Here is a 54505-nt window from a genome sequence, read left to right on the forward strand (position 1 = left end):
AACTCTCCAAAAAAGTTATGAATTCTAATAAGTAAGCACTTATTAGATAAGTTTATCTTAGCAATTTAAATGAAAAACGAGGTACGTTTTTCTTGACATACTGGTCGTTCTGTTCAGTTTTCAAAGATCAATTTTCTGCGTCGCTTTTTTTAGCGACCTTTATATCATATCGTGTTTCTCGTTTGTTGTCAACACCTTTTTAAAAACTTTTTTAGAAGTTCTATTTGTTTGATACGCGATTAAAATGTGTTTGAACTGACAACAAAAATAACTATACCATGGATAAATAAATAATGCAACAAAAAATGATAATTTTATCGAAAAAACTTCCATAAATCGACAAAAACCTATCCTAATAGGATTTTAAAAGGACGAGTATGCATATTTTTAAAAAGGAAACGTATATATGGAATAGAATATCAGTCGTATAAAGGGAGGTTTTAATATGAATCATTTTTATGTATGGCGACTGGATAAATTAAAATATGTAGGACTTATTATTATCCTTCTTGCACTCGCCATTACGTATGTATTGGTTGGACAAGGCAAATCGCTCTTCGTATTTTCTAATGAACCTTCATCTGTTTTCGTAAAAGGTAATAATAAAGAAAATGGGGTTGCTCTTACTTTTAATATTAGTTGGGGAGAAGAAAAGGTGCATGATATTTTGAAGGAATTAAAAAAACATGATGTACGCACAACGTTTTTCGTTAGTGGTGAATGGGCAGAGCGACATCCTGAGATTGTTGAAAAGATAGTGGAGGCCGAACATGAATTAGGAATGTTAGGCTATCATTATAAAAGTTATCTTGAACAAGATGTCGATCAAGTACGAAGAGACCTTTTACAGGCTAAAGAGATATTTAAGAAATTAGGTTATTCGAATGTTGAATTGCTTCGTACACCAAACGGTCACTTTAATGAAGAAGTTGTGGAGCTTGCAGAAAGTCTTGATTTAAAAGTTGTTCAATGGAACGTCAATCCAAATGATTGGAAAAACCCAGGATCTGAATATATTGTTGATACCGTTATGAAGGATACATCTAAAGGAGATATTATTTTATTACATGCATCGGACGCTGTTAAACAAACCGCAAACGCCTTACAAACACTTTTACCAGGGTTAAAAAAGAAAGGATTTGAATTTATCACGATCTCTCAAATGATGAACCAGGCTCAGGTAGAAGCGAAACTCGTAGAATAGAGAAAACAATGATAATTTTTTTACAAAACATAGAAGTTCCTAGTTCTGTTTCATTATAGTATTCATATGACTTCATTTAAAATAGAATATTCGTAATATGGACAAGGCTCTTTCTTCTTTAATATATATTGATACAATACAATTTCTCTTTTATTACATCCTGGGCTTTTTCTTCACGAAAAAGTATATCAATCATAAAAAAATCCTAACAAACAAAAATAATGTTAGGATTTCTTCGTTTTCTTCTTTGCATTCTTATTCGTGCCTTCTTTTGTACTCTTTCCATTTTTCGCTTTCTCATTCGCGTTTGCTTTCTGTTCTTTCTTCTTCGCCTTTTCTTGCCGTCTTTCTTCACTTGCCTGTATTTTTTCTGGTTCTTGCAAGCGATGGAGCATTATTATTTGATATGCGTTTGATACCAATAACGGAACAATCATTAGCCACTTGTAGGTACTACCTTCTGTACGTAATCCAGGAACCCATTCAAGTGTTGTCATCACAACCATTAAAAATAATGCTGGTATAAATGCACTTTTATTCGTTTCTTTTGCTTTAATGAACGCAATGATAAGACCAAAGGCTAAAATTCCCGCTGCAATGAGTACATGTGTATGTAATGAACTATCTTCATTTCCAATATAAGGAAAGTAAACGAGATCAAATAATACAAATGCAATCAATACAATTTGTACAGGAGACCAATAGGAGCGAAATAGATTTAAACCAAAGCGATGAATAAATAAATAAGCGAAAAATCCGGTCTGACTTACTACACTGAATACCAGTCCAAGTCCGAGGAAGAATAAGAGAACCCCAGCCAACTCTTTAAAATCAAATGGACTTAAATATTGTCTATATTGATCAGCTTTCACAAAAAAGCTTGTAATAAGTCCTGCTAGTCCACCGAAAAACAATGTTCTTAAAAACATTTTTACAACATTACGACTACCCAATATGATGTCCTCCTACCCAAATGTCACAATAAATCATTGTATCAATCGTATTTTAACATGAACAATAGGTTTTTTCCTTATAAAGTGCATATTTTTATTTTTCATATCCATATTAAAAACATATAGAGTGGGAGGTCATCGTCATGACTCATAAAATTTACCAAATAATCTATATCTCCATATTCTTGAGTATACTTGTAGCATGTGGTGGTGACAATACTGCCGGTAAGGATATGGATTATGAAGCAACTAAAAAAATGGTTGTTGATATATTAAAGACAGAAGAGGGAAAAAAGGCACTAAATGAACTGATGACGGAAGATAAGATGAAAGAAAAATTGGTCATTGATTCAGATGTAGTTAAAAAGTCCATTAATGGAGCGTTAGCATCTGAAAAAGGAAAAAAGGCATGGGAAAAATTATTCGAAGACCCTAAATTTGTAAAAAATTATGCAGAATCCATGGAAGATAGTTTAAATAAATTGATGAAGGACTTAATGAAAGATGCAGCATTCCAAAAACAAATGATTGAATTACTGCAAAACCCAGAGATGGAAGCGCAAATGCTAAAGGTGATGAAGAGCCAGAAGTTTGGTGAGCATATGGAAAAATCAATCCAAGAAACATTTGAATCTCCAATTTTCCAAGCAAAAATCCAAGAAATTTTATTAAAAGCTGCAACCGAGCAAGGAAAAACTGGTGGTAAAGAAAAAGAGGGTAGCGGAAGTGATGGTGGCGGTGGGAGTGAATAAAAAGATACAAACCAGATTCCTTCTTTTCTATAAATAAAAGCATCTCCCACTATATAGTAGGAGATGCCTTTTTATTCTTCTTCCATTTTAGCGATGACTTTCGACCCAATACGATGATATTCTTGTCCAATTGGGTGATCTTGTTGATAAACAGATGGTGCAAATTCATCTTCATCTTCATATGGTTGCATTAATGGTAAACGACCAAGAACTTTTGTTTTTAGAACTTCGGCAAGTTTATCACCGCCGCCTTTTCCAAAAACATACTCTTTCTTGCCAGTTTCTTCACTTTTGAAATATGCCATATTTTCAACGACACCAAGAATTTCATGGTCTGTTTGTAATGCCATTTGACCAGCACGAGCTGCAACAAATGCTGCAGATGGATGTGGAATCGTAACAATCACTTCTTTACTTGAAGGTAGTAATTCATGTACATCTAAAGCGATATCCCCTGTACCTGGTGGTAAGTCAAGTAATAGGTAATCTAAATCGCCCCACTCTACTTCCGTAAAAAAGCTTGTTAACATTTTACCTAACATTGGTCCACGCCAAATAATTGGTGAGTTATCTTCCACAAAGAAGCCCATAGAAACAACTTTTACACCAAAGCGTTCAACTGGAATAATCTTTTTCCCACGAACAACAGGACGCTTGTCTATTCCCATCATATCTGGAATACTAAATCCATAAATATCTGCATCAATAATTCCTACCTTTTTACCGAGGCGCATAAGAGCCATAGCTAGGTTAACAGTGACAGTTGATTTTCCTACGCCACCCTTTCCACTAGCAATGGAAATAAATTTCGTTTTTGTATTTCCGCCTAGTAAAGAAGCTTCTTTTTCTTTATTTATTGCAGGTTGGAATTCTTGAATGACTTCATCTGGTAATTGTTCAAAACGAAGTCCAACTGTTTTAGCGCCGTTTTTCTTTAAAATGCTTACAACTTCTTGTTGTAATTGCATTTGTTCAGCGGTGTTTATTTTTCCAATAGCAATCTTTACACTCACATGTTGCCTGTCTTCTTTTATATTAATTTCGCTAATTCCACCAGTTTCTTCTAATGTTCTATGTAAAAACGGATCTTTAACTGGGTTAAGTACTTTAAGAACTTCCTCTTTTGTTAACACAGTGCGACACCTTCCTTTTTCTTACATTTGTCATATATGATTGAAGGAAAATAAAACGTTCTCTTCCTCATATAGAAATAGGTTCACTTGCTAGTATAACACAAATCATATAAAACCTAAGTGATTTGAATCATTGATACGCACTGAATTAAACAAACACTTTTATTGATTATTCATCCGCTTCCTCGTCTTTCTCTGGTTCTTCCGTTAAATACCTTAAAATTCCTTCATAAATACTTCCTGCCATTTGTGATTGATACTCATCTTGCTTTAGAAATTGTAATTCTTCATGATTTGATAAGAAACCAATTTCTACTAATGCCCCAGGAACTTCTGCCTCTTTTAATAAATACACCCCATTAATAGGTAGGGTTTGTCGATTCGTATTTGCTAAATTTCGAATGATTTCCGATTGAACCATTTCAGCTAGATGGCGACTTTCATCATATTTTGGATAATAGAATGTTTGTGCCCCACGCCACTGACTAGATGACATTGCATTTAAATGAATGGAAATAAAGAAATCTGCTTTCTCATCATGAATTAATTTTAACCGGTTGCGAATATCTTCTGACTTTCGCTTTGATAGTCCTTTTGTCTGTGGACTTGCGAGATCTTCATCTTTTTCTCTTGTCAAATAGACAACTGCCCCGGCTTGTTGTAAATAGTCTCTTAGTTTCTTCGTTACTTGTAAGGTGATATCCTTCTCCTTTGTTCCATCCTTCCCTTCCGCTCCTCCATCTACCCCCCCATGACCGGCATCAAGTACAATGGTTTTTCCTGTTAGAGGTAATGCCCATGCTTCCCAAAAATTTGTATTTTTTAATGGGTACATAATAAGAAAAATCAATAATAGCACACCAAGTCCCCACCATATCCATTTATTCCATCGTTTCATGATTCTTCAACGCTCCTCATTTTGTTATCATCTGTCATCATTTTATGGGACAAGGCATCTTTTTATACCTTTTAAATTAGGAATCTATTTATTTTTTATAAGAAAATAAGAAAAAGTTATGAAAGTAATACATGAAACTTGTATAATCTATTTAGTAGATGCACATATTGAAAGATATCGGTATCATTTCTGATATTAGTGTATACTTTAAAGAATATTTTTTAATTGGAGGGGGATATATGACTAAAAAAAGATGGTTCCAATGGGGTGTTGGGATATTACTAACCTTGTTTATTATTAAATACTTTGTGGAAGTTAATTGGATTTTTTCTCCCTTAGCAATTATTGGGAAAGCTATCTTTATCCCTTTACTTATTGCGGGAATCCTTTTTTACATATCGGTGCCATTTCAGACTTTTCTCGAGCGAAAAAGAATTCCACGTTGGGGAAGTATCTCCATAATCTTCATGACTCTCATCATCGGTATTTGGTTTATTATTTCTATCATTGGACCACTAGTCACAAAACAGATTAACCATTTAGTCGAAAGCACTCCTCAAATTGTTACGGAAATAAGTAATTTAACAGATAATTTATTAGAACGACGAGGAGAATTACCTGAGGGGATTCAAGAAGAAATTGACGATAAAATAAACTCCTTGCATGTGTTCGCCTTTGATTTCGGAAAATGGATTTTGCAATTTTTCCAATCAATGATCCAAGCAACTTTCATTCTTATTCTTGTACCATTTTTCTTAATTTACATGTTAAAAGACCACGAAAAATTTAAACCTTTTATTTTACAATTTTTCTCTGGTCATACAAAAAAATGGTTAAAGGACACCATGCACGATATTGATACAGTGTTGAAGTCCTATATTCAAGGGCAAATTTTAATTAGTTCGATTTTATCTTTATTACTGTTTCTTGGTTACACCGTTATCGGTCTAAATTATGCTTTATTATTAGCAATCTTTGCCTTTTTCATGAATGTCATTCCATTTATCGGGCCATGGATTGCTTTTATTCCAGCTCTTCTTATTGCATTTTTCCAGGATCCTACCTTGGTGATTTGGGTTTCGTTAATTACCTTAGCTGCTCAACAAATTGATGCCAACTTAATTACACCAAACATAATGGGGAAATCACTCGATATCCATCCATTAACCGTTATTGCGCTTTTATTAGCAGCAGGGAATATGGCTGGTTTCCTAGGTATTTTACTAGCAATTCCAACTTATGCTGTTATAAAAGCCATTGTTAAAAACATATATAAACGACGACAAACAATTAAAAAGGCGGCAAGTCGGGAAATATAAACGCTTAACATAAAAACAAAAGCAAAAAAATAAACCCAGATTCTTGAATAGAATTTGGGTTTTACGTTGTTTTTGAAATGATCATACTGCTATTTTCCATTAACCACCAATATAACTCATATTGATCTTTTTACGTTTTTTCGCTGTTTCCTCTGTCCGTTCATCGGAATAACGGTCTCGTCTTCCTTGCCATACCTTCGTAATCGCCTCTGTCACTTCTTCATCTGTTTTGCCACTACGCACAATACTTTTTACATCAAAGCCATTCGAAGCAAATAAACAAGTATACAATTTTCCATCAGAGGATAGTCTGGCACGTGTACAAGAAGAACAAAAAGATTCGGATACAGATGTAATAAATCCAACTTCTGCACCATTATCAAGATATCGATACCGTTTTGCAACTTCTCCATAATATTTCGGTGTTGCCGGTTCTAAGTTGAAATGCTCTTCAAGTAAATGAAAAATTTCTTTCTTTGTAACTACTTTTTCAAAACTCCATGCATTATCATTTCCAACATCCATGAATTCAATAAAGCGTAAGGTAATTCCACGCTCTTTAAAATAGGTTGCCATCGGGATAATTTCTTGTTCGTTTACCCCTTTTTCAACAACCATATTTACTTTCACCGTAAAGCCCATTTCCTTCGCTATTTCAATATTGTTTAAAACTAAATCTGGTTTTATTCCACGGCCATTGATTTTTCCAAAAAGCTCTTTATCAAGGGCGTCTAAGCTTATATTTAAGCGGCGAAGTCCTGCTTCATAAAGAGCCTTTGCATGAGGCTTTAATAACACAGCATTGGTTGTTAGACCGATATCTTCAATACCATCAATATTAGCGAGTCTTGCAATCAGATCTGGCAATCCTTTTCGGAGTAGTGGCTCTCCTCCTGTGATGCGTAATTTCTTTACACCTAAAGAAGCAAATATTCTTGCTAAGCGTTCCATCTCATCAAATGATAGCAGTTCATTTTTAGGTAAGAAAGCATAGTCATCACCGAATATCTCTTTTGGCATACAGTACGTACAGCGAAAATTACAGCGGTCTGTTACAGATATTCTTAAATCGCGAATGGGGCGACCAAGTTTATCGATAATTGGCTCCATATTTGTATCCCCTTTCTGATAGATGTAGTATTCTTTAGCTAGATTAGCCACCACTTACTGGGGGAATTAAAGCACATACATCTCCTGAATGAATGGTGTCTTCTCTTCTCGCATATTCTTCATTCACAGCAACTTGTAAACTCATTCCTTTAAATTCTGGATAAGCCTGTTCTATCCAGTCTAATAATTGTTGAACAGTCATTTTTTTCTGTTTTAAAACTTCTTCTTCTTTTCCAGCCGTTTCTTTGGCTGCTGCAAAATATTTAATTTTTATCATCTGCTTTTACCTCCTTTTTCTGGATATTTTTTTTGTGCACCTATCCATTCTTCTCCATTTTCCCATATTTCTTTTTTCCAGATAGGTACCACTTCTTTAATCCGATCAATCGCATATTCATTGGCTTCGTATGCTGCTTTTCGATGTGGAGATGATACAGCAATTAAAACAGCGATATCAGAAATATGCAATTCACCGATTCGGTGGACAATGGCTACTTTTATGCCTGGCCATTTCTCTTCCATTTCCGCTCCGATCTCTGCCATTTTCTTCTCTGCCATCGGGATATATGCCTCATATGCTAAATATAGAGTTCGAACTCCTTTTGTCCATTCCCTTACATTTCCCGTAAAAACAGTTACTGCACCTGCGGATGGATGGAGAACATAATCCATATATTTTTGTACTTCAATTGGTTTAGTTACAATTTCAAAAGGTTTCATCATCAATCTCCCTTTAACCAGTTCAAAAGCCATGTATCTAATTGTTCGACATCTTCACGAGAGGCGATTAGTGGATAGGATGTATTTAATTCTGGACTTCCGACAACAAGCTTAATATCTTGTAATTGTTTTAGCTCTTTCCAATCTGATTTTTCTTTTACTAAGACAACTTTCGGTCCGGGTTCTTCCTTAAATCCTTCAATTAATAAAACATCTGGATGATCATTTGTTGCTAATTGTTTCATTCTTGTGAAATTTGGTGTTTCATTTAACATGATCTGCACAGCTCCACCACCAGATACAATAGATAAATCTGCACCATGTTGAAAAAACTTCATAGAGTCTGTTGTAGCATCTGGCATTTTCAACTTTCCATGTTTACCATGATGTCCATGTTGTTTAATAACGGATACAGTACACCCTTGTTCTTTCAACAAGCGAACCCAGCGGGAAACAAGGGTTGTCTTCCCGCTGTTTTTAAAACCAACTACATGTAATATTTTCATAGCCGCCATGTTTCCGCTCCTTGTTCCATACCTAACAAGAGAATATCTACTTTCATTCCTTTTTTATACCCTTTAGAACCTCTAGGTAAAACAATGAGACAGTTTCCACGTGCAATCGATGAGACAGCATTTGATTTATTGAAACCCGCTGGAACTGCCACAGGTCCTTCTTCTGTCATTTCCCATATTCCACGAATAAAACGTGTGTATGGATTTGCTTTTGGATAGTCTTCTCCAAGTGTAGCATAAATATGTGGTAAATAAGGTTTCTTCGCTCCCATCATACCGTTAATCGCTGGCCGTGTATATAGTTCAAATCCAGTGAAACAGGCGGAAGGGTTTCCTGATAAACCAAATAAAAGCTTATCTCCAAGTACAGCGACAGTTGTTACACTACCTGGACGCATCATAATTTTATCAAAAAGAACTTTCGCTCCTAATCTTTCATAAATGGCAGGTAAATAATCATAATCCCCTACAGATACACCACCAGTTGTAATGAGAAAATCTGTCTCTTGAAGTGCCTCTTCTACAATTCTTGTACATGCATCGATATTATCTTCCATCATGCCATAGGAGCGACAAGAAATTCCCATTCGAGCTAATTGTGCCTGAATCATCGGCCCGTTGGAATTACGAATTTTTCCTGGTTCTAATTCATCTGTTACATCTAATAACTCTGTTCCCGTGGCTAAAATACCAGCTACAGGACGTTTGGAAACAGTAACTTCTGCATAACCAAATGTCGCAAGTAAAGCAACTGTTCCAGGATGGATAACTGTTCCTTTTTCAATGAGCACTTCTCCGTTTTGAGCGTCTTCTCCTTTAAAAGAAACATTGTCATCCTTTTCAAGAGATCTTTGTATCGTAAATCCATTTTCCGTTCCTTTTGTTGCTTCTAACATCACAACGGCATCTGCATTTGGTGGCATAATGGCCCCTGTCATGATACGGTATGCTTCTTTTTCTCCAAGAGGCTTTTCACCAACATGTCCAGCACCAATTTCCCCAATCATTCGGAACGCAACTGGAGAATCTTTTGATGCTCCTTGAGAATCTTCCGCACGAATCGCATAACCATCATAGGCGGAGCGATTAAATGGTGGTACATCATGCGTTGCAATGATTGGTTCTCCTAACATGCGTCCATAAGCCTTTTCAAGTGGGATTATTTCTGTATCTAATGTAGGAGTATGCTCCATAACTAATCGAACTGCTTCAGAAACTGGAATTGGTTTTCGTATCTCTACCATATAAATCCCTCCATGATTGTCTATCTATTCTATCACTTTATTTCATTAGCCAAATAATTGATGATACAACTTTCTTCCTTTTGTTATATCCTTTAATCCATGAATTAATAATCTTCCATTCTGAAATAAAATACAACGATATTTTTCAACATGAAATTCGATGAAAAAATCTGTTACACGGTATGAAAGTTTCAATCGTTTTGCCATCTTTTCTCCATCTGCAATCGTTATATTTCGATTGGAATCTGGAACAACTTGAATAGTATCTCGCCCACATAACACCGCATAATTTGTTCCTTCTTGCTTCAATAATGCTGGATATGTTGGTTTTTCCGAACAAGTTGGACATGATTCATGTTTCATTCGTGAAATTCCCGCTTCAACAAAAGTGTTATTCCATACATCAAAATGATATAGCTTTTTTCGCATTGTTTTTGTATTTCCTGTCAACCACTTCAACGCTTCTGCACTTTGGGTTGCTGCAACAATTTGTACGGTTGGAGCAATAATTCCAGCTGTGTCACAGGTTTGATTCACAGCTGGAAGTACAGGTAACAAACATCTAAAACAAGCGGTCTTTCCTGGAATAAAAGGAAAAACAACTCCAGTACTTCCAACACATGCCCCGTGTATCCAAGGAATCTGCTGTTTCCAAGCCACATCATTGATTAATAAACGTGTTTCAAAATTATCTGTTGCATCCATGATAAGATCTGCATCTTTCACAAGATGTTCGAGTAATGGTCCATCCACATGGTCTAAAACAGTAACAATCTCTGCGTCTTGGCGGATCATTTCCAAACGTTTCTTTGCTGCAATAACTTTCGGTACCCCTTCTTGTGCATCTTTTTCTGTGAACAACTGCTGGCGTTGTAAATTAGACATTTCCACATAGTCACGATCAGCTATTGTTAGTTTCCCCACACCTGCACGAATCAATAGTTCAGAAATGGCCGTTCCTAATGCACCACATCCAACCATTACAATATGAGAGGTCGCTAATTTCTCTTGACCAGATTGACCAATTGGAGTGAATAACATTTGCCGTGAATACCTTTTGTCCACTATGTGCACTTCCTTTCTAAAACGGAGAAGGGAGTCCAATCATAAAGACTGGATTCCCTTTTTTTATTTACTGATGGTCTGTAATATCAGTAAATGTTCCAACATAACGAACTACTTCATCGGAATCATCGTTTACAGCACTGATCATTAAAAATTCCAAGAAGATATCGCCGTTTTTCTTTTTGTTCCATATTTCACCTTGCCATATTCCTGTTTCATTAATTGCCTTCCACATGGCATCATAATAGGCGGAATCATGTTTACCAGAACTTAGGATTCCCGGAGTCTTACCAATGACCTCTTTTTCAGTATATCCTGTTAGCTCGGTAAATGCAGGATTTATGGATAAGATTTTTCCGGAAGAATCTGTTACTAAAATTCCTTGACCTGTATGATCAAAAACTTCTTTTGAAAGTGTCATTTCGTCCATATAATACAACCATAGTACTAGAACTAAGCTGACAAGAGATACTTGTGAAAACGCCATAAACCCTATAGAATATGAACCTGTTAGAGAGAAGATTGCTGCAAGTAAAAGTGGAGGGAAGAAACCTCCTAGTCCACCCATCATCGAGACAATTCCGTTTACAGTACCTGCTTGTTTATTAAAGTAGAATGGCACCAATTTAAAGATAACACCATTTCCAATTCCAGATGTAATAGCTATTAGCATGACCCCTACTGTATATAAAGCAAGACCTGGAGAAAATGCTAAAATAAGCGATCCAATAGTAAGTCCTGCAAAGACGGTCATTAAAATAAATAATGGTTGGAATTTATCCCCAAGCCATCCACCTATAGGGCGTACCAATGTGGCAACAACAATAAAACCAGCTGTACGAATACCAGCATCTACTTTACCTAACTCAAAGAAATCCACAAGAAAGTTTGGTAAAAACACAGTAAAAGCAACGAAAGAACCAAATGTAATGAAATAAAATAAGGAGAACAACCATAGTTTTTCATTCTTATAAACACCTTTGATTTGTTCAACAATTGGGGTCTTTACCCTAGGTTCTTTACGGTCACCAAGGAAAAAGTTCAACAAAGCAAATGCAAGTAGTAAAATAAGATACAGTTTCACCGTTGCTACCCAGCCAATTTGTGTTGCAATTACTGGTGCTGCGAATGTGGTAACTGCTGTACCAATATTACCCATTCCATATATTCCATTAATTAACCCATGCTTTTCTTTTGGATAATATTTTGGGAGTGATGTAACACCGACCGAGAATACCGCTCCACCTATCCCAAGAAATGTTCCGCCGATTACTAAATCTGTAATGGATGAAGCTTGACTAATAAAAAACACCGGAAACAGTAGTAAAATAAAACTAATTAGAAAGACAAGCCTCGCTCCAAAAACGTTCGCATAATAACCCAGTGGAATTCGAAGTACAGAACCAAGCACAACTGGCACAGCAGTTATAATAGCTATCCTCTCAGGTGGTATATTTATGTCTGCGCGAATAAATGGTAATAGAGATGAAATCAATACCCAAACCATAAAGCCGACAACTAAGTTTGCTGTTTGTAAAGGCAACTGTATTTTTTTCTTCATTCATATCAGTCCATTTCCATGATAATTATAAAGTTTTTTTATGTTATAATAGGTCTTTCAAATCAACAATTGGTGTATATAATTGGTTAAATAAACGATCCTGTTCTTCTTTTTGAAGAATGTCTTTTACCATTGGAAAAACAATGGATTGTTCTTTGATAAAGTGTATGGTAATTGTTTCAAAGGCTTCTCCAGCATCATGAGTCACATCTTTAATATCTTGCATTGAAAAATCCTGTAAATTACCACGTGTATGATGGAGAAAATGACCTATATAGGCGTCGATTTCTTGATGTCCTTCCTCCACTGCTAAAATTGGGCCTTGCTCGTCACCAACGTACTTCGCAAGAGCTGGAAATAAGTAGGCCTCTTCCTTATCTGTATGATTTTTCAGTGGATCTAGGAATTCAATAATTTGCTTCCTAAGCTTCTCCAGTACATTACGTGCTTCTTCTAATGTGTAGCGGTCTTGTTCAATTCCAAGGACCATCGGGTGCCACTGATTCATTAAATAAGTTAAATATTGATGTTCATTTTCTAGAAGCCTTAATACAGGGAGATCAAATGTGAATTTCGTCTGACTCACCATCGTACCTACCTCACTTTTAAAAGTTCAATAATTTATGTTTCAATGCATATTCCACAAGTTGTGGCTTGTTTTTTAAGTTTAATTTATCCATTAATCTCGCTTTATGTGCTTCTACTGTTTTTACTGAAATATGAAGCATTTCTGCTATTTCCTTATTTCCGTATCCCTTTGCAACAAGAGGTAATACCTCTAACTCACGATTTGTCAACAGTTCGAAAGGGTCTGTTTCAACTACTTCTGCACCCGGTTCGAGAAATTCTTTAACAAGAGATGTGGCCATTTCTGGATGGATATAAGTGCCACCTTCATAAACCGTCCGAATGGCATGGAATAATTCTTCTTCCGGACTTTTTTTCAAAACATATCCGGATGCTCCTTGCTTTAATACATGAAACAAGTATTCTTCATCATCATACATCGTCAATATAATGACCTTTGTTTCTGGAAAGTCTTCTTTAATTTTACTAGTCGCAATCATTCCACTTTCACCAGGAGGCATACTTAAATCCATTAAAACAATATCTGGACGATGTTTTGCTACAAGATCATATGCCTCTAATCCATCGGCAGCAGTTGCGACTACTTCCATATCCTCTTGAAAGTTCAAAATATGCATAAAACCACTACGAACAACGGCATGATCATCTGCTATAATTATCTTCATTAGATTCGTCCTCCTTTTCCAGAGGAATGATTAAGGATATGGTTGTTCCTTTTTTTGGTTGAGATTGAATTGTCAGTTGCCCAAATACAAGGTCAGCTCGTTCCTGCATACCATATAATCCTAATCCGGTACCTTTCGGGTGAATATGCTCTACATTAAAGCCTATCCCCTCGTCATAAATATTTAAACAAAGTTTATTGTCTTTTTCTTGAAGCTGAACATGCACATCATCTACTTCGGCGTATTTCAAAGCATTAAAAACTGCTTCCTGACAAATACGATAGACAACTGTTTCAATTTCCCCTTCATAACGCTTTGCTTTTATATTAGATTCCAAATGAACAGAGAGTCCGAAATTTCTTTCTAATGATTTGAAATGCGTTCGAAAAGCCGCCTCTAAACCTAAATCATCTAATGTAGCAGGTCTAAGCTGAACAGATAAATGTTGAACATCATCTAGTAGTCGCATTAAAGACCCTTCTATTTGGACAGCTTTTTCCTTTACTTTTTCTGTAGCATTCATATACTTAAATAACCGAATATCAACGAGCAAGCTAACTAACTCTTGTGCTACACTATCATGTAATTCTCTAGATATTCGCTTACGCTCATTTTCCTGTGCACTTACGACTCTTCTCATTAATATTTTCTGAACTAATAACTCCTGTGTCTCAAACTGTTCCGACATATCCCGTAGCATAAATAGACGTGTTCCTTTTTCTGCATCAATTGTCTGAAATGTTGCTGTATAAGGCAATACTCCTTTTTCTTTGGTATCTAAATACACTTGAAAGGAACCTTCATTTTGTCCCGAATACAAATAACAGGAACGACATGTTCGTAAATCACTTTCACTCATGTACCCTCTACAAGTCATACAGATTGCAGCAGGATTTCCTGCCACCATCTCTTCTATAACTTCTTTATTCAGTATCTTCTCAGCTGCGGGATTCATTGAAATTACTTTTCCTTCTCGGTTAAAAAAGAAGATGATCTCTGTAGAATGGTAATACATCTTACTTAGTAAATCGAACAGACCTTTTTCTTTTTGATGCATTAGTATTCCACCACTTCCCTAATATGAAATGGAGATAGATTCATTTCTACATGTTGTTTAAACATAGAAAACTTCTCGGAATTCAGTCTGTTTGTTGCTCGAAAACCCACTAATAATACCCCTTTTACACGACCATCTAGTAGGAGCGGAACTGCCCCAAAACTCTTTAATTCTTCTGTCACTATAATCGGATAACCGAATAGTTCTTCTTTTGGAATGGTATGTTCTACATTTTCCACAAGCATCGGTTTTCCTGTTTTAAATACGATTCCCGCAATTCCCTTACCAGAATGTAGTACAATTCTTCGGTACCGTTCGCTTTGATTCCCAGTTACAAAAGTCCATCTTAGTTCATGATGTTCCCGTGACTGAGTCATTGCTATTCCGACAAAGTCAAACTTGTGTTGTTCCCTAATGGATTCGATTGCACCTTGGAAATCAAATTCCTCTTGTTTAATCATCATTTCCTCCCCCTGTATATTTATTTAATCAGCTAGCACGATTTCTTCTATACAGAATATAACTTCTTCTTGCGTAATTCAGTGGCACACTCCACACATGGACAAGCCTTGTAAATGGCCATAAAGCAAAGATAAGAAAGCCAGATAATACATGCAATTTAAATGCTAATGGTACAGAAGCCATTAGTGATGCATCTGGTCTTAGAATTAATAGGTCTCTAAACCAAATAGAGATTGAATCACGATAATCAAAGCCCGGAGTGAGTGTGTTCGTTACAAGTGAACTATAAACCCCTAGAATTACAATGAGTAAAAGTAATGTGTTTACAATTAAATCAGATCTGGAAGATAGTTTTCGTACATTTGCTTTCGTAAACCTTCTTGCTGTTAGTATAAGCATTCCTGCTAAAGTTACTACTCCGAAAAATCCTCCAACATAAACTGCCCCCATATGATACATATGATCACTTACACCAAGTGCTCTTGTCCATTCTTTTGGAATTCCAAGACCAGAGATATGGCCTAAAATGACTGGAATAATTCCGATATGAAAAAGAAAACTACCAATCATCAACTGCTTTTTCTCAATAAATTCACTTGATTTCGCTGTCCATCCAAATTGGTCATTTCTATATCTAAAAATATGCCCTACGATAAATATCGCTATACAAATATACGGGAAGATAACCCATAAAAATTGGTTAACCATTTGTTTAAACCCCCTGACGTTCTTGAACAATACACATTTTAAAGACTTCTCTCATTCCTCGAATAAGGTAGAAGTATGGGCTATTGTATTTTTCAAGTGCTTTCATTAAATGATAAGAACCATCTTCTAACACAGCTAATAATAATGAAAAACTCTCTTGGGCTCGTGGGTCCCCTCGCCATTCTGCTGCATAAATAAACTCACACATAAGTGGCAAATAATCGGAAAGCTCTCCATCAGGCATACTTAAGCCAAACATTTCATAAAGTACTTTTAATCTTGCTAACATTTGGCCGCGTTCTTTTGAATCACCAAACTTAACATGTGTCATAAACAATGTTGCATCTTTTTGGAAATCAAACGTATTCGTATACATTTCTTTTATTTCGTCTAAACTATACTCATGCATCAAATTCCAGTATGTTGAAATATCTTCAAATGCTGTATGAGAGGAGTCCAAAGACCCCTCCAAAACAGCTGGATGAAAGGTTAGCTTTTCCGGATAGGAAAGCTGTTCAGCGAAAAAACCGAATATGTGTTTCTCATCATATAATCGATTTAAATCAATCACGCCAAATCCCTCCATAGAAGTTCTCTTTATACATTTCTTCTCCTGTTTTACCAGGTTGACCAACAGGTCCACAACCATCACAGCTACCATTTGAACCCATAACAGAGAATTCTTGTTCAGGTGCAGAACCTGTACTACCTAATTCATCATATCCGGCAGACCCTTGAGAACGATATACATCCATATGTCCTTCCTTATGTGAGGTAGGGATAACAAAACGATCTTCATACTTAGCAATTGCAAGTAAACGATACATTTTCTTAGTTTGGTTGGCATCTAGCCCCACACGAGCAAGTTTTGACTCATCAAAGTCTTTACCAGATGAAATGGCACGCATATAGGAACGCATCATTGCCATTCGTTGTAATGAACCTTTTACCGTCTCTGTATCCCCTGCTGTAAGCATATTTGCTAGATACTGAATTGGAATACGCATTTCCTCAATTGCAGGGAAAATCATATCTGGATTTTTGATTGAATCTTTCCCTTCAAAATAGTTCATAATCGGGCTAAGTGGTGGTACATACCAAACCATTGGCAATGTACGATATTCTGGGTGAAGTGGAAACGCCAGTTTATGTTCGATTGCTAATTTATAAACAGGTGAATTTTGTGCCGCTTCAATCCAATCCTCTGCAATTCCATCTTTTAGTGCTTGTTCGATTACCTCTGGATCATTCGGATCTAAGAATAAATCACATTGTGCCTGATATAAGTCTTTTGGATCTGGTGTAGAAGCTGCTTCTTCCACACGGTCTGCGTCATATAGAAGTACTCCTAAATAACGAATACGACCTGTACATGTTTCGGAACAAACAGTTGGAAGTCCAGATTCAATTCTTGGGAAACAAAATGTACATTTTTCTGCTTTATTTGTTTTCCAGTTAAAATATACTTTCTTATATGGGCAACCTGTCATACAGTAACGCCATCCACGACATGCCTCTTGGTCAACCAAGACAATACCGTCTTCATCACGTTTATACATTGCTCCTGAAGGACAAGATGCAACACAACTAGGGTTTAGGCAATGCTCACATAGTCGTGGTAAATACATCATAAACGCTTGTTCAAAATTAAATTTAATTTCTTCTTCAATCTTTTCAATATTAGGATCTTTTGGTCCTGTTACATGGGCACCTGCTAGTTGGTCTTCCCAGTTTGGTCCCCATTCCAGATCCATGTTTTCACCAGTAATAGCTGATTTAGCTCTTGCTACTGGAGTATGATTACTGTCTTTTGCATTTGTTAATGATTCATAATCATAATCCCATGGCTCATAATAGTCTTTCATTTCTGGCATATCTGGGTTGTAGAAAATTTTCCCTAAGGCAATTTTGGATAATTTAGAACCGGATTTCAGTTCTAGTTTTCCATTTTTAACTTCCCAACCACCTTTATATGTCTCCTGGTCTTCCCAACGTTTTGGATAACCGATACCTGGCTTTGTTTCCACGTTGTTAAACCACATATATTCCGCACCTTCACGGTTTGTCCAAGTTGTTTTACATGTCACACTACATGTATGACATCCAATACATTTATCTAAGTTCATCACCATTGCAATTTGTGCTTTAATCTTCAAGCCAGTCAACCTCCTTCATTTTACGGACAGCAACATATTCATCACGCTGGTTACCGATCGGACCATAATAATTAAATCCATAGCTTAATTGTGCATATCCACCAACCATTTGTGTTGGTTTTAAATGAATACGGGTAGGTGCATTATGGCTTCCCCCACGCTCTCCTGTAATTTCTGAACCTGGAACTTGGATATGCTTGTCTTGCGCATGATACATAAACATCGTTCCTTTTGGCATTCTGTGGCTAACAACTGCTCTTGCTGTAACAATACCGTTTCGGTTATATACTTCTAACCAATCATTATCATTGATTCCATGTTCTTTCGCATCTACATCTGATATCCAAACAGTTGGTCCACCACGGAATAGGGTTAACATATGTTTGTTATCTTGATAAGTTGTATGGATATTCCATTTTCCATGTGGTGTTAAATATCTTAAAACAAGAGCATCCTGACCACCAACGATTTTCTTATCTCTTGGTCCGAGCACAAGTGGTGGTAATGTTGGTTTATAGACTGGCAATGCTTCTCCATAGTTCATGAAGATTTCATGATCTAAATAATAATGTTGTCTTCCTGTTAATGTTCTAAATGGTACTAAACGCTCAATATTCGTAGTAAATGGTGAGTACCTTCTACCCGATTTATTAGAACCACTAAAGACTGGCGTTGGGATTACTTCACGTGGTTGAGCAGTAATATTAGCAAATGTAAATCGCTCTGCTGCACGGTCTTGAGAAATATCCTTTAATTCAACACCTGTATCTTGTTCAGCTGATTCATATGCACGTTGTGATACACGACCATTTGTTGCTGATGATAAAGTAAGCATTGCTTCGGCAGCATTTTTCCCAGTCAATAATTTCGGTAGACCATTTTTAATGGTGTCATCATCATGAATTCCGTTAATTCCTTTTAACAGTTCATATTCTTCTGCTACAGAAAAGCTAACTCCGTGTGCACCAACTTTACCAGTAGACAAGTTAGGTCCTAATGTAACGTATTTATCGTAAACTTTCGTATAATCGCGTTCAACGATCTTCATGTTTGGCATTGTCTTACCGAGAATAGGTTCAACTTCACCTTTTTTCCAGTCCTTCACTTGACCATATGGCTGTGCAATTTCCTCGATGGAATCATGACCAAGTGGTGCTGTTACTAAATCTTTGTACACGCCTGGTAAATGTGTTTTTGCCATTTCGGAAAATGTCTTAGCAATAGACTTATAAATATCCCAATCAGAACGTGATTCCCATAATGGGTCTACCGCACGATTAAACGGGTGAACAAATGGATGCATATCCGTTGATGAAAGGTCTTCTTTCTCATACCAAGTTGCTGTAGGTAAAACAATATCCGCATATAACGGTGTTGTTGTCATTCGAAAATCAAGTGCAACTAGTAAATCAAGCTTTCCTTCCACTTCTTCACGCCATTTAATTTCTTCTGGCTTCATATCTTCATTTGGTTCTGCAATCAGATTACTTGATGCACCTAATAAATGCTTCATAAAGTATTCCTGACCTTTTGCAGAACTTGAAATCAAGTTCGAACGCCATACAAATAATGTACGTGGGAAGTTTTCTTCCGCATCCGGATCTTCTACAGCAAAGCTAGTTTCACCAGAAACAATTTGTTCTTTAGTGTAATCAATAATTTCTTCGTCTGTTGTTTTTCCATTCTTAGCTGCTTCTTCTGCAAAGAGTAAACTGTTTTTATTAAACTGTGGGTATGATGGCAACCAACCAAGTCGTGCTGCTAAAACGTTATAATCAGCTGGATGTTGATAATGTTTTTTATTATTTAATGGAGAAAGCAGTGTGTCTGTTCCTGCCTCTTCATACTTCCACTGATCTGTTGCAAAGTAAAAGAATGATGTAGCATTTTGCAGGCGCGGTGGTGCTTGCCAGTCTTTCGCAAAGGCAATATTGTTCCATCCTTCAATTGGACGACATTTCTCCTGTCCAACATAGTGGGCCCAACCTCCACCATTTACACCTTGAGATGCTGTCAATGTTACTAGATTTAAAATAGAACGGTAGATTGTATCACTATTAAACCAGTGGTTAATTCCCGCTCCCATAATAATCATGGAACGTCCATCTGTATCAATGGCATTTTGAGCAAATTCAACTGCAATTTGCGTTACAAGTTCTGGTTTTACATTTGTAATTTTCTCTTGCCATGCTGGAGTATAGAAAGATGTTTCATCATCATATCCTGTTGCTTCTAAGTCACTTCCGATACGGTTAACACCATATTGACTCAACATTAAATCATAGACAGATGTAACAAGATGTTCGGAACCATCTTCGAATTTCACTTTCTTTGCTGGGATTGGACGTTCAAATGTTCCGTTACCATTATTATCAAAGTATGGGAATGAAATTGTTTCCCACTCTGCACCATGTTGCTCAACAGATAATGCTGGTTCAATACGAGATCCGTCTTCATTTTCAAGAATAAGGTTCCATTTCGCATCTTTTTCCCAACGCTGTCCCATTGTTCCATTCGGGACAATGATTTCTTCTTTTGCTTCATCTAAAATAACTGGTTTCCACTCTGCATGTTCAGATGCATTTCCTATGTCACTTGCACGTAAGAAACGACCTGCTTTATATACTCCATCCTTATGTTCATCTAGTAAGATAAGGAATGGCATGTCTGTATATTGTTTAGCATAGTTTAAAAACATCGGTTCTTTTCTTTTTTCATAAAATTCATCTAAGATAACATGTGTCATTGCTTGAGCAACAGCAGCATCTGTACCCGGATTTGCTGAAATCCAATCATCTGCATGTGTCACACTCTCAGCATAGTCAGGTGCAACAGAAACTACTTTTGTTCCTTTATAACGTACTTCTGTCATGAAATGCGCATCTGGTGTACGTGTTAATGGAACATTCGATCCCCACATAATGATATATCCTGAGTTAAACCAATCACTTGATTCAGGCACATCTGTTTGTTCTCCCCAAATCTGTGGTGAACTTGGTGGCAAGTCTGCATACCAGTCATAGAAACTAAGCATCTCTCCTCCTAGTAATGAAAGGAAGCGAGCACCGGATGCATAGCTAACCATGGACATTGCAGGAATCGGTGTAAATCCAGCAAGACGGTCTGGACCATATTTTTGAATGGTATAAATAAGTTGTGCTGAAATAATTTGTGTTGCATCTCGCCAGTGAATTCGGACATGTCCACCTTTTCCACGAGCTTTTTTATATTCATTCGCTTTCTCTGGATCTTCTACAATACTTGCCCATGCTTTCACAGGGTCTTGATGTTCTGCAATGGCATTTCTCCATAGACGCCATAATTTCCCTCTTATATAAGGGTATTTCACGCGAAGTGGGCTATACTCATACCATGAAAATGATGCTCCACGCGGACAGCCACGTGGTTCAAATTCAGGCATATCCGGACCACATGATGGATAGTCAATTTGTTGGTTTTCCCATGTAATAATTCCATTTTTAACAAAGACTTTCCAACTGCATGATCCTGTACAGTTCACCCCATGGGTTGTACGGACAACTTTATCATGTGACCAACGTTGTCGGTACATATCCTCCCACTCTCGACTTTTTTCTTCTAAAACTGACCAATTTCCAGAATAACGTTCTACAGGTTTCAAGTATTTTAAACTAAATGTTTTCTTCTTCATTGAATAAACTCACTCCTTTTCAGAATGACAAGAAAAAAGTAACTTTATCATCTATATTCTATGTTAGTAGACTACCTTTCTACTTCATATTAGGGAATTCCCTATATCCGAAAAAACCAAACTAATTTTGTCGAATTTGTTACAGCAGAGGCTTATCCAGTGGTGAGGAAATCCCGATATATACTTTGGAATCCCGATATATACTTTGGAATCCCGATATATACTTTGGAATCCCGATATATACTTTGGAATCCCGATATATACTTTGGAATCCCGATATATACTTTGGAATCCCGATATATACTTTGGAATCCCGAAAAAGGTGATTCCCTTGAGGGAATCACCTTTTTCTTCACATTATAACGATTGAATATCTAATATTTTTACTACCATCTTGCCGTGTGGTGTATGCACCAATACTTTATCATTTATTTTATTTCCTAAAAGAGACTTAGCAAGAGGGGACTCATTAGATATTTTACCAACGAAAGGATCTGATTCTGCTACACCCACAATAGTATATACTTCCTTCTCGCCTTCTGGAAATTCTTGAATCGTAACCGTACTTCCTAGAGTTACATAATCAGTAGTCTCTTTTTTAATTATCTCGGCATGTTGAATCATCTTTTTTAATTTTGCTTGGTCTCTCTTTAAAGTAGTAAGCTCTTCTAAAGCAGCTTCATATTCTGAGTCCTCATTAAAGTCACAAAAATCTCTTGCCCTTTTTATTCGTTTATCTACTTCCGGACGTTTAATCGTTTCAAGCCAATGTAGTTCCTCCTTTAGTTTTTCTAGTCCTGCTTTTGTCATTGGATATTTTTTCATGATACTAACCCTCTTTTGTCAACTAATGAATTACGAGACCATTGTAATGAAAAAGCTGATCCCCTACAGGAAATCAGCTTTTTCTGTTATTATTCAACATCATAACCTTGATCTTCTACAGCTTCACGAAGTGCTTCTTCTTTTACTTTTGATTCATCATGCGTAACATCAACCTTACCGGATGTAAGATGAACCTCTACGCTGGATACACCATTTAATTCTTCAAGAGCACCTTTTACTGCTGCTTCACAATGACCACATGTCATTCCTTGTACATTTAAAGTTGTTTTCATTTTCTCTATTTCTCCTTTCAAAACCTTATATTTTTATATTTTAACTCGCTTCAATCGAAGTGAGTTAGAAACAACACTAACAGAACTAAATGCCATGGCAGCTCCTGCTATCCATGGGGCTAATAAGCCAAGTGCAGCGATTGGGATACCTGCACTATTATAGGCGAATGCCCAGAATAAGTTTTGTTTAATATTTTTTATTGTAGCATGACTTAATTTTATCGCCCTTGGTATCAGTAGTAACTCTCCGCCTAGGATTGTTACATCAGCTGCTTCGATGGCAATTTCTGTCCCTGTTCCTATTGCAATTCCGATATCAGCTGTTGCAAGGGCAGGGGCATCATTAATCCCATCACCAACCATCGCTACTTTCTTTCCTTCTTCTTGAATTTTCTTCACATGGGCTGTTTTTTCTTCTGGAACCACTTCAGCAATGACACGATCAATACCAACTTGTTTTGCAATGGTTTGGGCAGTTCTTTCATTATCCCCTGTTAGCATCATTACATCTATTCCATCTGCTTTTAGTTGTGTAATCGCCTCTTTTGCAGTGTCCTTTATCGTATCTGCTACTGCTATCATCCCTTTATATCTGCCGTCAACAGCAATTAACATAGATGTCTTTCCCTCTAGTTCATAGGATGACATTTCTTTTTCTAAATAGGCGACATGAATATCATTTTTCTTCATTAGACCTCTTGTTCCTGCAAGAACTTTTTTTCCGTCGATGGTGGCTTCGATACCATGGCCCGGTATTGCTTGAAAGTCATCTACATCCATTAATTCAATGTCCTGTTCTGTCGCATAGGCAACAATAGCTTCTGCTAAAGGATGTTCGGAATTATTTTCAGCACTTGCAAGTAATTGTAAGGTACTTTTATTACCCGTATAATCCGTTACCTCTGGCTTACCTTTTGTAATTGTTCCAGTTTTATCAAAAATAATGGTATTTATTTGATGGGTTCTTTCTAAATGTTCCCCACCTTTAAATAAAATTCCACTTTCCGCTGCTCTTCCAGTCCCTACCATAATAGATGTCGGGGTGGCGAGTCCCAGCGCACATGGACAAGCAATAACAAGCACCGCAATAGAAGCTACTAAAGCTGGCTCAAATTCACCTGGTGTAACAAGTGTGAACCAAATAATAAATGTAAGTATAGCTATACCAACGACAATTGGTACGAAATAACCAGAAATGACATCTGCTAATCGTTGAATAGGTGCTTTTGAACCTTGGGCATCTTCTACAGCTTGAATGATAGATGCAAGTGCAGTGTCTTTTCCTACCTTTGTTACTTCCATTTCAACCGTTCCATTTTTATTGATGGTTGCTCCAATGACAGGGGCCTGAATCTCTTTTTTAATTGGAATCGACTCACCTGTGATCATTGATTCATCAACATACGTTTTTCCTTTTACAACGATACCATCCAAAGGTATTTTTTCCCCTGGTTTGACAATGACATGTTCTCCCTCTTTCACATCTTGGATTGGAACCATGACAGCCTGTCCATCTCTTAGTACACGAGCCTCTTTAGCTTGAAGTTGAAGAAGTTTTGAGATGGCTTCTGTTGTTCTACTTTTGGCATTTGTTTCTAAGTATTTTCCAAATAAAATTAATGTAATTAAGATGGCACTTGTTTCAAAATACAGATGTGGGGTATATGATGGATCGCCAATTGTTCGAATAGCCTCAAATAAACTATAAAAATATGCCGCACTCGTTCCAAGCACTACTAAAACATCCATATTTGCGCCACCACTACGCAAGCTCTTATATGCTCCTACATAAAATTGCCACCCAATTATAAATTGAATTGGGGTAGTTAATAGAAACTGAAACCACGGATTCATTAAAGTTTCTGGAATAGCAATTCCGAATAAATGATCTAACATCGTCATCAGTAGAGGAATTGAGAGAATAGCAGAAATAATTAATTTGGCCTGCATTGTTTTTACTTCTTTTTCCTTCTGTGTCTGTTTCTCTTCTTTATTTGCCTTTTCCTTTGCATCATAGCCTAGTTTACCGATTTTCTCGATAATCGCTGTTTGATCTAGCATTCCAGGATTATATTCAACTGTTGCTGTTTCATTGGCTAGATTAACGGATGCCTGTTGGACCCCTTCTTGCTTATTAAGCACCTTTTCTATTCGAGATGAACAAGCGGCACAGGTCATTCCATAAACATCAAGTTCTACCTTTTCAACATGAACACCATAGCCTAATTTTTCTATTTTATTTGTGATATCCTCTATGGAGCTAGTTTCTGGGTCATAATGAATATTCGCCTTTTCTGTCGTTAAATTCACTTGTGCATTTACACCATCCATTTTATTTAACACCTTTTCAACACGACTAGAACAGGCAGCACAAGTCATTCCTGTCACACCAACAGTAATTTGCTTTTCTTTACTCATAGAATCACCTCTTTTCATTTTGAAAAGTGTTTCATCACATCAATCAATTCATCTATTGCTGCATTTCCTTCCCCAGATTTAATGGCATGATGAACACAATGCTTCATATGTCGTTCACTAATCGCCAGACCTACTTTCTTTAGTGCTGCATCAATCGCACTAATTTGTACTAATATATCGATACAGTAACGATCGTCTTCTACCATTTTCTGAATCCCACGCACTTGGCCTTCCAGACGTTTTAGACGGTTTATGATCGCCTTTTTTTCTGATTCTGTTCTCGGCTTAATTGGATGATCATGAAGATATTTCCCCATTTAATCCCCTCGACTTCTATAATTTTAATTCGTCTATACTATACCACCCTACCGTATTTAAAGTCAATCCATTTGTACAGTGATAATAATCACAGAATAAATGGCTCTTTTTATATATATGATAATACAATACCCTCCTATCGTATTATAAGAATTATACTCTCCTACAAGCAAAATTATGTGATTATAAAAATCACCCCATAACAGTCCCTTTTATGAAATATTTGATAAATTACGCTATTTAACCGTTTACAATATATTGAAAATCGTATAATATAGAAATTGTTGTAATTTTAGTATCTATTGAAAAATTAATTCATTCGAGTTAAAATCTACAATCAATGGATGGACAATTATAGATAGGGTGAACAATTTCATATGTATAGAGTTTTAAAAATTGGAAGTGCCTTTATCGGGATTATTATTGGTGCAGGTTTTGCTTCCGGACAAGAAATACTACAATATTTTACTAGTTTTGGTTATGCGGGTACACTAGGCGCCATGTTGGCTACAGCATTATTTGCATATTTAGGAATGTCGCTAACAAAAATAGGAAGTAGATTACAGACTACCTCACACCGGGACGCTATTTATACGATAAGTGGACGTTACCTAGGTACGATTGTTGACGCTGTTCTATTATTTACGCAATTTGGTGTCGGTGTGGTTATGATTGCTGGTGCAGGATCCTTATTAAATCAACAATTTGGCTTTCAACCTGTCATCGGAAATATTATAGTAGCAATTTTAATTATTATTACGATGATGTTAAATGTTAATAGAGTAATTGCCGTTATTGGTAGTGTTACCCCTTTTTTAATTTTAACAATCTTCATTATTTGTATATATAGTTTGTTTACAATGGATATGACCTTTAATGAATTAAATCCAATCGCAAAAGGCCTCGAAAAGTCTCTACCAAATTGGTTTATTGCTGCGATTAACTATGCTTCATTTAATATTGCTGTTGGTGCAGGGATGTCTATTGTAATAGGTGGAGCCGAGAAAAATGAAAGAATCGCATCTATAGGAGGATTAGTTGGTGGTCTTGGAATTGGTGTTTTAATTGTATCGGCACATCTAGCTATTTTTTCAAAGATAGATGTTGTTCATACTTATGAAATGCCTCTATTAAAAATTGGAAATGACATTTCACCAATCCTCGGTTTCCTTATGTCCTTTATTTTATTTGGAATGATTTTTAATACTGGAATCAGTATGTTCTATGCTTTTGCAGCACGCTTCTTTCATGTAGAAGGAAGGTCCTTTAAAATCGGGGCATTTATCATTGTGATTATTGGATTTGCAGCTAGCTTTGTAGGTTTCACAGAATTAGTTGCAAAACTATATAAATTAATTGGATATCTTGGATTATTTTTAATCCTAGCTCTTATCTATGCACCATTTAAATTACGTAAATTAAAATAATATATTAATAATGTTAATAGAAATCTCTATTAAGATATGAAAACAATTTTTTATGTTGTTTATTTAAAGCATAAAAAATTGTTTTTTTAATTATATACTTCGATAGATCCGTAATGTTGATTCCACTATTCCTTTTTCAACTTATAGAATTTTATATACTCAAGAGTGACTCCACCTCTTCATTTCTCCATCTGTCCAATAATTAGATACAAGTCCTTGTCACTTTTCCCCCTTCGTAATTTCTACATGAACTAACTCTGTTCTATTACACCAGATTTTTTAACGTAATCTGACAGATAATTTTTCCCAAGTTCTTCACTTTCAATTCTCTGTTGTTAATATAATGCAGAAAAATCTATTTTTCTACAATTCGCTAGATTAAAATAATGATTTATTTGAAAAAATAAAATCTTTGGTATATAGTGTTATTATTGAAGTCTGTTATAGTACAGAGAATTGTGAATTACTTTATACCTCATATGAAAAAAATATAAATAAAAAAGGAGTGATTCTAATGGGGGTTGTGATGGAGAAAGACTTACAGGAAACAATTAGAAACGAGGACTTTTTACATAAAGTTGTGCCTGTTGAGGAAGCAATTACATGGATAGAAGATGGAATGATATTAGGCGTTAGTGGATTTACTTTGTTTGGTGAACCAAAACTCTTTCTACAAAAATTAGCAGAGCGTGGGGAGCAGGAGGACTTTAAAATTGACTTATATACAGGAGCATCTATGAGTGAATCTGCTGATGGTACCATGGTAGAAAATGATTTAATACGTTATCGCTTACCATATCAAGGAAATCCTATTTTACGGAAACAAATTAACCTTGGGTCCGTTTCTTATATTGATCAACACTTATCACAAACAAGTGAGACTCTTCGTCAAGGAGTAATAGGACCTATTGATTATGCGGTTATTGAAGCAACTGCAATAACAGAAGATGGACTTATTATTCCATCAGGATCTGTTGGGAATTCGCCAATCTTTATCGAGCATGCAGAAAACGTTATTGTAGAAGTCAACTTGAATCTCCCAAAAGAGTATGAAGGATTACACGATATTTATATTCCAAATGCACAAGGAAAGAGAAGTCCGATTCCAATCACAGATGCTAGTGATCGCATTGGTGACATAGGTATCCGTGTCGACCCTGATAAGGTAAAGGGTATTATCATTTCGAATAAAAACGATAGTCCCTCACCTCTATTTGAACCTAATGAAACAACACAGATCATTGCAAATAATTTATTGACATTTTTAGAAGAAGAAGTGAAATCTGGACGTTTAACAGAAGAGCTAGCCCCAATTCAATCTGGAGTTGGTTCGGTTGCAAATGCCGTTTTAAACGGAATGAAACACTCCCAATTTCGAAATGTTGTAGTGGCATCTGAAGTAATCCAAGATGGTATTTTTGATTTAATCGAAGCAGGGGTTGTTAAATTTGCATATGCCACAGCATTTTCTTTATCTGATAAAAGAGTTGCATCACTAAAAAGTGATCTTGCAAAGCATTGTAATAAAATTATGCTCCGTCCACAGGAAATATCTAATCACCCAGAGGTAATTCGACGTTTGGGAATTATCGCATTTAACACCGCAATTGAAGCAGACATCTACGGTAATGTAAATTCAACACATATTAACGGTACACACATGATGAACGGTATTGGTGGATCAGGGGATTTCACTCGAAATTCGAGGATTTCTATATTTGTCACACCATCAACCGCAAAAGATGGAAGAATCTCAACCATTGTTCCCTTTGTCTCCCATGTTGACCATACAAATCATGATGTAGACGTTATTGTAACAGAAAATGGTTATGTTGATATGCGTGGATTGGCTCCTCGCGAAATAGCGGAACAACTCATTGAAAACTGCATGCACCCACAATATAGGGAGCAAGCTTGGAGTTATTTTGAAGAAGCCAAAAAGAAAAGTGGTGGAAATACACCTCATATTCTCCAGAAAGCACATGCCTGGCATTTACACTTTCAAAAAAATGGCACGATGCTTTTAAATAAGTAATCATTAAAAAAGCGCAAGATAGAGCCATCTTTAAAAAATTAAAAGTAAGATGGCTTTTTTTTAGCTTGAGATTGATAGATCACTTCATTTTGGTTAAATCTCCTTCACTAGCTTTCCATACAGACAACGAAGTGTACTCTATATAACCCATACGATCTTCTCGTGGACTTTCAAAAAATAATACATTTTACTATATTTTTCTAAATTAAATCAATATTGTTTGAAAAACTATAATTTATTCTATATAGTAGGTCCTATGTAAGCGTATTCGGATATATTTTTTAGCGAGGCCACCTACGTAAAGTGAAATTTCAGTCAGTTGGGGTTTCACAGCCAGCTACCTGCGATAAAATATTGTTTTTCTTCATTTCCTTTATATAATACTTACCTCCAATTGTCCGAAATAAATGATTATAAAATTACTTATAACTTATTTATACATATAAAACCAGGAGTGATTCTAATGGGAGTTGTATTAGAAGATTTACAAGATACAATTAGAAATAAGGAATTTTTAAAAAAAGTTGTACCAGTTGAGGAAGCGGTTACATGGATACAGGATGGAATGGTATTAGGTGTTAGTGGATTTGCTTTATTCGGAGAACCAAAATTTTTTTTACAAAAGTTAGCAGAACGCGGAAAGCAAGAGAATTTTAAAGTTGATTTATATACAGGAGCCTCCATGGGGCCATCTGCTGATGGAGCAATGGTAGAATCTGATTTAATTGGATTTCGCTTACCATATCAGGCTAATCCTATATTACGGAAACAGATTAATAAAGGGAAGGTTACCTATATTGACCAACACTTATCACAAACAAGTGAGTCACTACGCCAAGATATTATCGGACCAATCGATTATGCAGTTATCGAAGCAACCGCAATAACGGAAGATGGACTACTTATTCCATCAGGGTCCATTGGAAATTCACCGATTTTTATAGAGCAAGCTAAAAACATTATCATTGAGGTGAATTTAAATCTCCCGAAAGAGTATGAAGGAATACATGATATTTATATTCCGGAATTACAAGGAGAACGAAACCCTATTCCAATGAAGCATCCAAGTGATCGCTTTGGTGAGAAAGGCATTCGTATTGATCTTGATAAAGTACGAGGGATTATCATTTCAAATGAAAATGATAGCCCATCCCCTTTATTTGAACCGAATGAAATAACACAGGAGATTGCCAATAACTTATTAAGCTTTCTGGATGAAGAAATTGAATTGGGACGTTTGACAGAAGAATTGGCACCAATTCAATCTGGAGTTGGTTCCGTTGCAAATGCCGTCTTAAGTGGAATGAAGCATTCTCGCTTTAAAAATATTGTCATAGCTTCTGAGGTCATCCAAGATGGCGTTTTTGATTTAATCGAAGCAGGAGTTGTTAAGTTTGCCTATGCAACAGCATTCTCCTTATCAGAAAAACGAGTTGCCTCCTTAAAAAGTGATCTAGCAAAACATCAAGATAAAATTATGCTGCGCCCACAAGAGATATCTAATCATCCAGAAGTAATACGAAGACTCGGTATTATATCTTTTAACACGGCAATTGAAATAGATATATACGGTAATGTAAACTCGACACATATTAATGGTACACATATTATGAACGGAATTGGTGGTTCAGGTGATTTTGCACGTAACGCGAAGATTTCTATTTTCGTTACACCTTCCACTGCAAAAGATGGGAAAATCTCAACCATTGTTCCTTTTGTTTCCCATATTGATCACACAAATCATGATGTTGATATCATTGTAACAGAATATGGATATGTCGATATGCGTGGCCTGGCTCCTCGCGAAATTGCAGAACAATTGATTGAAAATTGCATGCATCCAATTTATCGGGAACAAGCTCGTCGTTATTTTGAAGAGGCCAAACAAGTAAGTGGTGGAAATACACCCCATATCCTTCATAAAGCACATGCCTGGCATCTACATTTTCAAAAACATGGTACGATGCTGCTAGATGAGTAATTCGTTAGCCCAAGTCCCAAGAACCAGTATTACTGGCTCTTGGGACTTTTTTTAAAACCTTATATAATTTCCCTTCTTCACCAATTCACCATCCACTGACTATCTAATCCATTTATCTCTAAAAAATTTGAAGATGTTTCCTTGACCACGATAACTATCCTTGTTATTCTAAGTCCATTGTAAGCGGAACAATATACTGTTTAAAATGATAAATATCGTACTTTAATCGTAGTTGGAGGGATTTTCATTGAGGGCTTTCATAAATAAAATAAAAGACATGAGTAATAGACAACATGCTTTTTATGTTTTTATTACGTTTTGTTTCATCATCTCCATTGTTTTTATTTATCACAATCACTCCTTCTACGACAAACCAATCGCAAAAGTAACGGAAACAAGCCTATTAGAGACAACAAAAACAACGGATGAGCATCATAATGAAGACCAATTATTCACACAACATATTACAGCCCAATTAAAAAACGGTGAAAAAAAAGGAAAACCTATCTTTTTAACAAATGAATATTCATCATCAGGGGCTTATGACCACAAATTTACAGTTGGAAAAGAAGTATTTGTATCGATTGATAAAAACACTGATAAAGAAGGAAATTTAACTGGAAAAATAACAAATGTGAAACGAGATAAATATATTGTCATCGTTGCTTGGATTTTTATCTTTACTTTGCTAATCATTGGGAAAAAACAAGGGCAATTTACAATCATTAGTTTCATCATCAATATCTTGTTATTATCCTATGCCTTAGATATTTATGTAAATTATACAAACACGGATAGCTTATTATGGATAAGTGCCCTGCTGGCTATTCTATTTACTTTTACTTCTTTGTTATTCATTAATGGATTTAATGAGAAAACATATGCAGCAATTGTCACAACCTTATTTGGAACATTTTTTTCATTATTCATTGCCCATTTAGCGATGTGGTTAACTTCTGAAAATGGCCTTCATTATGAAGAAATGCAATTTTTAACACGCCCCTATTACTTAGTATTTATGGCAGGATTATTCATTGGATCCTTAGGCGCTGTCATGGATGTCGCAATTACGATGTCATCATCTATCTTTGAACTATATGAAAGGAATCACGGTATTTCAATGAAATCTCTAAAAAAGTCTGGTATGGATATTGGTAGAGATATTATGGGAACTATAACGAATATTTTATTTTTTGCATATCTTAGTGGTTCTATTCCGATGCTAATTTTATATCTAAAAAATAGCTCGTCATTAGGTTACACCCTATCAATGAACCTTTCATTAGAAATTGCACGAGCTCTAGCAGGAGGTATTGGGGTTGTATTAACCATTCCAATTAGCTTATATATTTCTATTTTTTTCGTTAATCGAAAGAGGGAAAAATCATGAATGTATTATTATTGCTAGCAATCATTTTATTTGTTTTGATGATCTTTATTGGTGGAAAAAAAGGTATACGATCCTTTTTCTCTTTATTCTTAAACTTTGCAGTGATAGTTCTAACAATATTATTCATGTTAGACCCACACATCAATCCAGTTATTATTACATTGATTGCATGTGTCTTGATAAGTTATATTAATCTACTTTTTGTTAATCAGATAAACAGTAAGACAATTATTGCATTCATCTCGACCATAGTTACCATTGTCATCCTGCTTTTATTCATTAACTTCATTACGGAAATTACGATGATTCAAGGATTTGGAGTAGAGGAATCCGAAGAATTAGCCGTTTTTTCGCTTTATGTGGGGGTAGACTTTGTTAAAATTGCTGCTTCTGTGATTATCATGAGTACAATTGGTGCTATAATGGATGTTTCCATCTCCATTACAACGTCAGTAAATGAAATATTCCACCACAATCGTTCACTGCAGAAAAAGGATTTATTCCTATCTGGCTTAAACATTGGAAGAGATATCTTAGGGACAGATACAAACACATTATTTTTTGCCTTCTTTGGTAGCTATTTAGGATTACTAATATGGGTTAAAGATTTATCATATTCTTATGGAGAAATTATTAATTCGAAAATATTTAGTACAGAGATTGTAACAATACTTTGCGCTGGAATTGGAATTGCATTGATCATTCCAATTACCTCTTGGATTAGTGCTTCCTATTTAGTGAAAACGAAACAGAAGTCATAGTTCATGTTTTAGAGTAATTCTTTTATAGCTACCGATTCTTATCCTTTAACAATCGAAATATTTTTGATATTATATATTTTACGAGGAGGTCTCTATCATGAATGTATGCTCGTGCGTTCTGACACGGACATATATTCATAATAGTGTACCTTCTCTCTTTTTAACAAAAATTACTTAAATATAACAATGGTCCCTGAGTAATACTTTAAACATACTGCTGAAACTTAAAAGGAGGAAAAATAATGGCGAATCGCAATACAGCGTTAATTCTTTTGTTACTTAATTTGTTTATTGCATTTTTAGGTATTGGTCTTGTCATTCCAGTCTTACCATCCATTATGAATGAATTGCATTTATCAGGTAAGATGGTAGGGTATTTAGTATCTGCATTTGCTATTACCCAATTACTTTTTTCTCCTATTGCAGGTCGCTGGGTAGATCAGTTTGGACGTAAACGAATGATTATTATCGGTTTAATCTTATTCAGCTTCTCTGAGTTGCTATTTGGTTTCGGTAAAGTAGTAGAAGTACTTTTTGCCTCTCGTCTACTTGGAGGTATAAGTGCAGCATTCATTATGCCCGCGGTAACGGCATTTATTGCTGATATCACAACGTTAGATACACGTTCAAAAGCAATGGGATATATGTCGGCAGCTATTTCTACTGGTTTTATTATTGGACCGGGAATCGGTGGTTTTTTAGCAGAAATTGGTACCCGTGTTCCTTTTTTTGCGGCATCTATACTTGCGTTAATTTCTGCAATTGCATCTATGGTATTGTTAACGGAACCGGAAAGACATAAACAAGCTTTAATAAAAGGGAAAACAAGTGGATTAAAGCGAATCTTCAACCCGCTCTACTTTATAGCTTTTATGGTTATTTTTATTTCCTCTTTCGGTTTAGCAGCTTTTGATTCTTTATTTAGTTTATTTGTTGACCATAAGTTTGGTTTCACACCTAAAGATATTGCTATTGTCATTACTGGTGGTGGAATAGTAGGTGCCATTTCACAGATTGTACTATTTGACTTTTTAACCAAAAGATTAGGCGAGGTAAAATTAATTCGTTATGCGTTTATCATTTCAGCAATACTTGTTTATGTCACAACAATTGTAAATGCCTATTTCCATATCTTATTGGTAACCATTTTCGTATTTATTGGTTTTGACTTAATGCGACCAGCTGTTACATCCTATTTATCAAAAGTCGCAGGAGATGAACAAGGTTTTGTAAGTGGTATGAACTCAATGTTTACCAGTTTTGGAAATGTCTTGGGCCCAATCGTTGGTGGTTTTTTATTTGATATTGACTTAGATTATCCATTTTATTTTGCATCAATATTTTTAGTGATTGGAATTGTGCTTACATTTTTTTGGAAGCAACCGACATATTCCGCCGACTAAAGGTTGTTAGCTACTATTCGTGACGGGATTTCTGATAACCCTGATTCCCGGGAACAATTAGCTACTATTCGTGACGGGATTTCTGATAACCCTGATTCCCGGGAACGATTAGCATCTATTCGTGACGGGATTTCTGATAACCCTGATTTCCGGGAACGATTAGCGTCTATTCGTGACGGGATTTCTGATAACCCTGATTTCCGGGAACGATTAGCGTCTATTCGTGACGGGATTTCTGATAACCCTGATTTCCGGGAACGATTAGCATCTATTCGTGACGGGATTTCTGATAACCCTGATTTTCGGGAACGATTAGCGTCTATTCGTGACGGAATTTCTGATAACCCTGATTTCCGGGAACGATTAGCGTCTATTCGTGACGGAATTTCTGATAACCCTGATTTCCGGGAACGAATGGTGTTTTATCAGACTTACCGACTGTGCAACAAAAACTAGGAAAAATGGAATTACTCTATATGCAAGGTAGTGAGTATTAGTGATAGAAAGTACGGAGGAAGATCAAGAGATTTCCAATTTCGAAATGATAAAAGCTATTTAAAAAACGTTTGGAATAATCCCAAACGTTTTTTATGTTTTTTCTCCTTTATTATTGGTCAATTAACTTTTCCATATCATTAAAAAACTCAGGATAAGAAATGGAGATTGACTTCGTATCTTCTAATTTCACACCTTCTTGACAAATTAATGCGGCAATCGCAAGCATCATACCAATTCGGTGATCACCATGGCTGGACACCGTACAACCACCATGTAATCTTGTCTTCCCACGAATAATCATGCCATCGTGGGTTGCCTCGATATCTGCTCCAAGCTTCTTCAATTCATTTACAACTGTATCAATTCGATTAGTTTCTTTTACCTTTAACTCTTCAGCATCTTTAATCACAGTCGTTCCCTCTGCTTGGGTGGCGAGTAAGGCAATCACAGGAATCTCATCAATTAACCTTGGTATAATATCTCCGTCAATAACTGTGCTTTTTAGTGTGGATGATTGTACAGTAATGTTTCCTATTGGTTCAAAATAATTTGGCTCAGTTGTGATAGAAACAGTTATATTAGCACCCATCTTTTTCATAGCTTCAATGATGCCTGTCCTCGTTTCATTTAAACCTACATTTTTTAAGGTAAGCTTTGCATTCGGTACAATTGCCCCTGCAACAAGCCAAAAGGCAGCTGAGGAAATATCACCTGGAACGAACACATCTGTTCCTACTAATGTTTGTTCACCCGGTATGCGAATGGTCAAATCATTAGATTCAACTACTCCTCCAAAATGGCGAATCATTCTCTCCGTATGATCTCTTGTTCGTTCCTTTTCAATGACTGTTGTTTCACCTTGTGCTTGTATCCCTGCTAATAAAATGGCGGATTTCACCTGAGCACTTGCGACAGGTAACTGGTATGTCATACCTTGTAAATCACCACCTCTAATAGAAAGCGGCGTTAAATCTCCACCTTGTCTTCCATCTATATAGGCACCCATTTCTTGTAAGGGAATAGTCACCCGTGTCATGGGGCGTTTTGCAATGGACTCATCACCAATGATACAACTATGAAAAGGACGGCCAGCCAATATACCGAGTAATAAACGAATGGTTGTCCCAGAGTTTCCTACATCTAAAATACTTTTAGGTTCTTTCAATCCATCAAAGCCATTACCGTGAATCACAATACTTTCCTCTACTACCTCTATCTCTACGCCCAATTGCTGAAAAATACGCATTGTACTGATACAGTCATCACCGAATAAAAAGTTTGTAACTGTTGTTTTACCTTTGGCTAATGCACCGAACATAATTGAACGATGAGAAATCGATTTATCTCCTGGAACTGCTAATTTTCCCGATAAAGCCTCTACATTATATGGTAATTCTACAATCTCCACCACACACCTCTCCCGTTATTAAATACTATTTCTACTATGATTGGACAAGCTCTTATTATATTTTAAAATATTTTGGGAAGGGATTTCATATTTACTTACGGTCCAAATGAAGTCATATAGTCTGTGTAATGCTCAATACAGTGGACAGCACGCTTACGATCGTCATCCGTTTGGAAGCTAATAACGAGTACACCATATATATCTTCACGTGTTTCTAAAATGCGGATATTTGTAATACTAATATCCTCAATTGCCAAATAACCGGTGATTTCTGAAATGACCCCAGGATAGTCAGGCACATCAACAAATAAGTCATAAAAACTATGAATAGCACCTTTTTTATTAGTTGGTAACTGATCACGAGTTTCCTTTGCTTGAAAAAAATAATCATAAATACCTGTCTCATTTTCTTCATGCAATAGTTGCTCCACCCGCTCCATCTCCTGTCTCCATTCAGATAAAAGCCGAAGCATCACATCTTTATTATGAAGTAAAATATCACGCCACATATCTGGGCTACTGGAAGCAATCCTCGTAATATCACGAAATCCCCCTGCAGCAAGACGATTAACAAGATTTTTTCCGTTATTCGCTTGTTCTGCCTGATGGACAAGTGAGGCAGCAATTATATGGGGAAAGTGACTAATAACACCTGTAATATAATCATGCTCTTTTGGAGAAATGTGAAGGAATTTCGCATTCGTTCCAGCCAACCATTCTTTTAGTTGCTCGACCTTTTCCATTGGGATACCATCTGTCGGTGTCAATAAGTAGAAGGCATTTTCAAATAGTCTTTCTTTCGCAGCAATTACACCACTTTTATGGGAACCAGCCATCGGGTGGCCACCTATAAATGTAATTCCATTTTCTCGCAGAATTGTGGAAGCTTTTACAATTTTTTGCTTTGTGCTGCCTACATCTGTTACAATCACATTTTCCTTCAACGTACAGTTTGCAAGCGTAGCGATAATTGATGGAGTAATATTTACTGGTGTTGCAATAATCACAAGGTCTGCTTCTTTTGCGCCATCTTCTATTGTTACGCATTCCTCATCAATGACCTGTAGCTTTTTTGCTAATCTACATTGTTCTTTATTCACATCATAGCCCATAATTATTATGTCCTTATGAGATCTTCTCATCGCCAATGCTAAAGAACCACCAATTAGCCCCAGACCAATGAGTAAAACTTTCCCTTTCATCTTAAGCCTCACCTCCTATAATAACAAAGTGTGTACACGTAAAATTCCAAATATATGAATAGAACTTGAACAGTTCCATAAATAATTAATTTTTCTTTACCAAACAATCCAACATCTTTCTTTAGTTGGTAAGGAATTAATTTTAATAGTCGCTTACCTCATTACATCATGCATATTTCACTGATTTTTTTCACTTATTAAGTCTGGTCTTAAGTTAATCGCATCTTCTAAATAAACGTGAGAAATTTCCTTCTGGGAAGCAATGGTATTTACATGCATCATAATACGAATACATTTCGGCAAAGAATCAGGAACGGGAATTTCCCTCATACACATCACAGGAACGTATGTCCAACCATCAACCAATCGAAGTGCTTTTGCCGGAAATGTTGCGGTAATATCCTCTGTAACAGATATAATTACAGAAGAAACGTCTGATGGATCAATCTTATTTTCAGCGATCATAGTACGGACTAATTCCTCCGTTTTTTCAACAATCTCTTCTGTATTATTTTCCTTTACTGTCGTCGCCCCTCTGATTCCACGAATCATACTACTCCCCCCTTATGAAAATTGTTTTAAATGCATCAATAAGTCATCATGATTTATTGTGACAACTACTGGTTTACCGATTTCCTTTAACAAAACAAATCGCACTTCTTGGCCGATTGTTTTTTTATCTTGTAACATCCGTTGAAGTAATTTTTCAGGTGAAAATTGTTTGTTTATGCTAGTTTCATAACCTAGTTGTCCTACCCATTCAATCAACTCTTTTTCATTAAAAGAAAGACCTAATTTGTCCTTACTTAATTTTAAAGCAAATAACATCCCTATTAGCACTGCTTCCCCATGAGCCATCACACCATAACCAGCTTCTGCTTCAATGGCATGCCCTAATGTATGACCAAAATTTAAATAGGCCCTAATTCCTAATTCTTTTTCATCTTTTTTTACAATCTTACTTTTTACTTCAATTCCTTTTTTTAAGGCATGAAGCAACGTGTTACCAGTAAGGAATTCAAAAGAAGGTACCTCTGTTTGTAATTGTCTATAAAAGGCCTCATCATGAATGAGTGCATGTTTGATAACTTCTGCAAATCCGGAACGTACTTCCCGCTTCGGTAATGTGTTGATAAAACTCAAATCATAAAAAACTGCTTCTGGCTGATAAAAGGCACCAATCATATTTTTACCAAGTGGATGATTAATAGCTACTTTCCCACCAACTGCACTATCATGTGCCAAAATCGTTGTGGGGATTTGAATAAAGCGAATACCTCTTAGAAATGTTGCTGCAACAAAACCACCGAGATCACCAACCGCTCCACCACCAAAAGCAAGTAATAACGATTTGCGATCTAGTTTATTTTCAAGTGCAAAAGTGAGGCAATTATAATAGACATCAAATGTTTTTGCCTTCTCTCCACTTGGTACAGTATAAACAACGATGTCCTCGCCCTTTAATGCTTGCATCAATTTTTCTAAATGAAGTGGGCCAACAGTTTCATCTGTTAAAATAAATATTTTCGTATATTCATCGATTTCCTGTTTGATAAATGGTAATAACTCTTCAAGAATATGAGAACCAAGAAAAACCTTGTATTGTTTTGCATTTGTTATAACAGGAATTTGCTCCATGACCTAAAACTCCTTCGCAGATTGACGGTATTCATCGATTGCCTTTTTCAACGTGTCAAACCGATCACTAGGAAACTGTTCAACAATTGCCTTGGCCACTTCCCATGCAACAACATGTTCTGCAACAACGGACGCAGCTGGTACTGCACAACTATCACTACGTTCAACACTGGCTTTAAATGGTTCCTTTGTATCAATATCAACACTTTGTAGTGGCTTATATAATGTTGGAATTGGCTTCATGACACCTCGAACAATAATAGGCATTCCTGTCGTCATACCGCCTTCAAATCCACCAAGTCGGTTTGTCTTTCGAAAGTATCCCTTTTCCTTTGTCCAAGTAATTTCATCATGTACTGCGCTTCCTGGTTTCTTTGCAGCCTCAAAACCAATCCCTATTTCTGCACCTTTAAATGCATTAATACTTACGATTGCACTAGCAAGTTTTGCATCTAATTTACGATCATAATGTACATAACTACCGACTCCTGCCGGCACTCCTTCGACAATTACTTCGACAATACCACCAATGGAGTCTCCTTCTTCTTTTGCTTTGTCAATACACTGTTCCATCTCCTTTTCTACGGAACGATCAAATACACGTACAGAAGAAGCCTCTGTTATTTCTTGTAATTGTGTAATCGATTCGTAATTCGCAGGACCAGCTTGAATTCCCCCGATTTCTACAACATGACAAGCAATTTCAATATCTAGTAGTGACAATAGTTTTTTTGCGACTGCACCTGCTGCTACACGCACCGTTGTCTCTCTTGCGGATGAACGCTCTAATACGTTTCTCATATCACGATGACCGTATTTTAGTGCACCATTTAGATCCGCATGCCCTGGCCGTGGTCGTGTAACTTGCCTTCTCACTTCTCCTTCCTCATCTGCCGATAATGGCTCTTGGCCCATAATATCCGTCCAGCGCTTCCAATCATTGTTTTTAACAGTTAAAGCAACTGGAGATCCAAGTGTATATCCATGTCTAACACCGCTCGTAATATGTACTTTATCCTTTTCAATTTGCATTCTTCTACCGCGCCCATATCCTTTTTGTCTTCGCGCTAATTCTTTATTAATATCATCTGCAATTATTGACATTCCTGCCGGTAACCCTTCGATAATTGTTGTTAATTGGGGACCGTGTGATTCCCCTGCTGTTAAATATCTCACAATGCTTTCTCCCTTCATTCCATTAAAGGTTTATTTACAAATATAACATAGGTACGAAAATAAACATAGACTTTAATCAAAATTTTCTATATATAATTACTATTTTACACCTCCATATATTAAAAGTATAAAAAGAAAATGATAAAAAATGAAATATTCCATTGCATCCTCGTACATATTTCCTTGACAACCTTTTATTCTATTCGTATAATTGTTCCTAAAATTAAATATGTTCTTAAAAACAGTGACGAGAAAAAGTAGGATTTTGTAATTTTTCACAGAGAGCTTCGGTAGGTGAAAAGAAGTAAAAATAAAAAATCCGAAAAATGGTCTCAGAGTTTCGTGCTGAACATACATTTAATGTATTATTAGGTTCCGACGGGATTTGGTACCCGTTAACTATACCAGAGTATTTAAAATGTTTATTAGCATTTGCGTACTTACAGAGTCTATTTGTGTGAGCAAATAGTAAAATAAGGTGGTAACACGTATAAAACCCACGTCCTTATCGTTCATTATCGATAAAGGATGTGGGTTTTTTTTTTAGAAAAAGAGATAATAAGTACTACTATTTAACGAATAGAAAATATTTTTTATACAAATAAGGAGGAATTCAAAAATGAGTAAACATTTAGTATTACAATCAGATTTTGGGCTATGTGATGGTGCAGTTAGTGCAATGTATGGCGTTAGTTTATCTGTCGATCCAGATTTGAAAATATTTGATTTAACACATGAAATTCCCCAGTACAATATTTGGGAAGGTTCTTACCGATTATACCAAACCATATCTTATTGGCCGGAAGAAACCGTATTTGTATCCGTGGTTGATCCAGGGGTCGGTACAGATCGCTTAAGTGTTGTAGCCAAAACGGTCCATAATCAATATATTGTTACCCCAGATAATGGTACATTGACACATATACTGCAAAATATTGGTATTGAAGAAATAAGAGAAATCGATGAGTCAATCAATCGTCTGCCAAACTCCGGAGAGTCTTACACATTTCATGGACGAGATATTTATGCTTATACAGGAGCAAGACTTGCTGCTGATGTAATTTCCTTTGAAGAAGTTGGGCGTAAATTAAATGTGAATGATATTGTGGAATTATCAAATCCAAAAGCCCAAGCATGTGATGGCATTGTGACAGGAACTATTGATATTCTTGATGTACGCTTTGGTAACCTATGGACAAATATAAACCGTGAATTGTTTACTCAATCAAGGATGGAGTATGGAGATTTATTAGAAGTGACAATAGAGACGAATGAACGCCTTGTGTACAAAAATGCCATGACATTTGGTAAATCCTTTTCGGACAGTCGATTAGGTGAACCTCTCATTTATGTAAACTCTGTCAATAAATTAGGGGTTGCTATTAATCAAGGATCATTTGCGAAGGCCTACCATATTGGAACCGGAGCGAATTGGAAAATAACCATTCGAAAGGTTAATACTAAACAATAATAGGTAAAAATTAAAATATAACAGATATTCTGCAGCTCCTAAATAACTTTAGAAACCCATTATCCTCTTCTACGATAAAAGGATAATGGGTTTAAATATTGTTCTAATATATAAAAGTATCCTTTATTCACAAATATAATTATTACTTCAACAGTCTCTCTCTCGCTTCTTTGTATTGCTCTTCTAATTGAGTAACGTAATCTTTCGTATGTTGTACTTTTTTAATGGTTCCAATTCCCTGACCACAACCCCAAATATCTTTCCACGCTTTTGCTGCAGCATTTCCGCCAAAATCCATTTTTGATGGATCACTTTCTGGTAAATTATCCGGGTCCATTCCCGCTTCACGAATGGATGGCGCTAAATAGTTTCCGTGCACACCTGTAAAATAATTGCTATAGACGATATCATCCGAAGTCCCTTCAACGATAGCTTGTTTATATTCATCGATTGCTCTCGCTTCATGTGTTGCGATAAACGGTGAACCGATATAAGCAAAATCCGCTCCCATCGATTCGGCTGCTAAAATGCTACCTCCCGTTGCAATAGAGCCTGCAAGTGCAAGCGGCCCATCAAACCATTCACGAATTTCTTGAATAAGCGCAAATGGACTTTTCGGACCAGCATGCCCTCCAGCACCTGCTGCCACTGCGATTAAACCGTCTGCTCCTTTTTTAATCGCCTTTTTTGCAAACATATTATTGATCACATCATGCAATACAACTCCACCATAACTTTGTGTCTCTTGGTATATCTCTTCCCTTGCACCGAGTGAAGTAATAATAATAGGTACTTTGTATTTTTTGCAAATTTCCATATCTTCTTCAAGACGTGTATTCGAACGATGGACAATTTGGTTAATTGCAAAAGGTGCTGCCGGTCGTTCTGGATTTTTCGCATTATAGCTCGCAAGCTCTTCTGTAATTTCTGCAAGCCATTCATCCAGTTGGGAAGACGGTCTTGCGTTAAGTGCAGGCATTGCACCTACAATGCCTGCTTTACATTGTTCGATGACAAGTTTCGGATTACTAATGATAAACATCGGCGAACCAATTACTGGGATTCTCATACTTTTTTTCAATTCCATTAAATTTGTCATTTCAATTCCCCCTCTTTGTTGGTAAGCGTTTCCAAATCATTCGAAAACATCTTCAAAACAAATATTTCTTTTATCTTTTTTTAATAATAGCAACCGTACAACGAGATATACAAATGAGGCGTTCTTCTTCATCAGTCAATCGAATATCCCATACCATCGTCGTTCTTCCTTTATGTAAAGGAGTTGCGACTGCCTTTACTATCCCCTCTCTTTTCCCTCGAATATGGTTCGCGTTAATTTCTAATCCAACAGGTACATGCGTCGATAAATCGATGTTGATCGCTGTCCCAAAACTTGCTGCAGTTTCAGCTAACGCGACAGAAGCTCCACCATGTAAAAGACCAAATGGTTGAACTGTTCGAGTATCAACAGGCATCGTACAAATAACACAGTCTGGTGTAAATTGTTCAAATTCAATACCTAAAGTACCAAGTAAGCTTTCATCAAGATTTAATTGCCTTAACAATTTATCATATTCCACTTCATATCTTCCTTTCTCAATCATTAGCAATAATGAATTTTTTCGTATACAATAAAAATAAATTTAAATCGGACGTTACAATTACATGTATATACATGTATCATATTCATTTTTTTATTTTCTGTCAATATAATATTTAAAACATTATAAAAATTTTGGAGGAGACGACATGATGGAAAAATCAGAAGTTGAAAGTATATTACAAGCATGTGCTTGTGCAAATTTGCGCACTGTATCCCGCTCTCTGACACAATTATATAACCAATTACTTCAACCAACGGGATTAAAAATTACACAATACTATATGCTCGTTAATATTTATCAATATAAAAAGCTATCGATCAGCGAATTAAGTGATGTCATGATGTTAGATCAAACGACCATCACCCGAAACGTAAATGTTCTTGTCAAAAATAAATTTGTTCATGTAGAAAGAGATACACATGATTCTAGATCAAAATGTGTTTCTTTAACATCGATTGGCACCAAAAAATTACATGAAGCAACACCCATTTGGATGAAAGTTCAAGATAAAATTGAAGTTGAAATTGGAACAGATAATTATCAGTACCTTTTACGCACACTTAAACAAGTACAACATATCATTACCCATTACGATTGAACGCTTATGACCAAATGTTTTGATTATAATAATCTGACAAACGATTAAAATCCCTGTAAAACATTGACTTTATTTGTCGGAATATTTTTATCAAATTCGAATAAAATGATGATATTATAAAATATGAAGGAAAAAAGAAAAAGTAAAAAAAGGGAGGCAATCGGTGTGCAAAAAGGTAAAAAAGCTTTCGTCTCACTAATATCATTATTAATGATATTTATGCTTATTTTACCTGTATCCATTAGTGCAAAACATAAAATCAATGAATCTAGTACTATCGAGGAAGTAGAAAATGAGATAAATAAATACATGATTATTGATGGTAAAGATGTAAGGTTCGATGAAAATAAAGCAATAAAAGACGGCCAATCTGAATTCATCTTAGAAATTGGGAAAAAAATAAATACAATAAATGAAACTTATGACTCTACTGATGACGAATGGCAACTTTCTAAACTTAAATTACCAATTTGGGGAAATTGGTGCGGACCTGGCCATGGTGGTGGTCCTGCCAAAGATCTTTTAGATTACTCCTGCATGATGCACGATAAAGATTATGCAAAATACGGTTATTTTGATTGTGGAAGTGATAGACGCTTAATAAACCGAATAGATGCATATTATTTTCAAATGAAAACTACCGAGAAAATAGCAGCTAATGCTATAAAATTATATTTTAAAGCCCAAATGAAAGTAAATGGGTGTTAACTAAAAATCAGTTTAATTTTATGAAGTCTTTCTTCTAAAGGAATGGGTTTTTTATGAAAAAAAAGTTAAAAATTATTTCGTTCATTTGTATATTATTAAGTATTCTTGTATGGATCCCAAATGTATTTTTTCAAATAGCAAGTCCCCTATGGATACTAACATTTATTTTTTCTATTATTGGTGCCGTTTTAGGAATACTTGCCAAAAAATACATTTTGGTCATTGGTAATATTGTTATGTTTTTTAGTTTTTTTATCATAATGTTTGTGGGATATTATATGAATAGTAGTATTTTGTGATATGTTTATAAATGGAAATATTTAACAGGGAGTAGCAAAGTACTACTCTCTGTTTTTCATTTTAACTCGTACATAAAGTTTTATTCCAAATTGTTATTGTCCTTCATACAGTCATATTCAATAATTGACATCGTACCTTGATGTCGGTTTCTACTCCTAATGTAGCGCAATCTAATTCAAACGTTACATAGAAAATGCCTATTTAACAAAGCCCTTTGTCTGACAATTGTTTCAATGCGAATCGCTTCTTATTTATCCTTGGTTTTCTGATAGCTTTTACATATTATAGCTTCATTTTTAATCCTTCATGTGTTGCACTAAAACCTAAATGTTCATAAAACCGCAAAGCATCATCTCTTTTTTTATCTGTCGTAAGTTGTATTAAATGACAACCACGTGCCTTTGCTCGTTGAATTGCCCATTCTATAAGTTTAGTGCCTACACCTTTTCCACGTACAGAAGAGGATGTTCTAACCCCTTCGATAGTAGCTCTCCATCCACCTTGATGTGTTATATATGGTGTAAATGTAATTTGTTGAACACCAATAACTTCATTCGCATAACAAGCCACTATCAACTCATTATTAGGATCAGATGTAATAGCTTTAAATGCTTCTGTGTAACTACTCGGAAGTGGATGCTGATAACATTCACGCTTACTTCCTAAAACATCATCGGCAAGCATCTCTACAATTCTATCTAAATCTTGCTCCGTTGCTTTTCTAAGAGTGATTTCTTCTTTCATTTATACACCTCCAATATAGAGTTTCTTATTAATTTTAACCTAATAATTTAAACATTCAAAATACAATTTTATACTCATATTATAAAAGCAGTTTCATACTTGCTCACTTAGCCAAGGTGGAATGATATAGATGTAAACAGACTCGTACGGACTTAATTTGCTTCTTTTTGCATCACTTTGTGAAACTTATTCGTCAGATATCAAATTTAAGGAACCATGATTGAATATCCGAACTGTCTGTTTCCACTAAACAGTTTGACCGGATTCCATAGAAAATATGTATTGATAATATATAGTATTATTTTAAAAACAGGAAGAAAAGAGGGGGGGAGAATAAAGCGGTTGGATTTGTGAGTAATTATAGCATTGTTTTAGGGTGAGTAATATTTCTGTGGAGAAGTAAATGCGAATATATAAAATATACTTGCATAAGACTAGTACCTATAATCAAGATCTTTAGATTGGCTATTTGATAAAATTGAACTATCCTTGCTATTTAAAGCTTATTCATTTTTTCTGATTCAATTTTAATTGCCTTTCTAACCTGATTTCCAAATTCACCTTTCACTGAGTTTGCTACATTTTCAGAGCTATTGTTCAGCCTCTCTTTTATAGAAGCTGCTTCTTTTGCCACTGCTGCTTCAGACTTCTGGTGAATATTTTCTACCTGAGAAGATATACCCTCAGCTACCACGATTTGAATCCATGACATTTCTACCGTTTTTTAATTGTTTAAAATCTATTAATAACATCGGGAACTACTCCTTTACTATGTACGTTCATTTAATCCCCTTCATTTACCATAATACTCCTCATCTAGTTTTTCTATTTCCTTTGCTAGCTCTCTTAGATTTTTACTAGTTGAGTCGAATACATTTTCCTTCATATGTTCTGCCTTCCTATGTCCCTTCATTAGGATGTCTCAATCAGGAATGACATTTTTCAAATAATAATTACTCCTATCTTGAACCTCCTCTATGATAGATACTGCCCTATCTCTTTGATTAATCAATTCATCTTCATGTTCTTCATAATTCCAGCGCTTTAAGCGATATTCTTCTTCTATTTTTTCCTGTTTATCCAATGATTGACCCTTGTTCAATTTGATTTGCTAACTCTCTATCTGTTTCCTCTAGTTCTCGAATACTCTCTTTTATTTCAAACACAAGATGGTCAAAGTTTCCCCCAATTTCAAGTGCCTCAGATATTTTCTCCCGATAATAAGCAGCTGGTTCGAATACAACAGAGTGTTTTGTCACGCCCCCTGCTTGTAAAGCATTCAGTATTTCATCATAACTTAATTCTGTGCCAATAGATTGTGCCAGTCGGATGCCTTCTTTCCATGTTTCTTCCGCTTCCGCAATGGCATCTAGATAGATATTTACAACCGTTTCAATTCCTATTTTCATTGATTTAGAAATATAATCGACAGCTAGTAATGCTTGTGTATTGTCTAAGAATATTTCTTCGTTCGAAGATAATCCACCACCACTAGCCTTTAGCCTTTTGGATAAAATTGACAATTCATTCATTTTTAAGTACATTTTCTTTTCAGCCCTTGTTTGACGAGCCTCTCTATTTTCCAAAGTATCTTTAATAACTAATTTTCCTTCCTCATCAAATTCCCAAGTACCTAAACCATGAAATTCTAATGTATCTTTGATATGACCACCCATATCCATATTGACCAAAATCTCCGCTCTAGTCCCATTTCCACCATAGTTGCCAATTTTATCTTCCTCATTCCTGTAATTATATAACATTCCGGGGTTTTCTTTTATCCATTCTTTTGCTTTAGGGGATAATATATTATATGGATCTGGTCCATTAAACCCAACGTTCTTTAAACCATTTTCGGCAGATATGTATAATGCGATATATTCTCCTAAAGAATGCCCTGTGGTTGTGATAGTTGCTTTTGGATAGTTTGTTTTAATTTCTTCAAAAAACATTTGCGCTGTCATCACTTGTCCATCCACATATTCAATGGATTTCGGAATTCCCAACTCATCTAATTGGTTATGCTTAGTAAGATCTAATTGTTGACTTTCCGGAATCAAGACCTTATTTCCAAGTACTACTGTTTGAGCATCTGTCATTAAATCCAACTCATCATCAAAATTTGTTCCCGCATAAGCAATGACAATTTCTGATGTGTCGGCCTTGCCATTTTTAACTGGTGCGACAGCCATTGCTTGCATACCGTTGGTGGTGTTGTCTTCGGTTTTGAGAACTTTATAATTTTTGGATAAGCCTTTTAAATCTTTCGAGTGTAAAACATCATCCTGATTAGGGATAAAAGGGACATGATTTCTATTAGATTCAATCCAGTATGATATATCAGAAAATATTTTATAATCTTCATTAGTTATCACTATTATCTCTCCAATGTTTTATTGTCAAATTCTTTACCTCTTTAGGTTTCTCTTTATGCGAAAGTTGGATAACATCACTTCCAAATGCCCATATTTCGCCTGTTTCTTTTTCGACGGAGACTCCAACCGTCCATTGCTTATTTCCATTAAAATAAAAAAAGTAATTTCTATTTCCCGAAAAATCCTTCTGATCAACTGGTTCTTTATAAAAGGCGATTTCACTTATCTCTTTATCATTCGGTGCAATATAGTTAGTTGCAAATTCCTTTGCAATTTTTTGTTCAACCTTTTTATCTATGTTTATGTCGTTTCTGTTTTGTTTGTCCATATACATTTTCCCTCCTACTCCAATTATTGTGACTACTAATAAAAAACCAATGATGACATACAGCCTTTTTTTTCTCATATCACTAATCCTCTCTCTTTTATAAGATAATTTAGTACCTTCTTCTGCCACTTCCCGCCCTTTTATGTTCTAGTTATACATAAAGTTACTATACTTGCATAAAAATGACAATTCTGTTCTTAAACAGTCCTCGCCTTTTGGAATCTTAAGATGGATGATTCGAATGCAACTTTGATTAAATATACACAGTTTTAGATTTAAATAGATTTGTTGAGGTTTATATTCATTACCTCTTTATAGTTAAAGAAATACATATACAATACACAAAAACCCTCTCCCACAAAAGTGAGAAAGGGTTTTGAATACGATAATATAAGATTAACGTTTTGAGAAATATACTCGTGAATTCTAAGCGTACCTAATCCGTTTAAATCCTTTTATATCAACATTTCGGGATATGTTATATGGATGAAATTGTATGAAAAAGGATTGAAATTGATGTTACTAGAACCAATTTGAACCAAACTGATGGATGTTGGTTGAATACAATACTAATTATTCTTTTGTTTCTAACATATAGCTCTATCTTCAATAATATTTCCCATTCAAATTATTATCAATGTATGATTTAACTTACATGGGAAAACGAAAAATCATAAGTGATTTAGCATTTGAAACCTAGGAAAATTAACGAATCGAAAATAAATTGATTATAAACGACATATAAAACCATGGAATATAAACGAAGTTTGTGTCTATATTTTTAGGTTAACCAAAAGTAAAAGCCGGATAATAAATCCTTCTGTTACCTTACAATTAACAAATTATGAAATCAAACTAACATTTGGTTTAATTGCTTCTAATAAAATTTTTGCTTCTTGATATTTGTCAAAAATAACTTTTTCTTTATCCCTCATAGTTAATGTCTGTTTATAAAGCTCATTGTCAGAATTATACCAATACCTATCAATTATCTCTAAATCATACGAGGTGTTTGATTTCACTTCTAGGACAACATCATTTTCAATATTTTTTACGGTATATGCAAATTTTTTTTCCCCTGCTTCAAGAATTAATTCGTTTAATGTTGGTCCTTTATACATTAAATATTCAGCAGCTTTTTTAACACTGTTCATATTCATCTACCTTTCATTAAGTTTTTTATTTAATTTTTCAATTACACCTGGTAGTAACTTTCTTGCTTCCTCAAAGTCATATGTTTCCCACTCATCTATGCCTCGTTTTAATTTTTGCTTTAAATTAAAGTTAATATACATCATAACATAAGCGTCGTTAGTTTTGGCTGAAGAATAAATGGGATTATTGGATTTAGATGGGAGTTCATCCCCTTTTGAATCTACTTTTGTTTTTTCGAATAAGTATTCAACTTGATTAGCAATATCTTCTTTATGTATCTCATGTAATTCTTCCCTAATTAATTCCTCCCTTAATTTGTTAGCTTTTTCATCTATTTCATTTTCTAACTTTCGTCTTTGTTGATGAATAAAGTCTTTTATGTCTTCTTCAGACACTCCGGACTCTTTCATTTTTTTGGCAGTAGACTTTAGTTCTTCATCTCTATCTTTAATTACTTTATTTAAAGCAACCTTATATTGGTTACCTATTCCGTCACTCAAAAATTCTTTTGTATTTTTAACTACTCCGCCTTCTACCTTTACTCTTCCAACATCAAAATTCTTTTCAGATATAATTTCATCATATTCTCTTAAAATCCCTTTTTTTCTGTCTGCTTTTTCTTTTTGTCCGGTGTAATAACTCCATAATTCGTCTAAATCTAATTCTTTGTGATATATAACATGTGCCACATTATCGATATCATCTATTGTGTTTTCTTCCTGTATTCTCCTTAGAGCTCTACCTATAAACTGAGCATAGGGAGGCAATGTTCTAAAAGGCCTAAAGATAGCGGCGATACTAATATTAGGATGATCAAAACCTTCACCAAGCATGTTTACATTAACTAATACGTCTATTTGTCCTTTTTTAAATTCAATTATCGCCTTTTCTGACTCCTCTGGACGGTCACTTGTTACATATGCAGCACTTAGACCGACCTCCTCATAAAGTTCCATTATTTGTTTAGCATGCTCAATGCTACAAGCAACTGCAATAATTTGATGATGAGCATTTCCGTTAGTTCTTTTTTCTCTAAGTGTTTTCAGACTCATATCTACAATAGTTTTACTACACCCTTTTGAGTAGGCTACTGATCGAGATACCCAGTTTTTATCCATAATATCTAAAGCAGTCTCTTTATCTACTTCTTCTCCATCTAGTATAAATTTCAATTCTTCATTGGTATAATCCTCTGAAACCACATTTTTAATATATTTATTATTAATTGCATCTGCCATTGAATATTCATACACTATATCTCCATCTAATTCTTTTTCGTCAGACCTAAATGGAGTAGCCGTGAGCTTAACTATTTTTTTAGCAGAAAAGTGTTCTAATGTTTTTAACCATGAATCTGCTGCAGAGTGATGAGCTTCATCGATAATAATCATATCGAAAAAGTCCTTATCTAATATATCTGTTAGCGCTTTCTTTGAGTTTTTGTTATACACCTTATGAATATTAGCTACTACAATATGAGCATTATTCAAATATCTCATTACCCTCTTTTTATCACCACTAGTATTATATCCAGCGTATCTATAAACTGAAGGTAAATTCTCATCATTTAAAATAACATTTCTTTTTGTCCAAAAATTATATTGAGTACGCGTGTCAAAGTCATCAGATATCCCTTCTCGAATTACTAAACTCGGTGTTATCACAAGTACTTTTCCATCACTTATTTCAAATGGTGCTAATCCAATTACACCTGTTTTTCCTGCACCTGTTGGAAGGACAATAATTTTATGTGTATCCTTTCCCTCTAAAAAACTTTCTTTTAATCTTTTATGTGCTAATCTTTGAGGTTTTCTAAGTGATATATTTGTTGAGATAAAAGCTCTTACCTCTTTAAAATAATAACTCAATTTGGTACCCCCTATAAATATTTTTCCTAACAATTGACTGGTAATGAAATTATTCAAGTAATCTATCAATTCAATTATACATTAAGTTCCGATTAGTTACTATAAGATGTCTTTATACAGAGTCCCTCGGAGACGTTACTATTACTAGAAAAGCAAAATATAATAACTTTATTAAAAGGCATACATTTTACTAATCTCTGTTTTTTAAAACATTACAATTTATTTAGTTAATCCTCTGAAACATTATTAAATATTTTTCTTTTTACCTTATAATATATTTTATTTAGCATTTAATTAATATATGTAAATGCAGTATATTTTCGGTGTATCAAAAGCCACTAAATATAATACCCATGTATAGATGGTGATATATTCGAAGCTCCTGGCAGTTCTAAAACAACTGGGTTCAGTTATTACTTCTTTATACGACTGGCACCCAATACTCAGACCAGTAATTTTTCCTTATATATTCTTTTCCGTTGGAATCATCAATAAACTCAATTAATTCTCTCAAAATGATAAATTGAGCTGCTACTGAGTTCACCGCGTTTAGTAAGTTTCCTTTTGTGACATTTTTAATTCTATCGTGTTTAATCAATTGGTAATCTTTCCACCACTTCAAATTAGCATATGGTTTTGTTGCATCGATATATTCAAAAGGGAAAATTATTATACTGTCATCGTTTATAGTATTTATACCCGTTGCAAGACCGAAATCATTCCCAAAATACTTTCCAATTACTCGGGCATAATCTTTCATTTTAAAATATTTACTTTCACTTTGAATACCATAATTATCGCAAAGTTGCCTAAATAATGAATCTAGTTCTGAACAGGATAGCAATATAATAGATGCAAACTCATCGGAATAAGCATCTTTATTCTTTTTAGAGTGTGTTACATACTGATTAGTTTTTACTAACATTTTTTCAATGGACAGATAATATTGCCAATGCATTTCAAATACAGATCTGTTCAAAGATATTATCCTTTCTATACTTAGTTATTTAAATCAAATCTTGATTTTACTAAACATCTATATTGTTAGTGCTTTATTCTACCATAAATTACAGTAACAGTTTTGATGGTGGGTCTAGTTTGTTTTTGTCTTTTTTAAGATTTTCGAGTTTAAACTTTTGGTGGTAGTTAACGAAGCGATAGGAGATAATTACTTTTGTAGTTGATTTAAAATCAGTTTCAATACATCATTGTGTGCCATATCATTAGTAAATAATGTTTCTCCATGTACTCCAAGATAATCATTTGGATTCCACCAGTGCCGTAAAGATTCTTCTCCAAACTCCATCTTTTTTGAACGAGAGTTGTGACGTTTGACTGTTTCCTCAAAGGATAAATCAAAATAATATGTATATACTTTTTGATTATAGAACTTGATAAGATTATTCAACATTTCACCATAACGATTTTTATACAAGATTCCTTCTACAATAACAAATTCACATTTATCCTTACCATATTCCGCAATTTGGCGAATCAAATCAATTGAAGGATTTCCATCTCTATCGTGAACCTTCAACATATCTCGACGAACGACATCTTGAGAAACCAGGAGAGTGCCGTGACCTAAATAATTTTGAAGACTTTTCGCAGTCGTCGTTTTTCCACTTCCTGAATTTCCCCGTATGATAATTAGCTTTGATTCCATAAACTCACCTGCCCGTTGTCTATTTTTATTTCTTTCGTTTAATGTAATACTTCAATATAAAAATAATTTTTCCTCCTTGAACATAACTGCCCTTTCATTTAAAAGAAAAGGCATTTCTCCTGCCTTATTTAAATTACCGTGTTCTACTCCACTTCTCTGCTTTATTATCAATCTCTTTTATGTAATTGTTTTTCCCCTCTATATATTTTTCAATGTTATTAGGGAATTTTTCAGCCAAGTATTCTTTTAATTGACTGTATTTCATAGCTTCTTCCGGATGTGCTATCATATAATCTCTAAATCTTAGATGACGACTAATTTCCTCATTACCTTGCTCAAAAATGTGAACATGATGAGTCCTATTGTCACCACCTTTTTTAAAAAAACGTCTATTTGGGATACCGTTTTCTCCAAGTGCTTCATAGCCTAATTGCTTCATATCATTATTAAAATTATCAACATTTTCAATGTTAATGACTTCAACCATAATATCAATTACTGGTTTAGCTTTAATATTTGGTATGGCGGTGCTTCCAATATGAAATACATTTAGAATGTCTTTTTCGAATACATTTGTAATCTTCCTACTCTCATCTCGAAACATATTTGACCATTCTACTTGATGGGGCAAAACTTCAACCTTTCGCATAAATACACCTCTTTCCAACATAGTCAATTCTTTAAGTCTCTGCTAAACTAAACTTCTCGTTGAATAAGCTTTGATAATTTCACTGAATAAAAATACCTCAATATAAAATTAATCGATAGTCTAATTATACCTTAACACTAATATCCTTACTGCAAAAACTACATTTTTTAAATAACAAATCCAAGTATATCTTGAAGAAAAAAAGGGAGTTGTTTCTCCCTTTTAAATATAGCCTCTTTCTTTCAAGCTAGTAAAACTGTTATTAATATTTATTACTAGGTGATCAAGCACTTCAATGCCTAGTAACTTTCCAGCTTCGACTAATCTCTTTGTAACGTTAATATCTTCCATCGATGGTTTAGGTTGTTATCAAGAGTAAATTATTAAAACTCCATTATAATCAATACTTTCACTTTGAGAACATGTATTTAAAGTAAATAACAATTAAAGCCTGTATCTTAGTTATCACTTGAGATACAGGCTTTT

At 35.2% G+C, this 54505-nt stretch carries 53 protein-coding genes, 1 pseudogene and 1 other annotated feature; of the genes and pseudogenes, 13 read left to right on the forward strand and 41 right to left on the reverse strand.

The features are described from left to right. Positions 1–445 precede the first annotated feature (445 nt). Entirely contained in the window at positions 446–1204 is a 759-nt protein-coding gene (pdaB, locus tag FHP05_RS14540; RefSeq protein ID WP_147670603.1) for a polysaccharide deacetylase family sporulation protein PdaB, read from the forward strand. Between the two features lie 224 nt (positions 1205–1428). On the opposite strand, the gene FHP05_RS14545 is transcribed toward pdaB, so the two are convergent. Then, positions 1429–2157, reverse strand: a complete 729-nt coding sequence (locus FHP05_RS14545; RefSeq protein ID WP_147670605.1) for a KinB-signaling pathway activation protein — start codon at positions 2155–2157, stop codon at positions 1429–1431. 143 nt (positions 2158–2300) lie between these two features. On the opposite strand from FHP05_RS14545, the gene gerD reads away from it, so the two are divergent. Next, entirely contained in the window at positions 2301–2909 is a 609-nt protein-coding gene (gene gerD, locus FHP05_RS14550) for a spore germination lipoprotein GerD (protein ID WP_147670607.1), read from the forward strand. A 71-nt stretch (positions 2910–2980) separates the two neighbouring features. Here gerD and FHP05_RS14555 read toward each other — a convergent pair whose 3' ends face one another. Together FHP05_RS14555 and cwlD are read right to left on the reverse strand one after the other, a co-directional pair. Next, entirely contained in the window at positions 2981–4042 is a 1062-nt protein-coding gene (locus tag FHP05_RS14555; RefSeq protein WP_147670609.1) for an Mrp/NBP35 family ATP-binding protein, read from the reverse strand. 169 nt (positions 4043–4211) lie between these two features. Next, a complete protein-coding gene (cwlD, locus tag FHP05_RS14560) occupies positions 4212–4940 on the reverse strand; it encodes an N-acetylmuramoyl-L-alanine amidase CwlD (RefSeq protein WP_147670611.1) in 729 nt (242 codons plus the stop codon). Positions 4941–5179: 239 nt separating this feature from the next. On the opposite strand from cwlD, the gene FHP05_RS14565 reads away from it, so the two are divergent. After that, complete coding sequence (locus FHP05_RS14565) at positions 5180–6259, forward strand: AI-2E family transporter (protein ID WP_147670613.1); 1080 nt, start codon at positions 5180–5182, stop codon at positions 6257–6259. 99 nt (positions 6260–6358) lie between these two features. Here the strand turns inward: FHP05_RS14565 and moaA are convergent, their stop codons facing one another. From moaA to FHP05_RS14665, 20 genes are all read right to left on the reverse strand, one after another. Then, positions 6359–7369: a GTP 3',8-cyclase MoaA gene (gene moaA, locus FHP05_RS14570; protein WP_147670615.1), complete on the reverse strand. Its 1011-nt coding sequence runs from the start codon at positions 7367–7369 to the stop codon at positions 6359–6361. A 43-nt stretch (positions 7370–7412) separates the two neighbouring features. Next, complete coding sequence (gene moaD / locus FHP05_RS14575; RefSeq protein WP_147670617.1) at positions 7413–7646, reverse strand: molybdopterin converting factor subunit 1; 234 nt, start codon at positions 7644–7646, stop codon at positions 7413–7415. Continuing rightward, a complete protein-coding gene (locus FHP05_RS14580; RefSeq protein ID WP_147670619.1) occupies positions 7643–8089 on the reverse strand; it encodes a molybdenum cofactor biosynthesis protein MoaE in 447 nt (148 codons plus the stop codon). Before FHP05_RS14580 ends, moaD begins: the two co-directional genes overlap by 4 nt. Positions 8090–8091: 2 nt before the next feature. Beyond that, positions 8092–8604: a molybdopterin-guanine dinucleotide biosynthesis protein B gene (gene mobB / locus FHP05_RS14585; RefSeq protein WP_147670621.1), complete on the reverse strand. Its 513-nt coding sequence runs from the start codon at positions 8602–8604 to the stop codon at positions 8092–8094. After that, entirely contained in the window at positions 8592–9848 is a 1257-nt protein-coding gene (locus FHP05_RS14590; RefSeq protein WP_147670623.1) for a molybdopterin molybdotransferase MoeA, read from the reverse strand. Before FHP05_RS14590 ends, mobB begins: the two co-directional genes overlap by 13 nt. Positions 9849–9893: 45 nt before the next feature. Beyond that, entirely contained in the window at positions 9894–10913 is a 1020-nt protein-coding gene (locus tag FHP05_RS14595) for a ThiF family adenylyltransferase (protein WP_147670625.1), read from the reverse strand. 67 nt (positions 10914–10980) lie between these two features. Continuing rightward, positions 10981–12474, reverse strand: coding sequence for a nitrate/nitrite transporter (locus tag FHP05_RS14600; RefSeq protein ID WP_147670627.1), 1494 nt, complete (start codon positions 12472–12474; stop codon positions 10981–10983). Positions 12475–12517: 43 nt separating this feature from the next. Further along, entirely contained in the window at positions 12518–13063 is a 546-nt protein-coding gene (locus tag FHP05_RS14605) for a hemerythrin domain-containing protein (protein WP_147670628.1), read from the reverse strand. Positions 13064–13079: 16 nt separating this feature from the next. After that, a complete protein-coding gene (locus FHP05_RS14610; RefSeq protein WP_147670630.1) occupies positions 13080–13727 on the reverse strand; it encodes a response regulator in 648 nt (215 codons plus the stop codon). Next, on the reverse strand, positions 13705–14784 hold the full coding sequence (locus FHP05_RS14615; RefSeq protein WP_147670632.1) for a sensor histidine kinase: 1080 nt from the start codon (positions 14782–14784) through the stop codon (positions 13705–13707). The genes FHP05_RS14610 and FHP05_RS14615 overlap by 23 nt, the downstream gene beginning before the upstream one ends. Next, complete coding sequence (locus tag FHP05_RS14620; protein WP_230974017.1) at positions 14784–15245, reverse strand: GAF domain-containing protein; 462 nt, start codon at positions 15243–15245, stop codon at positions 14784–14786. The genes FHP05_RS14615 and FHP05_RS14620 overlap by 1 nt, the downstream gene beginning before the upstream one ends. Before the next feature lie 28 nt (positions 15246–15273). Beyond that, positions 15274–15954: a respiratory nitrate reductase subunit gamma gene (gene narI, locus FHP05_RS14625; RefSeq protein WP_147670636.1), complete on the reverse strand. Its 681-nt coding sequence runs from the start codon at positions 15952–15954 to the stop codon at positions 15274–15276. 4 nt (positions 15955–15958) lie between these two features. Further along, a complete protein-coding gene (gene narJ, locus FHP05_RS14630) occupies positions 15959–16525 on the reverse strand; it encodes a nitrate reductase molybdenum cofactor assembly chaperone (RefSeq protein ID WP_147670638.1) in 567 nt (188 codons plus the stop codon). Continuing rightward, entirely contained in the window at positions 16518–18110 is a 1593-nt protein-coding gene (narH, locus tag FHP05_RS14635) for a nitrate reductase subunit beta (protein WP_147670640.1), read from the reverse strand. The genes narJ and narH overlap by 8 nt, the downstream gene beginning before the upstream one ends. Further along, positions 18100–21780: a nitrate reductase subunit alpha gene (locus tag FHP05_RS14640; protein ID WP_147670642.1), complete on the reverse strand. Its 3681-nt coding sequence runs from the start codon at positions 21778–21780 to the stop codon at positions 18100–18102. The genes narH and FHP05_RS14640 overlap by 11 nt, the downstream gene beginning before the upstream one ends. 152 nt (positions 21781–21932) lie before the next feature. Beyond that, positions 21933–22124 carry a hypothetical protein gene (locus FHP05_RS14645; protein ID WP_147670644.1) on the reverse strand — a complete coding sequence of 64 codons (192 nt, stop codon included), beginning with the start codon at positions 22122–22124 and terminating at the stop codon, positions 21933–21935. A gap of 13 nt (positions 22125–22137) precedes the next feature. Next, the gene (gene greA, locus FHP05_RS14650; protein ID WP_147670646.1) at positions 22138–22605 is read right to left on the reverse strand and encodes a transcription elongation factor GreA; all 468 of its coding nucleotides are present in this window, start codon (positions 22603–22605) and stop codon (positions 22138–22140) included. An 89-nt stretch (positions 22606–22694) separates the two neighbouring features. Then, positions 22695–22898 carry a copper chaperone CopZ gene (gene copZ, locus FHP05_RS14655; RefSeq protein WP_147670648.1) on the reverse strand — a complete coding sequence of 68 codons (204 nt, stop codon included), beginning with the start codon at positions 22896–22898 and terminating at the stop codon, positions 22695–22697. A gap of 33 nt (positions 22899–22931) precedes the next feature. Further along, positions 22932–25316, reverse strand: coding sequence for a heavy metal translocating P-type ATPase (locus tag FHP05_RS14660; protein WP_147670650.1), 2385 nt, complete (start codon positions 25314–25316; stop codon positions 22932–22934). 14 nt (positions 25317–25330) lie between these two features. Beyond that, entirely contained in the window at positions 25331–25633 is a 303-nt protein-coding gene (locus tag FHP05_RS14665) for a metal-sensing transcriptional repressor (RefSeq protein WP_147670652.1), read from the reverse strand. Between the two features lie 378 nt (positions 25634–26011). Here FHP05_RS14665 and FHP05_RS14670 point away from each other — a divergent pair, with 378 nt between their 5' ends. The 7 genes from FHP05_RS14670 to FHP05_RS14700 all read left to right on the forward strand — a co-directional run bounded on the left by FHP05_RS14670 (position 26012) and on the right by FHP05_RS14700 (position 35087). Beyond that, complete coding sequence (locus FHP05_RS14670) at positions 26012–27061, forward strand: YkvI family membrane protein (protein ID WP_147670654.1); 1050 nt, start codon at positions 26012–26014, stop codon at positions 27059–27061. Positions 27062–27587: 526 nt separating this feature from the next. Continuing rightward, complete coding sequence (locus FHP05_RS14675) at positions 27588–29096, forward strand: succinate CoA transferase (protein WP_147670698.1); 1509 nt, start codon at positions 27588–27590, stop codon at positions 29094–29096. 463 nt (positions 29097–29559) lie between these two features. Continuing rightward, positions 29560–31077 carry a succinate CoA transferase gene (locus tag FHP05_RS14680; protein ID WP_147670656.1) on the forward strand — a complete coding sequence of 506 codons (1518 nt, stop codon included), beginning with the start codon at positions 29560–29562 and terminating at the stop codon, positions 31075–31077. A gap of 247 nt (positions 31078–31324) precedes the next feature. After that, the gene (locus FHP05_RS14685) at positions 31325–32467 is read left to right on the forward strand and encodes a YibE/F family protein (RefSeq protein ID WP_407923446.1); all 1143 of its coding nucleotides are present in this window, start codon (positions 31325–31327) and stop codon (positions 32465–32467) included. After that, positions 32464–33228: a YibE/F family protein gene (locus FHP05_RS14690; protein ID WP_147670658.1), complete on the forward strand. Its 765-nt coding sequence runs from the start codon at positions 32464–32466 to the stop codon at positions 33226–33228. Before FHP05_RS14685 ends, FHP05_RS14690 begins: the two co-directional genes overlap by 4 nt. 242 nt (positions 33229–33470) lie before the next feature. Continuing rightward, positions 33471–34631: an MFS transporter gene (locus tag FHP05_RS14695; RefSeq protein WP_147670660.1), complete on the forward strand. Its 1161-nt coding sequence runs from the start codon at positions 33471–33473 to the stop codon at positions 34629–34631. Between the two features lie 3 nt (positions 34632–34634). Then, the gene (locus FHP05_RS14700; RefSeq protein WP_147670662.1) at positions 34635–35087 is read left to right on the forward strand and encodes a hypothetical protein; all 453 of its coding nucleotides are present in this window, start codon (positions 34635–34637) and stop codon (positions 35085–35087) included. Between the two features lie 151 nt (positions 35088–35238). Here the strand turns inward: FHP05_RS14700 and aroA are convergent, their stop codons facing one another. The 5 genes from aroA to aroC form a co-directional block, all read right to left on the reverse strand. Then, positions 35239–36537, reverse strand: coding sequence for a 3-phosphoshikimate 1-carboxyvinyltransferase (aroA, locus tag FHP05_RS14705; protein WP_147670664.1), 1299 nt, complete (start codon positions 36535–36537; stop codon positions 35239–35241). Positions 36538–36632: 95 nt separating this feature from the next. Beyond that, the gene (locus tag FHP05_RS14710; RefSeq protein WP_147670666.1) at positions 36633–37739 is read right to left on the reverse strand and encodes a prephenate dehydrogenase; all 1107 of its coding nucleotides are present in this window, start codon (positions 37737–37739) and stop codon (positions 36633–36635) included. Between the two features lie 177 nt (positions 37740–37916). Then, entirely contained in the window at positions 37917–38291 is a 375-nt protein-coding gene (aroH, locus tag FHP05_RS14715) for a chorismate mutase (RefSeq protein ID WP_147670667.1), read from the reverse strand. 12 nt (positions 38292–38303) lie between these two features. Further along, complete coding sequence (gene aroB / locus FHP05_RS14720) at positions 38304–39377, reverse strand: 3-dehydroquinate synthase (protein WP_147670669.1); 1074 nt, start codon at positions 39375–39377, stop codon at positions 38304–38306. A 3-nt stretch (positions 39378–39380) separates the two neighbouring features. Beyond that, positions 39381–40553, reverse strand: a complete 1173-nt coding sequence (gene aroC, locus FHP05_RS14725; RefSeq protein WP_147670671.1) for a chorismate synthase — start codon at positions 40551–40553, stop codon at positions 39381–39383. A gap of 235 nt (positions 40554–40788) precedes the next feature. Next, positions 40789–41063, forward strand: a binding site (T-box leader). 109 nt (positions 41064–41172) lie between these two features. On the opposite strand from aroC, the gene FHP05_RS14730 reads away from it, so the two are divergent. Then, positions 41173–42024: an SAM hydrolase/SAM-dependent halogenase family protein gene (locus FHP05_RS14730; RefSeq protein WP_147670673.1), complete on the forward strand. Its 852-nt coding sequence runs from the start codon at positions 41173–41175 to the stop codon at positions 42022–42024. A gap of 142 nt (positions 42025–42166) precedes the next feature. On the opposite strand, the gene FHP05_RS14735 is transcribed toward FHP05_RS14730, so the two are convergent. Together FHP05_RS14735 and FHP05_RS14740 are read right to left on the reverse strand one after the other, a co-directional pair. Beyond that, positions 42167–43123, reverse strand: a complete 957-nt coding sequence (locus tag FHP05_RS14735; RefSeq protein WP_147670675.1) for an NAD(P)H-dependent flavin oxidoreductase — start codon at positions 43121–43123, stop codon at positions 42167–42169. Between the two features lie 70 nt (positions 43124–43193). Beyond that, positions 43194–43604 (reverse strand): hotdog fold thioesterase, encoded by a 411-nt coding sequence (locus tag FHP05_RS14740; RefSeq protein WP_230974018.1) that lies wholly within the window; start codon positions 43602–43604, stop codon positions 43194–43196. 169 nt (positions 43605–43773) lie between these two features. On the opposite strand from FHP05_RS14740, the gene FHP05_RS14745 reads away from it, so the two are divergent. Together FHP05_RS14745 and FHP05_RS14750 are read left to right on the forward strand one after the other, a co-directional pair. Beyond that, on the forward strand, positions 43774–44226 hold the full coding sequence (locus tag FHP05_RS14745) for a MarR family winged helix-turn-helix transcriptional regulator (protein ID WP_230974019.1): 453 nt from the start codon (positions 43774–43776) through the stop codon (positions 44224–44226). 165 nt (positions 44227–44391) lie between these two features. Beyond that, positions 44392–44934, forward strand: a complete 543-nt coding sequence (locus FHP05_RS14750) for a hypothetical protein (RefSeq protein ID WP_147670677.1) — start codon at positions 44392–44394, stop codon at positions 44932–44934. Positions 44935–45516: 582 nt separating this feature from the next. On the opposite strand, the gene FHP05_RS14760 is transcribed toward FHP05_RS14750, so the two are convergent. From FHP05_RS14760 to FHP05_RS14805, 11 genes and pseudogenes are all read right to left on the reverse strand, one after another. Beyond that, entirely contained in the window at positions 45517–45978 is a 462-nt protein-coding gene (locus FHP05_RS14760) for a GNAT family N-acetyltransferase (protein WP_147670681.1), read from the reverse strand. A gap of 496 nt (positions 45979–46474) precedes the next feature. Then, positions 46475–46690 carry a hypothetical protein gene (locus tag FHP05_RS14765; protein ID WP_191126370.1) on the reverse strand — a complete coding sequence of 72 codons (216 nt, stop codon included), beginning with the start codon at positions 46688–46690 and terminating at the stop codon, positions 46475–46477. Positions 46691–46900: 210 nt separating this feature from the next. Then, positions 46901–47062 (reverse strand): hypothetical protein, encoded by a 162-nt coding sequence (locus tag FHP05_RS15430; RefSeq protein ID WP_191126371.1) that lies wholly within the window; start codon positions 47060–47062, stop codon positions 46901–46903. After that, positions 47055–48353 carry a lipase gene (locus tag FHP05_RS14770; RefSeq protein ID WP_147670685.1) on the reverse strand — a complete coding sequence of 433 codons (1299 nt, stop codon included), beginning with the start codon at positions 48351–48353 and terminating at the stop codon, positions 47055–47057. Before FHP05_RS14770 ends, FHP05_RS15430 begins: the two co-directional genes overlap by 8 nt. After that, the gene (locus FHP05_RS14775) at positions 48343–48810 is read right to left on the reverse strand and encodes a hypothetical protein (protein WP_147670687.1); all 468 of its coding nucleotides are present in this window, start codon (positions 48808–48810) and stop codon (positions 48343–48345) included. The genes FHP05_RS14770 and FHP05_RS14775 overlap by 11 nt, the downstream gene beginning before the upstream one ends. 713 nt (positions 48811–49523) lie before the next feature. Next, positions 49524–49835, reverse strand: a complete 312-nt coding sequence (locus FHP05_RS14780) for a hypothetical protein (protein ID WP_147670689.1) — start codon at positions 49833–49835, stop codon at positions 49524–49526. 6 nt (positions 49836–49841) lie between these two features. Continuing rightward, the gene (locus FHP05_RS14785) at positions 49842–51704 is read right to left on the reverse strand and encodes a DEAD/DEAH box helicase (protein WP_147670691.1); all 1863 of its coding nucleotides are present in this window, start codon (positions 51702–51704) and stop codon (positions 49842–49844) included. A 421-nt stretch (positions 51705–52125) separates the two neighbouring features. Then, positions 52126–52683, reverse strand: coding sequence for a hypothetical protein (locus FHP05_RS14790; protein ID WP_147670693.1), 558 nt, complete (start codon positions 52681–52683; stop codon positions 52126–52128). Between the two features lie 189 nt (positions 52684–52872). Next, a complete protein-coding gene (locus tag FHP05_RS14795; RefSeq protein ID WP_147670695.1) occupies positions 52873–53370 on the reverse strand; it encodes a kinase in 498 nt (165 codons plus the stop codon). A 133-nt stretch (positions 53371–53503) separates the two neighbouring features. Continuing rightward, complete coding sequence (locus tag FHP05_RS14800; protein ID WP_147670696.1) at positions 53504–54019, reverse strand: GrpB family protein; 516 nt, start codon at positions 54017–54019, stop codon at positions 53504–53506. 222 nt (positions 54020–54241) lie between these two features. Continuing rightward, positions 54242–54373 (reverse strand): annotated as a pseudogene (locus FHP05_RS14805) (JAB domain-containing protein); the annotation flags it as partial. Positions 54374–54505: the final 132 nt, after the last annotated feature.

It is taken from the genome of Cerasibacillus terrae (assembly GCF_008039555.1).
Classification (GTDB): domain Bacteria; phylum Bacillota; class Bacilli; order Bacillales; family Amphibacillaceae; genus Cerasibacillus; species Cerasibacillus terrae.

Bases quoted from the DNA above. Each gene is read 5' to 3' on its own strand.
- pdaB (WP_147670603.1), top strand. From the start codon at position 446: ATGAATCATTTTTATGTATGGCGACTGGATAAATTAAAATATGTAGGA.
- gerD (WP_147670607.1), top strand. From the start codon at position 2,301: ATGACTCATAAAATTTACCAAATAATCTATATCTCCATATTCTTGAGT.
- cwlD (WP_147670611.1), bottom strand. From the start codon at position 4,940: ATGAAACGATGGAATAAATGGATATGGTGGGGACTTGGTGTGCTATTA.
- FHP05_RS14565 (WP_147670613.1), top strand. From the start codon at position 5,180: ATGACTAAAAAAAGATGGTTCCAATGGGGTGTTGGGATATTACTAACC.
- moaA (WP_147670615.1), bottom strand. From the start codon at position 7,369: ATGGAGCCAATTATCGATAAACTTGGTCGCCCCATTCGCGATTTAAGA.
- moaD (WP_147670617.1), bottom strand. From the start codon at position 7,646: ATGATAAAAATTAAATATTTTGCAGCAGCCAAAGAAACGGCTGGAAAA.
- FHP05_RS14580 (WP_147670619.1), bottom strand. From the start codon at position 8,089: ATGAAACCTTTTGAAATTGTAACTAAACCAATTGAAGTACAAAAATAT.
- mobB (WP_147670621.1), bottom strand. From the start codon at position 8,604: ATGGCGGCTATGAAAATATTACATGTAGTTGGTTTTAAAAACAGCGGG.
- FHP05_RS14590 (WP_147670623.1), bottom strand. From the start codon at position 9,848: ATGGTAGAGATACGAAAACCAATTCCAGTTTCTGAAGCAGTTCGATTA.
- FHP05_RS14600 (WP_147670627.1), bottom strand. From the start codon at position 12,474: ATGAAGAAAAAAATACAGTTGCCTTTACAAACAGCAAACTTAGTTGTC.
- FHP05_RS14605 (WP_147670628.1), bottom strand. From the start codon at position 13,063: ATGGTGAGTCAGACGAAATTCACATTTGATCTCCCTGTATTAAGGCTT.
- FHP05_RS14610 (WP_147670630.1), bottom strand. From the start codon at position 13,727: ATGAAGATAATTATAGCAGATGATCATGCCGTTGTTCGTAGTGGTTTT.
- FHP05_RS14615 (WP_147670632.1), bottom strand. From the start codon at position 14,784: ATGCATCAAAAAGAAAAAGGTCTGTTCGATTTACTAAGTAAGATGTAT.
- FHP05_RS14620 (WP_230974017.1), bottom strand. From the start codon at position 15,245: ATGATTAAACAAGAGGAATTTGATTTCCAAGGTGCAATCGAATCCATT.
- narI (WP_147670636.1), bottom strand. From the start codon at position 15,954: ATGGTTAACCAATTTTTATGGGTTATCTTCCCGTATATTTGTATAGCG.
- FHP05_RS14640 (WP_147670642.1), bottom strand. From the start codon at position 21,780: ATGAAGAAGAAAACATTTAGTTTAAAATACTTGAAACCTGTAGAACGT.
- greA (WP_147670646.1), bottom strand. From the start codon at position 22,605: ATGAAAAAATATCCAATGACAAAAGCAGGACTAGAAAAACTAAAGGAG.
- copZ (WP_147670648.1), bottom strand. From the start codon at position 22,898: ATGAAAACAACTTTAAATGTACAAGGAATGACATGTGGTCATTGTGAA.
- FHP05_RS14660 (WP_147670650.1), bottom strand. From the start codon at position 25,316: ATGAGTAAAGAAAAGCAAATTACTGTTGGTGTGACAGGAATGACTTGT.
- FHP05_RS14665 (WP_147670652.1), bottom strand. From the start codon at position 25,633: ATGGGGAAATATCTTCATGATCATCCAATTAAGCCGAGAACAGAATCA.
- FHP05_RS14670 (WP_147670654.1), top strand. From the start codon at position 26,012: ATGTATAGAGTTTTAAAAATTGGAAGTGCCTTTATCGGGATTATTATT.
- FHP05_RS14675 (WP_147670698.1), top strand. From the start codon at position 27,588: ATGGAGAAAGACTTACAGGAAACAATTAGAAACGAGGACTTTTTACAT.
- FHP05_RS14680 (WP_147670656.1), top strand. From the start codon at position 29,560: ATGGGAGTTGTATTAGAAGATTTACAAGATACAATTAGAAATAAGGAA.
- FHP05_RS14690 (WP_147670658.1), top strand. From the start codon at position 32,464: ATGAATGTATTATTATTGCTAGCAATCATTTTATTTGTTTTGATGATC.
- FHP05_RS14695 (WP_147670660.1), top strand. From the start codon at position 33,471: ATGGCGAATCGCAATACAGCGTTAATTCTTTTGTTACTTAATTTGTTT.
- FHP05_RS14710 (WP_147670666.1), bottom strand. From the start codon at position 37,739: ATGAAAGGGAAAGTTTTACTCATTGGTCTGGGGCTAATTGGTGGTTCT.
- aroH (WP_147670667.1), bottom strand. From the start codon at position 38,291: ATGATTCGTGGAATCAGAGGGGCGACGACAGTAAAGGAAAATAATACA.
- aroB (WP_147670669.1), bottom strand. From the start codon at position 39,377: ATGGAGCAAATTCCTGTTATAACAAATGCAAAACAATACAAGGTTTTT.
- FHP05_RS14730 (WP_147670673.1), top strand. From the start codon at position 41,173: ATGAGTAAACATTTAGTATTACAATCAGATTTTGGGCTATGTGATGGT.
- FHP05_RS14735 (WP_147670675.1), bottom strand. From the start codon at position 43,123: ATGACAAATTTAATGGAATTGAAAAAAAGTATGAGAATCCCAGTAATT.
- FHP05_RS14745 (WP_230974019.1), top strand. From the start codon at position 43,774: ATGATGGAAAAATCAGAAGTTGAAAGTATATTACAAGCATGTGCTTGT.
- FHP05_RS14760 (WP_147670681.1), bottom strand. From the start codon at position 45,978: ATGAAAGAAGAAATCACTCTTAGAAAAGCAACGGAGCAAGATTTAGAT.
- FHP05_RS14765 (WP_191126370.1), bottom strand. From the start codon at position 46,690: ATGTCATGGATTCAAATCGTGGTAGCTGAGGGTATATCTTCTCAGGTA.
- FHP05_RS14780 (WP_147670689.1), bottom strand. From the start codon at position 49,835: ATGAACAGTGTTAAAAAAGCTGCTGAATATTTAATGTATAAAGGACCA.
- FHP05_RS14795 (WP_147670695.1), bottom strand. From the start codon at position 53,370: ATGGAATCAAAGCTAATTATCATACGGGGAAATTCAGGAAGTGGAAAA.
- FHP05_RS14800 (WP_147670696.1), bottom strand. From the start codon at position 54,019: ATGCGAAAGGTTGAAGTTTTGCCCCATCAAGTAGAATGGTCAAATATG.